Annotated in this window: 51 protein-coding genes (1 of these 51 only partly in view); 30 read left to right on the forward strand and 21 right to left on the reverse strand. The window is 76.3% G+C overall.

The window, feature by feature from the left end; translation table 11 throughout:
- Positions 1-524: the 5' portion of a PDR/VanB family oxidoreductase gene (locus ACI78R_RS11060; protein WP_457040747.1), read on the reverse strand. The gene continues 460 nt to the left of window position 1, outside the view; the window shows 524 of its 984 coding nt (coding positions 1-524); the start codon lies at positions 522-524; its stop codon lies beyond the left edge, outside the window.
- A 65-nt stretch (positions 525-589) separates the two neighbouring features.
- Here ACI78R_RS11060 and ACI78R_RS11065 point away from each other — a divergent pair, with 65 nt between their 5' ends.
- Positions 590-1,348: an IclR family transcriptional regulator gene (locus tag ACI78R_RS11065; RefSeq protein WP_457040748.1), complete on the forward strand. Its 759-nt coding sequence runs from the start codon at positions 590-592 to the stop codon at positions 1,346-1,348.
- Between the two features lie 102 nt (positions 1,349-1,450).
- Here ACI78R_RS11065 and ACI78R_RS11070 read toward each other — a convergent pair whose 3' ends face one another.
- Positions 1,451-1,990: a CGNR zinc finger domain-containing protein gene (locus ACI78R_RS11070; protein ID WP_073419723.1), complete on the reverse strand. Its 540-nt coding sequence runs from the start codon at positions 1,988-1,990 to the stop codon at positions 1,451-1,453.
- 73 nt (positions 1,991-2,063) lie between these two features.
- Here ACI78R_RS11070 and ACI78R_RS11075 point away from each other — a divergent pair, with 73 nt between their 5' ends.
- Complete coding sequence (locus ACI78R_RS11075) at positions 2,064-3,032, forward strand: EamA family transporter (RefSeq protein ID WP_457040749.1); 969 nt, start codon at positions 2,064-2,066, stop codon at positions 3,030-3,032.
- Positions 3,033-3,041: 9 nt separating this feature from the next.
- Here ACI78R_RS11075 and ACI78R_RS11080 read toward each other — a convergent pair whose 3' ends face one another.
- The 3 genes from ACI78R_RS11080 to ACI78R_RS11090 all read right to left on the reverse strand — a co-directional run bounded on the left by ACI78R_RS11080 (position 3,042) and on the right by ACI78R_RS11090 (position 8,287).
- Positions 3,042-3,902 carry a helix-turn-helix transcriptional regulator gene (locus ACI78R_RS11080; protein ID WP_457040750.1) on the reverse strand — a complete coding sequence of 287 codons (861 nt, stop codon included), beginning with the start codon at positions 3,900-3,902 and terminating at the stop codon, positions 3,042-3,044.
- Between the two features lie 75 nt (positions 3,903-3,977).
- A complete protein-coding gene (locus ACI78R_RS11085) occupies positions 3,978-5,429 on the reverse strand; it encodes an MFS transporter (protein WP_457040751.1) in 1,452 nt (483 codons plus the stop codon).
- Complete coding sequence (locus ACI78R_RS11090; protein WP_457040752.1) at positions 5,426-8,287, reverse strand: family 78 glycoside hydrolase catalytic domain; 2,862 nt, start codon at positions 8,285-8,287, stop codon at positions 5,426-5,428. Before ACI78R_RS11090 ends, ACI78R_RS11085 begins: the two co-directional genes overlap by 4 nt.
- 173 nt (positions 8,288-8,460) lie before the next feature.
- Here ACI78R_RS11090 and ACI78R_RS11095 point away from each other — a divergent pair, with 173 nt between their 5' ends.
- From ACI78R_RS11095 to ACI78R_RS11150, 12 genes are all read left to right on the forward strand, one after another.
- Complete coding sequence (locus tag ACI78R_RS11095; RefSeq protein WP_457040753.1) at positions 8,461-9,723, forward strand: ROK family protein; 1,263 nt, start codon at positions 8,461-8,463, stop codon at positions 9,721-9,723.
- Positions 9,724-9,902: 179 nt separating this feature from the next.
- Positions 9,903-11,441 carry an ABC transporter substrate-binding protein gene (locus ACI78R_RS11100; protein ID WP_457040754.1) on the forward strand — a complete coding sequence of 513 codons (1,539 nt, stop codon included), beginning with the start codon at positions 9,903-9,905 and terminating at the stop codon, positions 11,439-11,441.
- A 76-nt stretch (positions 11,442-11,517) separates the two neighbouring features.
- Positions 11,518-12,459, forward strand: a complete 942-nt coding sequence (locus ACI78R_RS11105; protein ID WP_457040755.1) for an ABC transporter permease — start codon at positions 11,518-11,520, stop codon at positions 12,457-12,459.
- A complete protein-coding gene (locus ACI78R_RS11110) occupies positions 12,456-14,312 on the forward strand; it encodes a dipeptide/oligopeptide/nickel ABC transporter permease/ATP-binding protein (RefSeq protein ID WP_457040756.1) in 1,857 nt (618 codons plus the stop codon). The genes ACI78R_RS11105 and ACI78R_RS11110 overlap by 4 nt, the downstream gene beginning before the upstream one ends.
- Positions 14,309-15,166: an ATP-binding cassette domain-containing protein gene (locus tag ACI78R_RS11115; RefSeq protein WP_457040757.1), complete on the forward strand. Its 858-nt coding sequence runs from the start codon at positions 14,309-14,311 to the stop codon at positions 15,164-15,166. The genes ACI78R_RS11110 and ACI78R_RS11115 overlap by 4 nt, the downstream gene beginning before the upstream one ends.
- 111 nt (positions 15,167-15,277) lie before the next feature.
- Positions 15,278-16,357, forward strand: coding sequence for a Gfo/Idh/MocA family protein (locus ACI78R_RS11120; RefSeq protein ID WP_457040758.1), 1,080 nt, complete (start codon positions 15,278-15,280; stop codon positions 16,355-16,357).
- 23 nt (positions 16,358-16,380) lie between these two features.
- Positions 16,381-17,928 (forward strand): GMC oxidoreductase, encoded by a 1,548-nt coding sequence (locus ACI78R_RS11125; protein ID WP_457040759.1) that lies wholly within the window; start codon positions 16,381-16,383, stop codon positions 17,926-17,928.
- A gap of 2 nt (positions 17,929-17,930) precedes the next feature.
- A complete protein-coding gene (locus ACI78R_RS11130) occupies positions 17,931-19,223 on the forward strand; it encodes a C-glycoside deglycosidase beta subunit domain-containing protein (protein WP_457040760.1) in 1,293 nt (430 codons plus the stop codon).
- On the forward strand, positions 19,220-20,725 hold the full coding sequence (locus ACI78R_RS11135) for a family 43 glycosylhydrolase (RefSeq protein WP_457040761.1): 1,506 nt from the start codon (positions 19,220-19,222) through the stop codon (positions 20,723-20,725). The genes ACI78R_RS11130 and ACI78R_RS11135 overlap by 4 nt, the downstream gene beginning before the upstream one ends.
- On the forward strand, positions 20,722-21,603 hold the full coding sequence (locus ACI78R_RS11140) for a Gfo/Idh/MocA family protein (protein ID WP_457040762.1): 882 nt from the start codon (positions 20,722-20,724) through the stop codon (positions 21,601-21,603). The genes ACI78R_RS11135 and ACI78R_RS11140 overlap by 4 nt, the downstream gene beginning before the upstream one ends.
- Positions 21,600-22,538, forward strand: a complete 939-nt coding sequence (locus ACI78R_RS11145) for an alpha/beta hydrolase fold domain-containing protein (RefSeq protein ID WP_457040763.1) — start codon at positions 21,600-21,602, stop codon at positions 22,536-22,538. Before ACI78R_RS11140 ends, ACI78R_RS11145 begins: the two co-directional genes overlap by 4 nt.
- A 94-nt stretch (positions 22,539-22,632) precedes the next feature.
- A complete protein-coding gene (locus tag ACI78R_RS11150; RefSeq protein WP_457040764.1) occupies positions 22,633-23,811 on the forward strand; it encodes an MFS transporter in 1,179 nt (392 codons plus the stop codon).
- 36 nt (positions 23,812-23,847) lie between these two features.
- On the opposite strand, the gene ACI78R_RS11155 is transcribed toward ACI78R_RS11150, so the two are convergent.
- On the reverse strand, positions 23,848-25,044 hold the full coding sequence (locus tag ACI78R_RS11155) for an FAD-dependent oxidoreductase (RefSeq protein ID WP_457040765.1): 1,197 nt from the start codon (positions 25,042-25,044) through the stop codon (positions 23,848-23,850).
- 125 nt (positions 25,045-25,169) lie between these two features.
- Between ACI78R_RS11155 and ACI78R_RS11160 the strand changes: the two genes are divergently transcribed.
- Positions 25,170-25,832, forward strand: a complete 663-nt coding sequence (locus tag ACI78R_RS11160; protein WP_457040766.1) for a TetR/AcrR family transcriptional regulator — start codon at positions 25,170-25,172, stop codon at positions 25,830-25,832.
- On the opposite strand, the gene ACI78R_RS11165 is transcribed toward ACI78R_RS11160, so the two are convergent.
- From ACI78R_RS11165 to ACI78R_RS11185, 5 genes are read right to left on the reverse strand one after another with little or no spacing between them, the layout of a single operon-like run.
- Positions 25,805-26,257 carry a hypothetical protein gene (locus ACI78R_RS11165; RefSeq protein WP_457040767.1) on the reverse strand — a complete coding sequence of 151 codons (453 nt, stop codon included), beginning with the start codon at positions 26,255-26,257 and terminating at the stop codon, positions 25,805-25,807. The genes ACI78R_RS11160 and ACI78R_RS11165 overlap by 28 nt on opposite strands.
- On the reverse strand, positions 26,155-27,234 hold the full coding sequence (locus ACI78R_RS11170) for an MFS transporter (RefSeq protein ID WP_457040768.1): 1,080 nt from the start codon (positions 27,232-27,234) through the stop codon (positions 26,155-26,157). The genes ACI78R_RS11165 and ACI78R_RS11170 overlap by 103 nt, the downstream gene beginning before the upstream one ends.
- On the reverse strand, positions 27,231-28,334 hold the full coding sequence (locus tag ACI78R_RS11175) for a glycerate kinase (protein WP_457040769.1): 1,104 nt from the start codon (positions 28,332-28,334) through the stop codon (positions 27,231-27,233). Before ACI78R_RS11175 ends, ACI78R_RS11170 begins: the two co-directional genes overlap by 4 nt.
- Before the next feature lie 7 nt (positions 28,335-28,341).
- On the reverse strand, positions 28,342-29,439 hold the full coding sequence (locus tag ACI78R_RS11180) for a tartrate dehydrogenase (protein WP_457040770.1): 1,098 nt from the start codon (positions 29,437-29,439) through the stop codon (positions 28,342-28,344).
- On the reverse strand, positions 29,436-30,170 hold the full coding sequence (locus tag ACI78R_RS11185) for a GntR family transcriptional regulator (RefSeq protein ID WP_457040771.1): 735 nt from the start codon (positions 30,168-30,170) through the stop codon (positions 29,436-29,438). The genes ACI78R_RS11180 and ACI78R_RS11185 overlap by 4 nt, the downstream gene beginning before the upstream one ends.
- Before the next feature lie 100 nt (positions 30,171-30,270).
- Between ACI78R_RS11185 and ACI78R_RS11190 the strand changes: the two genes are divergently transcribed.
- The 7 genes from ACI78R_RS11190 (at position 30,271) to ACI78R_RS11220 (ending at position 36,583) form a co-directional block, all read left to right on the forward strand.
- Positions 30,271-31,683, forward strand: coding sequence for an MFS transporter (locus ACI78R_RS11190; RefSeq protein ID WP_457040772.1), 1,413 nt, complete (start codon positions 30,271-30,273; stop codon positions 31,681-31,683).
- The gene (locus ACI78R_RS11195; protein ID WP_457040773.1) at positions 31,680-32,663 is read left to right on the forward strand and encodes an NAD(P)-dependent oxidoreductase; all 984 of its coding nucleotides are present in this window, start codon (positions 31,680-31,682) and stop codon (positions 32,661-32,663) included. Before ACI78R_RS11190 ends, ACI78R_RS11195 begins: the two co-directional genes overlap by 4 nt.
- Positions 32,660-34,042, forward strand: coding sequence for an acyclic terpene utilization AtuA family protein (locus tag ACI78R_RS11200; RefSeq protein ID WP_457040774.1), 1,383 nt, complete (start codon positions 32,660-32,662; stop codon positions 34,040-34,042). The genes ACI78R_RS11195 and ACI78R_RS11200 overlap by 4 nt, the downstream gene beginning before the upstream one ends.
- The gene (locus ACI78R_RS11205; RefSeq protein WP_457040775.1) at positions 34,039-34,353 is read left to right on the forward strand and encodes a DUF4387 domain-containing protein; all 315 of its coding nucleotides are present in this window, start codon (positions 34,039-34,041) and stop codon (positions 34,351-34,353) included. Before ACI78R_RS11200 ends, ACI78R_RS11205 begins: the two co-directional genes overlap by 4 nt.
- Before the next feature lie 97 nt (positions 34,354-34,450).
- Complete coding sequence (locus ACI78R_RS11210) at positions 34,451-35,278, forward strand: alpha/beta fold hydrolase (RefSeq protein ID WP_457040776.1); 828 nt, start codon at positions 34,451-34,453, stop codon at positions 35,276-35,278.
- Between the two features lie 40 nt (positions 35,279-35,318).
- Complete coding sequence (locus ACI78R_RS11215; RefSeq protein ID WP_457040777.1) at positions 35,319-36,284, forward strand: NADPH:quinone oxidoreductase family protein; 966 nt, start codon at positions 35,319-35,321, stop codon at positions 36,282-36,284.
- Between the two features lie 26 nt (positions 36,285-36,310).
- The gene (locus ACI78R_RS11220) at positions 36,311-36,583 is read left to right on the forward strand and encodes a hypothetical protein (RefSeq protein ID WP_457040778.1); all 273 of its coding nucleotides are present in this window, start codon (positions 36,311-36,313) and stop codon (positions 36,581-36,583) included.
- 8 nt (positions 36,584-36,591) lie between these two features.
- On the opposite strand, the gene ACI78R_RS11225 is transcribed toward ACI78R_RS11220, so the two are convergent.
- The 3 genes from ACI78R_RS11225 to ACI78R_RS11235 form a co-directional block, all read right to left on the reverse strand.
- Positions 36,592-37,434, reverse strand: a complete 843-nt coding sequence (locus tag ACI78R_RS11225) for an ABC transporter permease (RefSeq protein ID WP_073419761.1) — start codon at positions 37,432-37,434, stop codon at positions 36,592-36,594.
- Positions 37,431-38,426, reverse strand: a complete 996-nt coding sequence (locus ACI78R_RS11230) for an ATP-binding cassette domain-containing protein (protein WP_457040779.1) — start codon at positions 38,424-38,426, stop codon at positions 37,431-37,433. Before ACI78R_RS11230 ends, ACI78R_RS11225 begins: the two co-directional genes overlap by 4 nt.
- Before the next feature lie 80 nt (positions 38,427-38,506).
- Positions 38,507-39,562: a hypothetical protein gene (locus ACI78R_RS11235; RefSeq protein ID WP_457040780.1), complete on the reverse strand. Its 1,056-nt coding sequence runs from the start codon at positions 39,560-39,562 to the stop codon at positions 38,507-38,509.
- Positions 39,563-39,726: 164 nt separating this feature from the next.
- On the opposite strand from ACI78R_RS11235, the gene ACI78R_RS11240 reads away from it, so the two are divergent.
- Positions 39,727-40,290: a GtrA family protein gene (locus ACI78R_RS11240; protein WP_083628493.1), complete on the forward strand. Its 564-nt coding sequence runs from the start codon at positions 39,727-39,729 to the stop codon at positions 40,288-40,290.
- 38 nt (positions 40,291-40,328) lie between these two features.
- On the opposite strand, the gene ACI78R_RS11245 is transcribed toward ACI78R_RS11240, so the two are convergent.
- Positions 40,329-41,468 carry a phosphatase PAP2 family protein gene (locus ACI78R_RS11245; RefSeq protein WP_457040781.1) on the reverse strand — a complete coding sequence of 380 codons (1,140 nt, stop codon included), beginning with the start codon at positions 41,466-41,468 and terminating at the stop codon, positions 40,329-40,331.
- 185 nt (positions 41,469-41,653) lie between these two features.
- Here ACI78R_RS11245 and ACI78R_RS11250 point away from each other — a divergent pair, with 185 nt between their 5' ends.
- Both ACI78R_RS11250 and ACI78R_RS11255 read left to right on the forward strand, forming a co-directional pair.
- Positions 41,654-43,066, forward strand: a complete 1,413-nt coding sequence (locus tag ACI78R_RS11250) for a hypothetical protein (RefSeq protein WP_457040782.1) — start codon at positions 41,654-41,656, stop codon at positions 43,064-43,066.
- Positions 43,067-43,071: 5 nt separating this feature from the next.
- Complete coding sequence (locus ACI78R_RS11255; protein ID WP_457040807.1) at positions 43,072-43,653, forward strand: CDP-alcohol phosphatidyltransferase family protein; 582 nt, start codon at positions 43,072-43,074, stop codon at positions 43,651-43,653.
- Between the two features lie 48 nt (positions 43,654-43,701).
- Here the strand turns inward: ACI78R_RS11255 and ACI78R_RS11260 are convergent, their stop codons facing one another.
- Positions 43,702-45,141 carry a hypothetical protein gene (locus ACI78R_RS11260; RefSeq protein WP_457040783.1) on the reverse strand — a complete coding sequence of 480 codons (1,440 nt, stop codon included), beginning with the start codon at positions 45,139-45,141 and terminating at the stop codon, positions 43,702-43,704.
- 184 nt (positions 45,142-45,325) lie between these two features.
- On the opposite strand from ACI78R_RS11260, the gene ACI78R_RS11265 reads away from it, so the two are divergent.
- The 5 genes from ACI78R_RS11265 to cydC all read left to right on the forward strand — a co-directional run bounded on the left by ACI78R_RS11265 (position 45,326) and on the right by cydC (position 51,592).
- Positions 45,326-45,694, forward strand: a complete 369-nt coding sequence (locus ACI78R_RS11265; RefSeq protein WP_073419767.1) for a DUF2784 domain-containing protein — start codon at positions 45,326-45,328, stop codon at positions 45,692-45,694.
- 136 nt (positions 45,695-45,830) lie between these two features.
- Positions 45,831-47,255, forward strand: coding sequence for a cytochrome ubiquinol oxidase subunit I (locus ACI78R_RS11270; protein ID WP_457040784.1), 1,425 nt, complete (start codon positions 45,831-45,833; stop codon positions 47,253-47,255).
- A gap of 2 nt (positions 47,256-47,257) precedes the next feature.
- On the forward strand, positions 47,258-48,292 hold the full coding sequence (cydB, locus tag ACI78R_RS11275; RefSeq protein WP_073419769.1) for a cytochrome d ubiquinol oxidase subunit II: 1,035 nt from the start codon (positions 47,258-47,260) through the stop codon (positions 48,290-48,292).
- A 10-nt stretch (positions 48,293-48,302) separates the two neighbouring features.
- The gene (gene cydD / locus ACI78R_RS11280) at positions 48,303-49,964 is read left to right on the forward strand and encodes a thiol reductant ABC exporter subunit CydD (protein WP_457040785.1); all 1,662 of its coding nucleotides are present in this window, start codon (positions 48,303-48,305) and stop codon (positions 49,962-49,964) included.
- On the forward strand, positions 49,961-51,592 hold the full coding sequence (gene cydC / locus ACI78R_RS11285; RefSeq protein WP_457040786.1) for a thiol reductant ABC exporter subunit CydC: 1,632 nt from the start codon (positions 49,961-49,963) through the stop codon (positions 51,590-51,592). Before cydD ends, cydC begins: the two co-directional genes overlap by 4 nt.
- Here the strand turns inward: cydC and ACI78R_RS11290 are convergent.
- The 5 genes from ACI78R_RS11290 to ACI78R_RS11310 all read right to left on the reverse strand — a co-directional run bounded on the left by ACI78R_RS11290 (position 51,582) and on the right by ACI78R_RS11310 (position 56,396).
- Positions 51,582-52,895, reverse strand: a complete 1,314-nt coding sequence (locus tag ACI78R_RS11290; RefSeq protein WP_457040787.1) for an alpha-amylase family glycosyl hydrolase — start codon at positions 52,893-52,895, stop codon at positions 51,582-51,584. The genes cydC and ACI78R_RS11290 overlap by 11 nt on opposite strands.
- 61 nt (positions 52,896-52,956) lie before the next feature.
- Positions 52,957-53,802, reverse strand: coding sequence for an ABC transporter permease (locus ACI78R_RS11295; protein WP_073419772.1), 846 nt, complete (start codon positions 53,800-53,802; stop codon positions 52,957-52,959).
- On the reverse strand, positions 53,799-54,695 hold the full coding sequence (locus ACI78R_RS11300; protein WP_457040788.1) for an ABC transporter ATP-binding protein: 897 nt from the start codon (positions 54,693-54,695) through the stop codon (positions 53,799-53,801). The genes ACI78R_RS11295 and ACI78R_RS11300 overlap by 4 nt, the downstream gene beginning before the upstream one ends.
- A 68-nt stretch (positions 54,696-54,763) precedes the next feature.
- Positions 54,764-55,900 (reverse strand): hypothetical protein, encoded by a 1,137-nt coding sequence (locus ACI78R_RS11305; RefSeq protein WP_457040789.1) that lies wholly within the window; start codon positions 55,898-55,900, stop codon positions 54,764-54,766.
- Positions 55,884-56,396 carry an RNA polymerase sigma factor gene (locus ACI78R_RS11310; RefSeq protein ID WP_217651188.1) on the reverse strand — a complete coding sequence of 171 codons (513 nt, stop codon included), beginning with the start codon at positions 56,394-56,396 and terminating at the stop codon, positions 55,884-55,886. Before ACI78R_RS11310 ends, ACI78R_RS11305 begins: the two co-directional genes overlap by 17 nt.
- Between the last annotated feature and the right edge of the window lie 205 nt (positions 56,397-56,601).

Here is a 56,601-nt window from a genome sequence, read left to right on the forward strand (position 1 = left end):
ACGAGCACGCGGTCGCCGAACGCGGCCAGCTCGTCGAGGAACGCCATCGAGCGCCGCTCCCGCCCGCCGTAGAGCAGCCGCCAGTCGGCGCCGAGGGCCTCGGCCTGGCGCACCATCGGTAGCAGCGGGGTGATCCCGATGCCGCCGGCCACGAACAGGTAGCGCTCCGAGGGGACCAGCGGGAAGTTGTTGCGCGGGCCGCCGACGCCCACGAGCTCGCCCACGGCGAGCTCCCGGTGCACGTACGCCGACCCGCCGCGACTGCCCGGCTCCAGCAGCACCCCGACCCGGTAGGTCGTGGGGTCGAAGCGGTCCCCGCACAGCGAGTACTGCCGGGTCAGGCCGCCGGGCAGGACCAGGTCGACGTGCGAGCCGGGTGTCCAGTCCCGCAGCCGCCCGCCCGAGGGGGACGCCAGGTCGAGGGTCACGACGCCGTCGGCCCGCACCTGCTTGTCGACGACGCGCAGCGTGGCGACGTCGGCGGAGGCAGGCGCGGAGGCGGGCGCGGAGACGGAGGCGGTCACACCGGCAGGGTGACGGGCCCAGCTGTGACGTGGACAACGCCGTCTCAATGGACGAGAGTCCGGACGTGCCTCGGGTCGCGACGGGTGAGTCGTCGCTGGACCGCGCCGTCCGGGTGCTCGAGGCCTTCACGCCGGACCGGCCGGAGCTCGGCGTCACCGAGGTGGCCCGCCGCGCCGGGCTGCACGTGGCGACGGCGTCGCGCATCGTCGCCCGGCTCGCCGACCACGGCCTGCTCGAGCGCACGCCCGACCGGCGGGTGCGCATCGGCGTGCGGATGTGGGAGCTGGCGGCCCGCGCCTCGCCGACCCGTTCCCTGCGCGACGCCGCGATGCCCTACCTGGAGGACCTGCACGCGGTCGTCGGGCACCACGCGCAGCTCGCCGTCCGGGACGGCGACGACGTGCTGTTCGTCGAGCGGCTCTCGGCCCGGGACGCGGTGGTCAACTTCTCCCGCATCGCCGGGCGGCTGCCGGTGCACGTCTCGTCCTCGGGCGTGGTGCTGCTCGCGCACGCCCCGGCCGAGGTGCAGGAGCGCGTGCTGGCGCGGCCGCTCGAGCGGCTCACCGCCGCCACGGTGAGCTCCCCGGCGCAGTTGCGGGCGCTGCTGGCGCAGGTGCGCCGGCAGGGGTGGGCGCTGCTCCCGGGCTTCGTGCACGCCGACGCCACCGGGGTCGCCGTCCCGGTGCGCGACGGGCTCGGGGAGGTGGTGGCGGCGCTGTCGGTCATCGTCCCGAACGACGACCGGGCGGCGTCCGCCGTGCCGGTGCTGCTCGCCGCCGCGCGCGGCATCGGCCGGTCCCTACCGGTGGCCGCCCGGCCCTGACCCGCCGGGCCGCGTCTCGCACCCGGTGTCGACCTGCGGTCGTCTCCCGCACCGGGTGGCGCCCACAGGTCGACACCCGGCGCAGGGGGGTCCCCGCTGCGGTCAGCCGGTCGCGCGGCGGGCGCGGTAGGCGGCCGCGTGCGAGCGGTTCGCGCAGGCGGTGCCGCAGAAGCGCCGGCCGGCGTTCTTCGTGAGGTCGACCAGGACGTCGTCGCAGCCGGTGGCCGCGCAGCGGCGCAGCCGGTCGAGGGCGCCCGAGCGGACGACGTCGGCGACCGCCAGCGCCGCCTCCACGCCCATCCGGTCGGCCACCGAGGCGGTCGGCTCGGTCGCGTGCAGGTGGTAGGGCCACCCGTCGTGGCGGACCAGCTGCGGCAGCGCCTGCCCCTCGCGCAGCAGCCGGTTGACCACCTCGACGACCTCGTCCTCCCCGGCGGTCCAGGCGCCGGCGAGGACGGCGCGCAGCCGGTGCACGGCGGCCAGCTCCGCGTCGTCGCCGACGCGGCTGCCGGTGAACTGCCACTCGTCGAGGAACGCGGCCAGCGCCGGCGGGTCGGGCAGGCGCTCGGTGCCGTCCGCGGAGGTGTTCACCAGCGCGGCGGCGGCGGCGAGCGCCACCTCCGTGTCATGAGCGAAGAGCATGTCGGTCCTGACTACGCTACGGTCTCGGCGTCAGGAGTGTACGGACGATCGCTCCTGACGGGAGGAGGTCGTCGTGCCCGGACGCCGGACCGGAGCGGTCGGACTGCTGCTGGCGCTGCTCTCCGCGGCCGCCTTCGGCACGAGCGGGGTGTTCGCCACCGCCCTGATGGACGCCGGCTGGAGCGCCGGGGCGGCGGTCACCGCCCGCCTCGGCATCGCTGCGCTCGTCATGACCGTGCCCGCCGTCGTCGCGCTGCGCGGCCGCTGGCACCTGCTGCGGGCCGACGTCCTCGGCGTCCTGCGCTACGGCGCGCTGGCCGTGGCGCTGCCCCAGCTGGCCTACTTCCTCGCCGTCGGCCGGCTGTCGGTGGGGGTGGCCCTGCTGCTCGAGTACTCGGCCGTCGTGGTCGTCGTGCTGTGGACGTGGGCCCTGCACGGCCAGCGGCCCTCCGCGCTGACCGGCGCCGGCGTGGTCGTCGCGCTGGCCGGCCTGGTGCTCGTGCTCGACGTCGTCTCGGGCGCCCGCCTCGACCCGCTCGGCGTCCTGTGGGGGCTCGTCGCCGCGTGCGGGCTGGCCGCGTACTTCCTGCTCTCCGCCCGCACCAAGGGTGCGCTCCCGCCGCTGGTCAGCGCGTGGGCCGGCCTGGCCGTCGGGGCACTGGTGGTCGGGGCGGCCGCGCTGGTCGGCGTCGTGCCGTGGCGGACGTCGGCCGCCGGGGTGGAGCTCGCCGGGTGGTCCACCAGCTGGCTCGTGCCGGTCCTCGGCCTGTCGCTGGTGGCGGCGGCCCTCGCCTACGTCACCGGCATCGCCGCCGTCCGCCGGCTCGGGTCGCGGGTGGCGTCCTTCGTCGGCCTGAGCGAGGTGCTGTTCGCCGTCGCGGCCGCCTGGCTGGCGCTGGGGCAGCAGCCGGGGGCGGTGCAGCTCGTCGGCGGCGTCGTCGTGCTGGCCGGGATCGTGCTCGTGCGGGTGGGGGAGCGGCCGCCCGCGGCGCCGGCCCCGTCCCCGGACCCCGTCCCGGCGGCCCCGCGGGCGCGGGGCTGAGCGCACCGCTCAGCCCGGGACGGCGCGCTGCTCCGGCACCGCCTGCGCGCCCAGGACCGCCAGCAGCTGCAGGCGCTCGGCGGTCTCGCTGCCGGGGACGGCGGTGTAGACGAGCAGCCGGTGCGACTGGTCGGGGTCGACCAGCGACTGGCAGGAGAGCTCCAGCGGGCCGACGACGGGGTGCACGAAGCGCTTGACGTCGCGCGGGCGGAGGCCGACCTCGTGCGCGTCCCACAGCCGCCGCAGCTCTTCGCTCTCCGCGAGGGTCCGCTCGGCGAGCCGTGCCGCGCGTGAGCGGGGGCCGCGCAGGGTGACCAGCTCGCGCAGGCCCGAGGCGTAGAGCCGGGAGAGGAACGCGTGCTCCTCCGGGGCGTAGAGCGCGCGCGTGGCCGGGTCGGTGAACCAGCGGTACCCGAGGCTGCGCGCCGGCCCCGTGCGCTCGGTGGCGTCGCCGGTGAGCGCGACGCCGAGCGGCGTCTGCCGCAGCGTCTCGCCCAGCTCGGTGACGATCTCGGCCGGGGTGTCGCCGAGGCGGTCGAGGATGCGCAGCAGGCCGGGGCTCACGTGCTCGCCCTCCGTGCCGCGGGCGGGCGGCCGGTGCCCGGCCAGCCGGAACAGGTGGTCGCGCTCGTCGAGGGACAGGTGCAGGCCCTGCGCGATGGCGGCGACCATCTGCTCCGACGGGTGCGGCCCGCGCTCCTGCTCCAGCCGCGTGTAGTAGTCGGTCGACATGTGGCAGAGGACGGCGAGCTCCTCCCGCCGCAGCCCGCTCGTGCGCCGGCGCGGCCCGCGGGGGAGGCCGACGTCCTCCGGCTGCAGCGCCTCCCGCCGTCGTCGCAGGAAGTCCGCCAGCCCGGCCCGGTCGATCACGTCGCCTCCACTCGCGGGTCCCGGCGCGGGTCGCGGCACGGGTCCCGCCGTCGTTCCTACCGGTGCCGGCGGCGCTCATCCACGGACCGCCGGTCCCTCCCTCGGGCGGACGAGGACCGCGGCGAGCACGGCACCGGCCACCAGCAGGCCCGTCGCGACCCACCAGGCCAGGGAGTGCCCGGCCGTGACGGCCGCGGCGAGCGGCTCCCCGTCGGCGCGCCCGGCGTCCGACCGCGCCACCGCGACGGCGACGAAGACGGCCAGGCCGACGCTCCCGCCCAGGTGCGAGACGGTCGCGTGCACACCGCTGGCCAGCCCGGCGTCGCGGTCGGTGGTGCCGTGCAGGGCCGCGACCTGGACGGCGGGCAGGCTCAGCCCGAGACCCAGGGCCAGCAGGAGCGTCCCCGGGAGGACGTCGGCGGTGAACGTGGCGGTGGTGCCCATCTGCGCGAGCACCGCCAGCCCGGCCGCGGACACGGCGAACCCGGCGGCCAGCACCCAGCGCAGGCCCACCCGCCGCACCCCCGCTCCCGCGAGGGACACCCCGGCCAGCATGGCTCCGCCGAAGGGCACCCAGGCCAGGCCGATGCGCAGCGGCGACCAGCCGAGGACACCCTGCATGTGCAGGGTGAGCAGGTAGAACACCGACGCCATGGCGGTGGCCGAGACCACCGTGGCGCCGTAGGCGGTCGCCCGGGTGCGGTCGCGGAAGAAGGGCAGGGGGACCAGCGGTGCGGCCGCCCGCGCCTCGACGGCGAGGAAGGCGAGCACCAGCGCGGCGCCGCCGGCCAGCCGCAGGACGACGGCGGGGGCGGAGGAGGCGCCGTCCCCGAGCTGCAGCAGCCCGTCGATGAGCAGGACCAGGCCGGCGGTGACGAGGACCGCGCCGGTGAGGTCCAGCGGGCGGGACCCGGCCGGGGCGCGGGAGGGCACCAGGCGCGGCACGAGGAGCAGCGCCGCGGCCGCGACCGGGAGGTTGAGCAGGAACACCCACCGCCAGCTCGCGAGGTCCGTGAGGACCCCCGAGAGCAGGACGCCGGCCGTGCCGCCGATCCCCGTGAGCCCGCCCCACACCGCCAGCGCGCGGGACCGCTCGCGGGCGTCCGGGAAGAGGAGCGCGACCAGCGCGAGCGCCGACGGGGCGGCCAGCGCCCCGCCGGCACCCTGGGCGAACCGCCCGGCCACCAGCTGCCACGGCTCGGCGGCCAGGCCGCAGCCCAGGCTGGCGAGGGCGAACAGCGCCACGCCGGCGAGGAAGACCCGCCGCCGCCCGAGCAGGTCGCCGAGCCGGCCACCCAGGACCAGGAGCCCGCCGGAGGCCAGGGCGTAGCCGTTGACGACCCAGGCGAGACCCGCGGTCGTGAAGCCGAGGCCGTCCCGGATCGTCGGGAGCGCCACGTTCACCACCGTGGTGTCCAGGATCAGCATGAGCTGCACGAGCGCCAGGACCGAGAGCGCCCTCCACCGCCGGGGGTCGAGGGGCAGGGCCTCCTCGACCGCGGCACCGACCGGAGCCGGACCGCTCACCGGGCCACACCGGAGCGCTCCCGGACCAGGCCGGTGAGCGCCTCCCCGACGGCGTCCAGCGCGGCCGGGTCGGCGAAGAGCAGGGCGGTGCGCAGCGTCGAGCCGGCCTCGTAGCGGAGGCCGCCGTCGAACGCCCGTGCCCGTCCCGGGTCGTGCGCGGCGAGGACCTCGCGCACGAGGGTGAGCGCCTCGGGGTCGTCGACGAGGTCGCCGAGGTCGGTGTCGAGCCCGGCGAGCACCGGCTCCGGCCGCTGCGGGGACCACGGGACCGTCCAGGAGTGCTCGCCGGAGCCCACGTCGTCGGTGGAGCCGTCGGGCAGGACCACCTCCGCGGTCGCGCCCGGCGGGACGACGGCCGTCACGGTCACCCGGCCGCCGTCGAGCACCCAGCCGGCCGACGCCGGCCCGTACGGGGTCAGCAGCTCGCTGCGCGCCGAGGTCAGGCCGTCCAGGACCGTGGGCGCCACCCGGATGCGCCGGTACGCCGGCGCGGCGGGCGCGAGGCCCGCCAGCCCCCGGTGCAGCCAATCGACCACGGCGCCGAAGGCGTAGTGGTTGAACGAGGTCATCTCGTGCGGGTTGACCGAGCCGTCGGGCAGCAGCGCGTCCCAGCGCTCCCACACGGTCGTGGCGCCGACGGTGACCGGGTAGAGCCACGAGGGCGCCTCGGTCTGCAGCAGCAGCCGCCCGGCGGCGTGCGTCTGCCCGGCCGCGCACAGCGCGTCCATCACCAGCGGCGTGCCGACGAAGCCGGTGCCGATGCGGTAGCCGTCCTCCCGCACGATCCCGGCCAGCCGGCGGCCGAGCGCTGCCCGCAGGTCCGGGTCGCGGACGAGGCCGAACACCAGGGCCATCGCGTACGTCGTCGGGCCCTCGGAGACCATCCGCCCGCGCGGGGTGACGTAGGTGTCGGTGAAGGACCGGCGGGTGCGCTCGGCCAGCCCCGCGTAGCGCGCGGCGTCCTCCCCGTACCCGAGGACGCCGGCCGTCCGGGCGACGAGGTCCAGGGACCGGAACAGGTACGCCGACGCCACGAGCGACGGGTGCGTGCGGCCCTCCCGCGGGCGGTCGGCCGGCGCCCGCGGGTCGAGCCAGTCGCCGAGCTGGTAGCCGCGGGTCCACAGCCCGTCGTCGTCGGCCTGGGCGAGCTCCACCTCCACCCAGGCCCGCATGCTCGGGTACTGGCGCGCCAGCAGGTCGCGGTCGCCGAAGCGCTCGTACAGCGTCCAGGGCACCACGGTGGCCGCGTCGCCCCAGGCGGCGACGACGCCCTCGGAGTCCTCGGCCATCGCCGTGGGCACGATGATCGGGACCACGCCGCCGTTGCGGCGCTGCTCGAGGGCGAGGTCGGTGAGCCAGGAGGCCAGGAAGGCGTCGCAGTCGACCAGTGTCGCGGCCGCTCCGGAGAACACCTGCAGGTCGCCGGTCCAGCCGAGCCGTTCGTCGCGCTGCGGGCAGTCGGTGGGGATGGACAGGAAGTTCCCGCGGGTGCTCCAGACGACGTTCTCGTGCAGGCGGTCCAGCAGCGGAGACGAGCTGGTGAAGGAGCCGGTGCGCCGGGTGTCGGAGGAGCAGACGACGGCGGTCACGTCGGCCGGGTCGAGCGCGCCCGGCCAGTCGTCGACCTGCAGGTACCGGAAGCCGTGGAAGGTGGAGCGCGGCTCCCACGTCTCCTCCTCGCCGCCCGCGAGGGTGTACCGGTCCACCGACCAGGCGTACCGGAGCTGGCGGGTGGCGAGCTCGCCGTCCTCGAGCACCTCGGCGTGCCGCAGCGTGACCGTGTGCCCCCGGGGACCGCGGACCCGGATGCGGACCCGACCGACCAGCACCTGGCCGAAGTCGACGACGGTCGCACCCGACGGTGAGGTGGTCACCGCGACGGGGGCGACCTCCAGCACCCGGCGGACCGGCTCGGCACCGGCGGGGGAGAGGACCGCGGGGTCGAGGTCCCCGACGGCGGCCGGCGCCCACCCGTCGGCCGCACCGGACGCCGTGGACCACGCCGGGTCGTGCCGCGTCGCGTCGAACTCCTCTCCGGCGTAGATGCCGCTCGACCGCACCGGCCCCGCGGTGGACCCCTCCCAGCCGGGGCCGGTCGCGACGACCTGCCGCGTCCCGTCGGCGTGGGTGAGCTCCAGCTGGGCCAGGAACGCGGCCGGTCCCGCGTAGGCCCGGGTGGCGCGGCCGAAGAAGCCGTAGCGCTCGGTGAACCACGCCCCGGCCAGCCAGGCGCCGAGCACGTTGGTGCCCGGCCGGACCAGGTCCGTGACGTCGTGCGTCTGCACCAGGACGCGGTCGCGGTAACTCGTCCACCCCGGCGCCAGCACCTCGTCGCCCACCCGGACGCCGTTGAGCTCGACCTCGTAGGAGCCGAGCGCCGTCACGTACAGCCGGGCCCGCACGGGCGCGGCGGCGGCGGAGAACCGCGTCCGCAGCTGCCCGGGGGCGTCCTCGGGCGCGTCCGGTAGGGACACCCACGACGCGGTCCAGTCCCCGCCGTCGAGGAGCGGGGCCTCCACCCCGATCCGCGACGCCGCCGACACGACCCCGTCCGTGCCCGTGGTGGCCACCTCGACCTCCACCCGCTCGCGCGAGCGCAGCGGCGCGAAGGGCCAGGGGACGCACACCGAGTCCGGTCCCGCCAGCTCGACGGACTCCCGGGCGCCGCCGCGGTCGAGCCACGTGACGGCGACCGACGCCGACGCCTGGTCCCAGGACGGCGCCGCCGTCTCCGTCCGCCAGGACAGGACGGGTGCGGGCGAGTCGGTCCACGGGACCCCGTCGCGGCGGCGGCCGGCGCGGAGGTCGGCCACGGCGGGGGAGGGCGTGCCGGGGGAGGGCACGGTGGCGGAGGGCATCGCGGGTGCTCCCGGAGGTGAGGGCCGGACACGACCCGGCGGTGACGGGCGGACCCGGGATCCCGGACGGGAGGATGGCCTCCCGCCGCACGGTTCCCGGCGGCGTCGAAACGACGTAGTTTTGTTCCATCGGAGCATATGCCTCGCGAGGAGGCGCCTCCAGGAGGTCGGTCATGAGCAGTTCGTCCCCGTCACCCCAGGACGCCTACGTCCACGGGCGGCTGATCAACCTCGTGCGGACCGGCCGGGCGCTCACGCGCCCCGCGCTGGAGCAGCAGACGGGCCTCGGCCGCAAGGTGGTCACCCAGCGCGTCCAGCAGGCCATCGACGTCGGGCTGCTCGAGGACGGCGACCTGGCCCCGTCGGCCGGGGGGAGGCCCTCCCGGCTGCTGCGCTTCCGGTCCGAGGCCGGACACGTGTACGCCGGCATGGTCGGGGCCACGGAGATGAACGCCAGCGTCGCCACGCTCGACGGCACCCTCCTCGCCACCCTGCACGAGGACTGGGACGCCGCCTCCCGCCCGGAGGAGACCCTCGAGGTGCTCGACCGGCTGTTCACCCGGCTCTCGCGCCGGACCCGCACCGAGCCCTGGGCCTTCGGGATCGGCGTGGCCGGGCCGGTCGACTTCGCCACCGGCCGGCTCGTCGACCCGCCGATCCTGCCCGGCTGGGACGGCTTCAGCGTCCGGTCGTGGCTGCGCGAGCGCTACGACGCGCCCGTGTGGGTCGACAACGACGTCAACCTCATGGCCCTGGGCGAGTGGCACCGGGGGGAGCCGCGCGACGGGCGCGACCTGCTCTACGTCCTGGCCGACGAGGGCGTGGGGGCCGGGCTGGTGTCCCGGGGGGCGGTCTTCCGCGGCGACACCGGCGCCGCCGGCGACATCGGGCACGTCCAGGTCACCGACGACCCCTCGGTGACCTGCCGGTGCGGGCAGACCGGGTGCCTCGAGGCGATCACCTCCGGCTGGGGCCTCGTCCGGCAGGCCACGGCGCGGCTGGACGAGAGCCCCACGCTCGCCGCCCGCCTGGCCGAGCGGGGGCAGCTGACCGCGCAGGACGTCGGCATGGCGGCCCGTGACGGGGACCCGCTGGCCTCCGAGCTGGTGCAGCGCGCCACCCGGGTGATCGGCATGACCGTCGCCAACCTGGTCAACTTCGTCAACCCGGGGACGGTGGTCGTCGGTGGCGGCGCGCTGCGCGTGGGCGACGCGGTCGTCCGGACGCTGGAGGAGACCGTGCGCCGCCGGGTCACCCGGCTCGCCGGGCAGCGCCTGGCGATCCGGCCGGCGTCCCTGGACTTTCGCGAGGGCGTGACCGGTGCCGCCCTGCTGGCGGTCGAGCAGCTCTTCGACCCGTCGTCGGTGGGTCTCTGGGTGGAGAACGGGTCGCCGTTGGGGCACGCCGTCCCGCTCCAGCGCGTCGCCGGACAGTGAGGGTTGACATATGTGCCGTCGGCACTAAAGTCTGCGGCAGGGCGTGACCCGCCCCACAGGTCACCACGGCGCGTCCGACCGGATCGCCGCCCCGCACCGCCTCCGTGCACCGCCCCCTCTGCCACTGCGGCCGCCCGCCGCCCGGGACCGTCCCCGGTCCCGCCCCTCCGGGAGAACCCATGCGAAGGTCCCTCGTCGCGGCCACGGCCGCGTCCGTCCTGCTCCTCACCGCCGCCTGCGGCGGGTCCTCCGGCGGGGGCTCCGGCTCCGGCGCCGAGGGCGGCGACCGGCTCACCCTGGCCGCGGTGACGCCGCCGAGCTCGTTCGCGATCGGCGAGATGGCCCAGAGCGGTCCGGAGGACCACTACTACCAGGCCGTCTACGACACGCTCCTCGAGCTCGACGAGGACGGGCAGCCGGTCGAGAACCTGGTCACCGAGTGGTCCTACGACGACAGCAACACGCGACTGAGCCTCACCCTGCGCGACGACGTCACCTTCAGCGACGGGACGCCGTTCGACGCGGACGCCGTCAAGGCCAACCTCGAGGCGGCCAAGGGCAAGTCGGGCGAGGCGGGCACCGCGCTCGGCGCCATCACCTCGGTCGAGGTCGTGGACGCCACGCACGCCGACGTCGTGCTCGGCCGGCCCGACCCGGCGCTGGTCCAGAGCCTCGCGCGCAGCTCCGGCTACATGGCCAGCCCCGCCTCCCTCGACAGCGCGGACGCCGCCACGGCCCCCGTGGGCTCGGGCCCCTACGTCCTCGACCAGGACGCCTCCACCGCGGGCAGCACCTACGCCTACACGCGCAACGAGGACTACTGGAACGCCGAGGACTTCCCGTACGACTCTCTCGAGATCCGCTACCTCGACGACACCACCGCCATCCTGAACGGGCTGCGCTCGGGCGAGATCAACGGCGTCTCCGGCGGGACCAGCGACGTGACCACGGGCGCCGAGAACGCCGGGCTGACCGTCACGAGCTACACCAACGGCGGCATCGAGGGCGTCTACCTCTGGGACCGCGGCGGCGCGCTCGTGCCCGCCCTCGCCGACGTCCGCGTCCGGCAGGCCATCAACCACGCCATGGACCGCGAGACGATCGTGGAGACCGTCAAGGGCGGCCTCGGCGAGCCCACCGTCCAGGTCTTCGGGCCGGCCTCCCCGGGCTACGACGAGTCGCTCGAGGGCACCTACGACTTCGACGTCGACCGCGCCCGCGAGCTCATGGCCGAGGCCGGGTACGCCGACGGCTTCTCCATGACCCTGCCGGACTTCTCCCCGGTCTACCCCGACGAGCAGGCCGCCATGACCGAGGCGTTCTCGTCCCTGGGCATCGAGGTGACCTACGCGCCGATCACCGGCGACCAGGTCGTCGGCAGCATCATCGGCGGCCAGTGGCCGGCCAACTTCTTCAACCTCACCGCCGGCTCGCCGTTCGAGATGATCGGGCTGACGCTCACCCAGCAGTCGCCGTTCAACCCCTTCAAGAGCGCCGACCCCGAGGTGGACCGCCTCGTGCAGCAGGCGCAGGCGGCGAGCGGGGACGAGCAGGCCGCCGCGCTGCAGGAGCTCAACCGCCACCTCGTCGAGCAGGCGTGGTTCGCGCCCTGGGACGCCGCGGAGGGCACGTTCATCACCACGACCGACGTCGCGGTGACCGCGGTGCCCGGCGTGAGCGTCCCGCCGCTGACCGGCTTCGAGCCCGCCGGCAGCTGACCAGACGCCCGTGCCGGCGGGGCCTCCCCCCGCCGGCACGGGCGGTCCGTCCCCTCTCCCGCCCCGGAGGCCGACCGTGCTCCTCTTCCTGCTCCGCCGCCTCGGCGCCGGCGTGGTGCTGGTCTGGGTCATCGCGACGCTGACCTTCTTCCTCACCAGCCTCACCGGCTCCGACCCGGCCCGCCGCATCCTCGGGCCCACCGCGGGCCTCGACCAGGTCGCGGCCAAGACGGCCGAGCTCGGCCTGGACCGGCCCGTCCTCGAGCGCTACTGGGACTGGCTGACCGGTGCCCTGCGCGGTGACCTCGGGACGTCGTGGTTCACCAACGCGCCGGTCGGCGGGCTGATCGGGGACGCGCTGCCGGTGTCCCTGTCGCTCGTGATCGCCGCGACGGTGCTCACCGCCGCGGTCAGCATCGCGCTGGGTGTGGTCGCCGCGGTGCGCGGGGGCTGGCTCGACGCTCTCCTGCAGACGATCTCGACCGTGGCCTTCGCCGTCCCGAACTTCCTGGTCGGGTTGCTGCTCTCGCTGGTCTTCGCCGTCGAGCTGGGACTCTTCCCGGCACTCGGCTACACGCCGCTCGCCGAGGACCCCGGGGCGTGGCTGGCCTCCATCGCCCTCCCGGCCATCGCCCTGGCCATCGGGGCCATCGCCACCGTGGCCACGCAGACCCGCGGCTCGATGATCGACGTCCTCCAGCAGGACTACGTCCGGACGCTGCGCAGCCGCGGCCTGCCGGCCCGCAGCGTGCTGCTCAAGCACGCCCTGCGCAACGCCGCCCCGGCCTCTCTCACCGTCCTGTCCCTCCAGTTCATCGCGCTGATCAGCGGTGCGGTCGTCATCGAGAAGGTGTTCGGCCTCAACGGCCTCGGCGAGCGCGCGACGTCCGCCGCCGGCCAGGGCGACGTGCCCCTCGTCCTCGGGATCGTCGTGGTGGCCGTCGTGGTCGTGGTGGTCGTCAACCTGGTGGTCGACCTCGCGCTGGGCTGGCTCAACCCGAAGGTGCGGATCGCATGAGCATCCTGTCCGACTCCGGTCCGGCCGGAGCCGCCCCCGTCGACGCGAACGCCGCGCCCGCCCGGGCCGGCGCGGTCCGCCGGCTGCTGCGCAACCCGGTCGCCGTCGGCGCGCTGCTCTGGCTCGTCGCCGTCGCCGTGCTCGCCCTGGCCGCCCCGCTGCTCACCTCGCAGAGCCCGACCGCCTCGAAGATCACCGAGGCCCTGGCCCCGTTCGGCGGGGACCACCCGCTCGGCACGGACGGCGTGGGCCGCGACGTCCTCGCGCAGCTGCTGTACGGCGCGCGCACCAGCCTCGTCGGCTCGCTGATCGTCGTCGCCGTGTCGCTGCTGCTGGGCCTCCCGGCCGGTGTGCTGGCCGGGTACTACCGCGGCCGCTTCGACGCGGTGGCCAGCTGGGTGGCCAACCTCCTGATGGCGCTGCCGGCGATCATCGTGCTGCTCGTGGTGCTGGCCCAGTTCGGTCGCAGCACGGCGCTGGCCATGGCCGTCTTCGGCGTGATCATCGCGCCGGGCGTGTTCCGGCTGGTCCGGTCCTCGGTGATCGCCGTCCGGGAGGAGCTGTTCGTCGACGCCGCCCGGGTGTCCGGGCTCTCCGACGCCCGGATCATGCGCCGCCACGTGCTCCCCGTCGTCATCCCGCCGACGGTCATCCAGGTGTCACAGCTGCTCGGGATCGCCATCGTCATCCAGGCGGGGCTGGAGTTCCTCGGCCTCGGGTCGGCCAACCAGGCCAGCTGGGGCGGCATGCTGAGCGACGCCTTCCAGAACATCTACGCCGAGCCGCGCCTGCTCCTGTGGCCGGCGCTCGCCATCGTGGTGACCGTCACCGCCTTCAGCCTGCTGGGCAACGCGCTCCGCGACGCGCTCGGTGTCTCCGGCCGCGTCCCGCGGGTCCGCCGCCGGCAGCGGACGGACGCGCCGCCCGTGGCCGCGGCGGACGGGGCCGCCCCGGCGGCTCCCGCCGATCCGGACGCGCTCCTCGTGCTCGACGGCCTGCGGGTCGCCTACCCCACGCCCGACGGCGGCGAGCGGGAGGTCGTGCACGGGATCTCGCTGACCGTCCGGCGCGGCGAGGTCCTCGGGCTGGTCGGTGAGTCCGGGTCGGGCAAGTCGCAGACGGCCTTCGCCGTGCTGGGGCTCCTGCCGCCGCAGGCCCGCACCTCCGCGGCGCGGATGACCTTCGACGGCACCGACCTGCGCGGCCTCCCGCCCGCGGCGATGAACCGGCTTCGCGGCCGGCGCATCGGCTACATCCCGCAGGAGCCGATGAGCAACCTCGACCCGTCGTTCACCATCGGGTCCCAGCTGACCGAGCCGATGCGCCACCACCTCGGCATCTCCGCGGCCGAGGCGCGCACCCGGGCGCTCGCGCTCCTCGACCGGGTGGGGATCCCCGACCCGGCCCGGGTCTTCGCCTCCTACCCGCACCAGGTGTCCGGCGGCATGGCGCAGCGCGTCCTCATCGCCGGTGCCGTCTCCTGCGACCCCGACCTGCTGATCGCCGACGAGCCGACGACGGCCCTCGACGTCACGGTCCAGGCCGAGGTGCTGGACCTCGTCCGCGAGCTGCAGGCCGAGCGGCAGATGGGCGTCGTCCTGGTCACCCACGACTTCGGCGTCGTCGCCGACGTCTGCGACACCGTCGCCGTCATGCGCGACGGCCGGATCGTCGAGTCCGCCCCGGCGGAGCGGCTCTTCGCCGACCCGCAGCACGAGTACACGCGGATGCTGCTCGGCTCCACGCTGGAGGACACCCCGGCCCGGGGCAGCCTCACGGTGGCCGACCTGCACCCCGAGGACATCGCGGCCACACCGGAGCCGCAGCCGATGCCGTCCGGAGGTCCCCGATGAGCGCCGCGTCCCCCACCCCGCTGCTCGAGGTCGACGGCCTGGTCGTCGACTACCCCGTCAAGGGCTGGCGCCGGCCCCCGGTCCGGGTGCTCAAGGGCATCTCGCTCCGGATCGGTGCCGGCGAGACGCTCGGCCTGGTCGGGGAGTCCGGCTCGGGCAAGACCACGCTCGGCCGGGCCATCCTCGGGCTCGCGCCGGTCACCGGGGGCGAGATCCGGCTCGACGGCCGCGTGGTCTCGAACCTGGGCAAGCGGCAGCGCCGGGCGCTCAGCCGGGACGTGCAGGTGGTGTTCCAGGACCCGTACACGTCGCTCAACCCGGCCATGACCGTCGGCGACATCCTCACCGAGCCGCTGCTGGTGACCGGGTCCTCCCGGGCCGACGCCCGGCGCCGCGTGCGCGAGCTGCTCGACCAGGTGCACCTCCCGGCCGACGCCGCGTCCCGCCTGCCCCGCGAGTTCTCCGGCGGCCAGCGGCAGCGGATCGCCATCGCCCGCGCCCTGACCCGCGACCCGAAGCTCGTCGTCTGCGACGAGCCGGTGAGCGCGCTGGACCTGTCCACCCAAGCCCGCGTCCTCGACCTCTTCATCGAGATCCAGGAGCGCACCGGCGTCGCCTACCTCTTCGTCACCCACGACCTGTCCGTCGTCCGGCACATCAGCCACCGCGTCGCGGTGATGTACCGGGGCGAACTCGTCGAGACCGGCGACGCCGCCGCGGTGACCCGGGCTCCCGACCACCCCTACACCCGGCGCCTGCTCCTCGCGGCGCCGGTGCCCGACCCCGCGCGGCAGGCACAGCGCCGCGCCGAGCGGCACCGCTTCGCCGCGGCCCAGGCAGCCGTTCCCGGCTGACCGGCCACACCCACAGCACCCCGCACACGAGACCAGCGAGCGGCCGGGGGCCGCCCGCGTACCCGACCGCGCCCTCGACCGGGCCCACAGCACGCACAGGAGGACGGATCCGTGACCGATCGCATCCGGGCCGGCATCGTCGGTGTCGGCTTCATGGGGACCGTGCACGCCCGCGCGGTCCGCCGGCACGGGGGCGTGGTCACCCGCGTCGCCGGCTCGACGCCGGAGTCCTCGCGGGCCGGCCGCGAGCGGATCGGCGCGGAGTCGGCCACCGACACCGTCGAGGAGCTGCTGGCCGCCGACGACGTCGACGTCGTGCACGTCTGCACGCCCAACGCGTCGCACGCGCCGCTCGTCCGGGCGGCCGTCGCCGCCGGCAAGCACGTCGTGTGCGAGAAGCCCCTCGCCGTCGACGTCGCCGAGGCGCAGGAGCTGCTCGACCTCGCCACCGCCGCCGGCGTGACGGCGACCGTGCCCTTCGTCTACCGCTTCTACCCGACGGTGCGCGAGGTCCGCGCCCGCGTCGCCGAGGGCATCGCCGGCCCGGTGCGCCTCCTGCACGGTTCCTACCTGCAGGACTGGCTGGCCGAGGGCTCCGACGACGACTGGCGGGTCGACGCCGCCACCGGCGGGGCGTCCCGCGCCTTCGCCGACATCGGCGTGCACTGGTGCGACCTTGTCGAGTTCGTCTCCGGCCACCGCATCACCCGGCTGGCCGCCCGCACGCTCACCGTGCACCCGGAGCGCGGCGGCCGGCCGGTGACGACCGAGGACGCCGCCGTCGTGCTCTTCGAGACCGACCGCGGTGCCGTGGGCAACCTGACCGTCAGCCAGGTGACCCCGGGCCGGAAGAACCGGCTGTGGTTCTCCGTCGACGGCGCGGCCGAGAGCCTGTGCTTCGACCAGGAGAACCCCGACTCGCTGTGGATCGGCGGGCGCGAGGTCAACCGGCAGCTGCTGCGCGGCAGCGGCGGGCACCCGGCCGCGGAGCGCTACTCCGTCGTCCCGGCCGGCCACCCGCAGGGCTACCAGGACTGCTTCGACGCCTTCGTCGCCGACACCCACGCCGCCGTCGCCGGTACCGCGCCCGACGGCCTGCCCACCTTCGCCGACGGCGTCCGCGCCGCTCGCATCACCGCCGCCGTCCTCGAGTCCGCCGCGTCCGCGCGGTGGATCGACGTCCCCGCCTGATCCGCACCGGAGAGAGAACAGCCATGACCAGGACCTTCCCCGAACGCGTCGACGTCGCCATCGTCGGCAGCGGTCCCAGCGGGGCGGCGTACGCGCGCGTGCTCAGCGAGCGGGCGCCGGGCGCGACGATCGCCGTCTTCGAGGTCGGGCCGCTGCTGGCCGACCCACCCGGTGTGCACGTCAAGAACATCCCCGACCCGGGGGAGCGGGCGCAGGCGCAACGGCGCAGCGAGGGCCCGGCGCCGCTGGCCGCCGACACCCCGACCGACACGAACGAGGGCTACGCCAGCGAGGCCCCCCGCCTGGTGCGCCCCGGCACCTTCCTCCTCGCGTCCGGCTACCGGCAGCCGGGGGAGGACGGGCTGCCCGGGGCGGCGATGTCGAGCAACGTCGGCGGCATGGGCGCGCACTGGACCGGCGCCTGCCCGCGCCCGGGCGGCCGGGAGCGCATCGGCTTCCTGCCCGATCTCGACGACCTGCTCTCCGAGGGCGAGCGGCTGCTCAGCGTCGACGCCCACGCCTTCGACGACGCCCCCTTCGCCTCCGAGGTGCGCAAGCGCCTGGGCACCGCGCTCGACCCCGAGCGCGCCGAGGACCGCCGGGTGCGGCCGATGCCGCTCGCGGTCGTCCGGCACGAGGACGGGCGGGTCACCTGGTCGGGCTCCGACGTCGTCTTCGGCGACGCCACCCGCGCCAACCCCGACTTCACCCTGGTGCCCGAGGCGCTGGTCACCGGGGTCGTCGTCGCCGGTGGCCGGGCGCGCGGCGTCCGCGTGCGGGACCTGCAGGACGGCACGCAGCACGAGGTCGCCGCGCGCTTCGTCGTCGTGGCGGCCGACGCGCTGCGCACCCCGCAGCTGCTGTGGGCCTCCGGCGTCCGCCCGCGGGCGCTCGGCCGCTGGCTCAACGACCAGCCGCAGACCGTCTACGCGGTCCGGCTCCGGGACGTGGACTCCGGTCCCGAGGCCGACGTCGATCCGCGCGAGCAGCCCCGGATCGTCGCGCAGAGCGGCGTCAGCTGGGTGCCCTACACCGACGAGGACCCCTTCCACGGCCAGGTGATGCAGCTCGACGCCTCCCCGGTGCCGCTGGCCGACGACGACGAGCCCGAGCCGGGCACGATCGTCGGGCTCGGCTGGTTCTGCGCCAAGGACCTGCAGGAGTCCGACCGGGTCGAGTTCTCCGACACCGAGGCCGACCCCTACGGCATGCCGGCGATGCGCATCCACTACCGGCTCACCGACGCCGACCACGCCTCCATCGCGGCCGCCCGGGACGCCGTCCGGCGGGCCGCCGCCGCGCTCGGCGAGCCGCTCGACGACCGCGACCCGCTGACCTTCCCGCCCGGCGCCTCACTGCACTACCAGGGCACCGTCCGGATGGGCGAGACCGACGACGGGACGTCGGTGTGCTCGCCCACCTCCCGGGTCTGGGACGTCGAGGGCCTCTACGTGGCCGGCAACGGCGTCATCCCGACCCCGATCGCCTGCAACCCGACCCTCACCGCGGTCGCCCTCGCCGTCGGCGGGGCCCGCGACATCGCCGCCGCGCTGACCGCAGAGGAGAACTGACCGTGCTCGACCGCAACGTCATCCAGGGCCGCGGGTTCCGCAACGTCGTCGAGGACGGCAGGGTCACCGGCTTCCAGCTCGTCCTGCGCAACCCCAACTACCGCGGGGTCGCCGCGAGCCTCCTCGACGGTGTCGAGGTCACCGTCGACGGGAAGACGGTGCCCGACTCCGTCCCGCTGTGGACGCTGCAGGGCCGCACGTACACCCTCGACGAGCTGCGGGCCACCACCGACGTCCGCTGGCAGCTCGACGAGCCGGCCACGATCACCGTCCCGAGGCCGGGCGGGCTGGCGACCGGCGTGCACGACGTCCGCGTCGTGGTCTACCTGCGCCGGCCCTACTTCCCGCCGATGGTCTCGCGGACGACGTTCACCGCCGAGGCGAAGGCCGTCGTCGTGCCGCCGGCGCCGGAGGGCGGCCTGCGCTTCGGCGTCTCCACCTACAGCTACTCCGGGGACGTCTACACGCTGATGACGCTGGAGGACGTCCTGGCCGACGTCGCCGACCTCGGGGCCACCGGGATCGAGATCCTCGGCGAGGGCAACGTGCCCGGCTACCCCTCGCCCGACGCCGCGTGGATCGACACCTGGCACGGGCTGCTGGCGCGGTACGGGCTCACCGCCACCAACTACGGGTCGTGGGTGGACACCGAGATGTGGTCCGACCGGGCCCTGACCGCCGAGGAGGCCGCCGCGCAGCTGCAGCTGGACCTGCGCCTGGCGCACCGGCTCGGCTTCACCTCCGTCCGGCCGAAGTTCGGCGTCACCTCCTGGCAGCTCGACCCGCACCCGGTGTGGGAGGAGGCCGTGCTCCGCTCCCTGGACCTCGCCGCCGACCTCGACGTCGTCATCTGCCCGGAGATCCACGCGCCGACGCCGATCCGCCACCCGGTCACCCAGGGCTACGTCGACCTGATCGAGCGCACCGGCAGCAAGCACTTCAAGCTGCTCATCGACACCGGCATCTTCAACACCGCGCCGGTGCTCGACCTCTCGGAGGAGATCGGCGCCGGCGACGGCGGCGACGTGCCCGAGCACCTGCGGCCGCTGGCCGTGCCGATGGCCGACCTCGTCGAGGTGCTCCCGCACGTGCACTTCATCCAGGCGAAGTTCGCCGAGGTCGACGACGACCTGCGCGACCTGCACGTGCCGTGGGAGCAGATCGTCCCGACGCTGCAGGAGCACGGCTGGTCGGGCTGGCTGTCGAGCGAGTACGAGGGCCGGCGCGAGCCGTACCGCGGCGCCGACCAGGTCCGCCGCCAGCACGCGCTCCTGCGCACCCTGGCCGCCCGGTGAGCGGCCAGCGTCCGGTCGTCCCCGGGTTCCACCCGGACCCGTCGATCTGCCGGGTGGGGGACACCTACTGGCTCGTGACCTCGAGTTTCGAGTACGGGCCCGGGGTCCCGCTGTTCCGCTCCGACGACCTGCGCTCCTGGGAGCAGGCCGGGCACGTGCTGGACCGGCCGTCCCAGCTGGACGTGTCCGCGGCGGGGCCCTCCGGCGGCGTCTTCGCGCCGACCCTCCGGTACCACGACGGCCGCTTCTGGATGATCACGACCAACTGGTCCGACGAGGGCGGCCAGCTCCTCGTGTGGGCCGACGACCCCGCCGGCCCCTGGTCCGAGCCCGTCCGCATCCCCGGCGCGGTCGGCATCGACCCGGATCTCGCCTGGGACGACGACGGCACCTGCCTGATGACCTACGCCGGCTTCGGCCCGAACGGCGGAGAGGGCATCGTGCAGTCGGCGATCGACCCGCTGACCGGCGAGGTGCTCACCGAGCGCCGCTGGATCTGGTCGGGGACCGGTGGCAAGTTCCCCGAGGGGCCGCACCTGTACCGCATCGGCGACTGGTGGTACCTGCTGATCGCCGAGGGTGGCACCGAGCGCGGCCACGCCGTCACGATCGCCCGCGGCCCCTCGCCGCAGGGCCCCTTCGAGGCGTCGCCGAACGGCCCGCTGGTCACGCACCGCGGCACCGACCTGCCGGTGCAGAACACCGGGCACGCCGACCTGGTCCAGCGCCCGGACGGCAGCTGGGCGCTCGTCTACCACGGGGTGCGCCCCCGCGGGTCGAGCCCCGAGTGGCACGTCCTCGGCCGGGAGACCTTCGCCGACGAGATCGGGTGGCGCGACGGCTGGCCGGTGGTGACCGGGCACGTCGAGCCGGCCACGGCCGCCGACGCCGTCGTGCGGGAGGAGCTGTCCGGGCGTGAGCTGCCGCCGTCCTGGGTGGCGGCCTCGGCCTTCCCCGAGGAGGTCCTCTCCCACGCCGAGGGCGGCCGGCTCGTCCGGCCGGTCGGGGACCGGCCTGGCTTCGCGGGGCGGCGCCAGGAGCACCTGTACGCCCGGGTCCGGGCGCGGGTGTCCGTCGACGGGGTCGGCGGGCTGTCGGTCCGCATCGACCCGCGGCACGCGCTCGACCTCGAGGTCGACGGCGACGTCGTGCGGGCGGTGTGGGCGGTCGGCGACGTCCGGCACGTGCTGGGCGAGCGCCCCGTCGACCGGGAGGTCGAGCTGGGCTTCCGCATGGCGCCGACCGAGGGCCACGAGTTCTCCACGGCTCGCGGACCGGACCGGGTACTGGCCGGCGTCGAGGGTCCCGACGGGCTGGAGGTGCTCGGCGAGGTCGACGGCCGGTACGTGTCGACGGAAGTCGCCGGCGGCATGACCGGGCGGCTGGTCGGCGTCTGGTGCGCCCGAGGCGCCGTCGTCCTGCGCTCGTTCGAGTACGCGGGGTCCGACGACCCGGCGGTGGTCGGCGGCGGACCCGCGGGACCGGAGCCCTGGGCCCGGTGACCCTCCGGGTCGGCCTGGTCGGCGCGGGGCCGTGGGCCGCGATGTCGACCGGGCCCATGCTGGCGGCCGGCCCGGCCACCACCCTCGCGGGGGTCTGGGCCCGCCGCCCGGCGGCGGCGCGGGAGCTGGCCGGCCGGCTCGGCGTCCCGGCGTTCGACGGGTTCGGGGCGCTGCTGGACGCCTGCGACGCCGTCGCTTTCGCGGTACCGCCGGACGTGCAGGCGCACCTCGCTCCGGTGGCCGCCGGGGCGGGCAGGCACCTGGTGCTGGAGAAGCCGCTGGCGTTCACCGTCGAGGATGCCGAGCGCGTCGCCGCCGCGGCCGACGCCGCCGGGGTGGTGACCCAGCTGCTGCTGACGAACCGGTGGACGACGGCGGTGGACGCCTTCCTGTCGGAGGTGCCGCGGGCCCGGCCGCGTGTGCTCACCGCGGAGTTCGTCGGCAGTTCGGCGTGCCCCGGCTCGCCCTTCGCCACGGCGTGGCGCCGTCCGGACCGGGCGCTGTACGACGTCGGCCCGCACGTGCTCGACCTCCTGGAGGCCGCCGCCGGTCCCGCGTCGGTGGTGCACGCGGTGACCGCCGGCGCGGTGACCGCGGTGACGCTCGAGCACGAGGGTGGTGCGGTCAGCTCCGCCACCCTGTCGATCGCGACCCCCGGCGCGCGGGGGCCGCTGCGCTGTGAGGCGGTCACCGACGACGGCCGGGTGGTGCTCGCCGACCCCGGCGCGGAGGACCGTCGGCTCGTGCAGCGGCGGATCACCGACGAGTTCGCCTCCGCCGTGGCCGCCGGGCGGTCGCCGGCGACCGACGTGCGGCACGGCCTCCGGCTGCAGCGCCTGCTGGCCGCCGTCGACGCCCACACCGGGAGGACCCGATGACCGACGCGACCACCGCCCCCGCGCCCGACGGGTTCCTCACACCGCACCTGCTGCCGCCGCCGACCCCGTACCACCGGGCCGACGGGACGCGGCACCACCCCGGCGTGGTCTACGCGGCCGTCTCCGGCTACCGGGCCCTGGAGCTGGACCTCTGGGTCCCGGCGACCGCGGCACCGCCGCCGGTGGTGGTCTGGGTGCACGGCGGGGCCTGGATGGTCGGCAACCGTCACGCCCTGCCGGGTGCGCTGCGACCCGGTCAGCTCGTCGACGAGCTGCTGGCCGCCGGGCTGGCCGTCGCGTCCGTGGAGTACCGGCACGCCCGTGAGGCCCGGTTCCCCGCGCAGCTGCACGACGTCAAGGCGGCGGTCCGCTGGCTGCGGCACCACGCCGCCGCCACCGGCATCGACCCCGGTCGGGTCGGGATCGCGGGCGAGTCGGCCGGCGGCCACCTGGCCGCACTGGTGGGCCTGACCGCGGACCGCCCGGACCTCGAGGGGGACGTCGGCGTCCATGGCCCGTCGAGCCACGTCGACGTCGTCGTGGACTGGTACGGGGTCGCCGACGCGGCCGCCATGCCCGAGCTGGAGATCCCGCCGCACGTGGCGGCGGCCCTGCCGCCGGAGGACCTCGTCCCACCCCTCGAGGTGCTCCTCGACGGGGTCGACGCGGCCACTCGCGAGGCGGTCAGCCCGCTGGCCTCCGTGCACGCCGGCGCGCCGCCGTTCCTGCTGCTGCACGGCACCGCCGATGCCGTCGTCCCGCACGAGCAGAGCGAGCGGCTGGCGGCCGCACTGCGCGGTGCGGGCGCCGACGTCCGGCTGGAGAGCATCTCGGGCGCCGGCCACGGGTGGGACGGGTGCGCCGACCCGGACGCCGTCGTCGCGGCCACGGTGCGGTACCTGGCGGACGGGCTGCGGGCCGGCGCCCCCGGCTGAGCACGGCCGGGCGGGTCGCCGCCGGGGGCGCCGGGGTGGTGGACTCGCCCCGGCGCCGTCGGGCGCCGTCCGTCGGCGGTGCGGAGGTGGCGGCGTGCGTTTGCGTCCACGCGGGCTGGTCCTGCTCGTGGCGCTGGCCTCCGCCGTCGCGCAGGCGTTCGGCCGGTTCTCCTACGCGCTGCTGCTGCCCTCGATCGACCGGGACCTGCTCGGCTCCTACGCGCTGGCCGGCCTGGTCGCCACGGCCAACGTCGCCGCCTACCTGCTCGGCACCGTGGCGGTCAGCGCGCTGTCCCGCCGCGCCCGGCCGGCCGCGCTGATCAAGGCCGGCCTGGCCTGCAGCGCGCTGGGGCTCGGCCTGCTGTCGGCCGCCGGGGGCGCCGGCAGCCTGGCCGCCGGGCTCACCCTCACCGGCGTGGGCGGGGCGTTCATCTGGGTGCCGGCGCCGGGGCTCGCCGGCTCCGTCGTCCGCCCCTCCCGCCGGGGGGCCGCGATCGGCGTCGCGGGCTCCGGCATCGGCGGCGGGATCGTGCTGGCCAGCGCGCTGACCTGGACGCTGCACGCGCAGGCCGGGGACGCGTCCTGGCGCACCGTCTACTTGGTGGAGACGGCGGTCGCCGTCGCCGTCCTCGTGGCGTGCGTGCTGCTGCTCCGCCCGGCCCCGCGCCGCGACGACGACGCCCCCGTGCGCTCCGGCGCCCTGCGCCGCGTGCCCGGCTGGATCGGCCTGACCGGCGGCTACGCCGCGTACGGACTCGCCTACTCGATCTACACCAGCTACCTGGTCACCGCGCTCGAGGACGACGCCGGGTTCTCCGCCGGGCACGCGTCGGCGGTCTACACGCTCGTCGGGATCGGCCTGGTCGCCGGCGGCATCGTGTTCGGCCCGCTGTCGGACCGGCGGGGCCGCGGACCGACGCTGGCCGGCGGCTACGCCCTGATGGCCGCGGCGATCCTGCTCGTGCCGCTGGGCACCGAGCCGCTGGCCTCGGCGTCGGCGCTGCTGTTCGGGCTGACGATGTCCGGGCTGCCCGCGGTCATCGCCGCGCACCTGTCGGACACCCTCACCCCGCGGGAGTTCGCCGGCGCCTTCGGCCGGTGCACGCTCGCCTTCGGCCTGGCCCAGCTCGCCGGCCCGCCGCTGGGCGGCTGGCTCGCCGAGGCCGCGGGCGGGTTCCTGCTGCCGTTCGTGCTCGCCGCCGCGGTGGCGGCCGCCGGGGCGGCGCTGAGCGTCGACGTCGTCCGCCGTCCCCGGGTCGCCGCCCGCCGCTGAGGGGCGGCACGGTGGACGGCGACCCCGGGGAGACCGTCAGTCGGTCATCAGCGCCAGCTGCTTGCCGATCTCGCGCGGGTTGGTGTCGCCGGCGACCTTCTGCAGGAACGGCGTCCGGTCGAAGACGAGGTCGCGCAGTGGCCGCAGCGGCGCCGGGCAGTGGTGGAACACCTTCCCGAGCAGGTAGGCCTGCTGCACCTGCCGCGCGGTGTGCGGTCTGCGCGGGTCCTCGTAGGCCTGGAGCGCCCGAGCCACGGCGGCGGCGTCGGTGAGGTCGGTGCCGGTGAGCGCCCGGCCGAGGAAGTAGCCGTCCTCGATCGACATCCCGGCGCCGTAGGCCGCGTACGGCGAGGTGGGGTGGGCGGCGTCGCCGGCCAGGGTGATCCGGCCCGTCGACCACTGCGGGAGCGCGGGCCGGTCGCGCAGCACCCAGCGCTGCACGTCGCCCGGCCCGGTGGCCGCGATCAGCCCGGGCAGGGGAGCGGGGAACCCGTCGGCGAGGGCGGCGGCCGCACCCTTGAGGTCGGACGGCGCCGGGGCGTCCGGGTCGGTGGACGTGAGCACCCACCACTGGTGCCCGTCCCGGCCGCGGTGGCGGATCGAGGTCCAGGAGCCCTGGACGGTGGGGCCGTGGGTGAGCACGCAGCGGTTGGGCTCGGTGCCGGGCACGTCGGCGAAGGTGAAGCCGCCGAAGATGTGCAGCCGGTGCTCGCGCTTGGGCGCGTCGCCCCACAGGCTGCGGCGGACGAGCGAGTCGATGCCGTCGGCGCCGACGAGGACGTCGTGCTCGGCGGTGCTGCCGTCGGCGGAGGTGAGGGTGACGGCGCGGTCGTCCTGTTCGATGCGCTCGACCTGCTGGCCGAAGCGGATGACGCCGTCGGGGATCGCGGCGAGCATCCGCTCGTAGAGCTCGGGGCGCAGCAGCCCGATGAAGCCGCCGCCGTACTCGCGCTTGACCTCCTCGTCGAGCTTGACCCGCACCCGCACCCGGCCGCGCAGGTTGCGGAACTCCGAGTCGGTGGGCGCGCCGAGGTCGTGGGTGTCGACGCCGAGCGAGCGCAGTGCCTTCAGCGGCGGCGGCCAGAGGTTGAGGATGTTGCCCGCCGGCCGGGCCTCCCGGTAGCGCTCGTAGACGACGACGTCGTGGCCGGCCTTCAGCGCGCCGAGGGCGGCGGCCATGCCGGCGGGGCCAGCACCGAGGACGGCGACACGGCCGCGCGGGGGAGTGGTCATGCGGGGTCCTCCGGGAGGATGAGGCGGTGAACCGTAGCGCCGACTACGGTTGGGCGACGACAGGATGTGGTGCCGGTCACCGGCGTGTCAAGGGAGCCGGCCGAGTGCTCGGGGAGGATGTGCGGGTGGACACCAGCGGGGACGGACACGCCTCGCTGGAGGTGCGGCCGCCGCTGCAGCGGCGCAGCCGGGAGGCGTGGGGACGCGTGCTCGACGCCGGCGTGGCCCTGCTGGAGGACGGCGGCCTCGACGCCTTCACGATCGCCGCGGTGTGCGAGCGCGCGGGCGTGGCACCGCGGGCGCTGTACGCGCGGGTCGACACCAAGGAGGCGCTGTTCCTCGCCGTCTACGAGCACGGCATCGGCCGCCTGCGCGCCGACCAGGAGGTGCTCGCCGACGACGCCCGTTGGGCCGGGCTCGCACCGGCCGACCTCGTCCGGGCCGCCGTGGCCGAGACGGTCGGCATCTCCCTGCGGCACCAGCGTTTCCTGGGCGCGGTCGTGCTGATCTCGGCCGCGCACGCGGAGGTGCGCCGCCGCGGCTCGCGCTACAGCCGGGAGCTGGGCGAGGGCTTCGCCCGCGTGGTCCTGCGCGTCCGCGACGCGATCCGTCACGACGACGCGGAGGCCGCCGTCCGCTCCTGCTTCGGCACGGTGTTCGCCGCGTCGGTCATCCGGGTCGCCTACGGCCCCGGCTTCGCCACGCCGGTGCCGGTGGACGACGAGGCCTTCGTCGCCGGCCTCGGCGAGACGTCGGTGCGCTACCTGCTCGGCGCCGTCGTGGACTGAGCGGCGGCGGGCACGCGATGCCCGCGGGCCCCACCCAGCCCGGCGTCCCGGCCGAGGTGGCGCAGCCCGCGGTCGGCTGCGGTGAGCACCAGCAGCGCCCCCGCGAGGCCCAGCACCCCCCACGCCAGCGCGTGCAGCCCGCCGGTGCCGGCCCGCTGCGGGAAGGCCAGCGCGATCGCGCCGGTCGCGACGATCGCGCCCAGGTAGGAGAACGTCCGCAGCAGTCCGGCCGACGACGCGGTGCGCGCCGGGTCGGACTGCACGTACACCGCCGTCTGGTTGGCCAGCCCGACGAGCCCGAGCGGCAGACCGGCGAGGACGGTCACCGCCACGAGCAGCCAGACGGGGCTGCCGGGCGCCAGCAGGAGCAGCAGCCCGGCCACCGACGCCTGGCCCAGCGCCCCGACGACGAGCTTGCCCGCCACGCCCCGCCGCCGGCCGGTGAGCGCCGAGACCCCGATCGCCGTCGCGAACATCGGCGCCAGCAGCAGCCCCGCCTGGCCGGCGGACAGGCCGCGGCCGTCCTGCAGCCACTGGGTGAACCGTAGAAGAAGACGTAGGCCGCGCACTGCGCCAGCAGCGCCCGCCCGTAGGTCGCCAGCAGCGACGGCGTGCGCGCCAGCAGCCGGAGGTCGACGAAGGGGTCGGCGGCCCGCAGCTCCCGCCAGACGAAGCCGGCCAGGGCGACCGCCGACGGCACGGCGAGCCACCACAGCCCCGCGGCCGGGGCCGTGAGCGCGAACAGCAGCGGGACCAGCACCGCGGTGAACAGGACGACGCCGGCGACGTCGAGCCGCCCCCGCGCGCCGGCCGCGGGGTGCTCCCGCGGCAGGAACAGCCACCCGAGGACCAGGCAGGCGACGGCGAGCGGGACGTTGACGGCGAAGGTCGCCCGCCAGCCGCCCACCGCGACCAGCAGCCCGCCCAGCGGCGGCCCGAGGACGGCGACCGTCTGCGCCGACACGGCCAGCACGGTCAGCACCCCCTGCGGCCGGTCGACGCCGGTGCGCCGGCCCTCGCTGCGGACCAGCGCCATCGCCGCCGGGTAGCCGGCGCACGTGCCGAGCCCGATGACCACCCGGGCGGCCACCAGCACCGGCAGCGACGGCGCCAGCGTGCCGAGCACCCCGCCGGCGGCCACCAGCACCGCCCCGGCGAGGTAGAGCGGGCGGGGGCCGTGCCGGTCGACCAGCCGGCCGACCACGGGCTGCCCGATCGCGGTGGCGAGGTACAGCGAGGACACCAGCCACGCCGTCTGCGCGGGCGGGGCGCCCAGCGCCGCGCCGATCGGCACCAGCGACACCGCGATGACCGACGAGTTGACCGGGTTGAGCACCGCCCCGAGCACCAGCGGCGCGACCAGCCGGCGGTCGAAGCGCGGGCCGGCGGGGGAGCGGCTCACGGCGCCCGGCGCCGGGCCAGGTCGCCGGCGGCGACCCGCAGCCAGCGGACGGGGTCGGCGAGCGCGGGCCCCGCGCCGCCCGCGACGTCGACCAGCGCGACGGCGTCGGCGAACGGCGTCGCCGGGGCCGCCACGCTCCCGGCGACCAGCAGCACCGGGACGCCGGCGGCGCGGGCCAGCGCCAGCACGTGCGCGGGCACCTTGCCGCCGGCGGTCTGGTCGTCGTAGCGGCCCTCGCCGGTGACGACGACGTCGGCCCCGGCCACCAGCCGCGGCAGGTCCAGCGCCGCGGCCACCGCGGCCGCGCCCGGCGACAGCGTGGCGCCCCAGAGTCGCAGGCCGAAGCCGGTCCCGCCGGCCGCCCCCGCCCCGGGCTCGCCGGGGTCGCCGCCGGTCAGCGCGGCCAGCCGCCCCAGTCCGGCCTCGAGCGCGGGCACGTCGTCCGGGCCGGCGCCCTTCTGCGGGCCGAAGACGGCGGCCGCCCCCCGGGACCCGAGCAGCGGCGCGTCGACGTCGGAGAGCACGGTCGCGCCGCCCGGGGGCGGCGGCCGCAGCGCGGCGAGGTCGACCCGGTCGAGCGCGGTCAGCCCCGCGGCGCCGAGGGGGACCGGCCGCCCCGCGGCGTCGAGGAACCGGGCGCCGAGCGCGGTGAGCAGCCCGGTGCCGCCGTCGGTGCTCGCGCTGCCGCCGATGCCGAGCAGCAGCCGGTCCACCCCGGCGTCCAGCGCGGCCGCGACCGCCTGCCCGAGGCCGAGGGTGTGCGCGGCGAACGGCGCCGGGCGGCCCATCAGCGGCAGCCCGGAGCAGGCCGCGAGCTCCACCACGCCGGTGCCGTCGGGCAGCAGCACCCACCCGGCCCGCACCCGGCGGCCGTCGGGGCCGTCGACCTCCACCGGCACCCGCCGGGCCCCGGGCACCGCCGCGGCGAAGGCGTCGAGCGTGCCCTCGCCGCCGTCGGCCATGGGCGCGAGGGCCACCCGGTCGGCGGGCCGCGCCGCCAGCCACCCGTCGCGGACCGCGGCGGCCACCTCGGCGGCGGTCGCCGTCCCCTTGAACGAGTCCGGCGCGACCAGCACGCGCAGCGGCCCCGCCGTGCTCATGCCGGGCTCACGCGCCCGGGGCGCCGAGCTCGCGGACCCGGTCGGCGATCGCGCCGCCGAGCTCCGCCGTCGTCCCGCGGCCGTGCAGGTCGGGGGTGAGCGGGGCGCCGCCGGGCCCGGCGGCCAGCACGTCCTCGATCGCGGTGAGCACCGCAGCGGCGGCCGCGGGGGCGCCGAGGTGGTCGAGCATCATCGAGGCGCACCAGATCTGGCCGACCGGGTTCGCGACGCCGCGCCCGGCGATGTCGGGCGCCGAGCCGTGCACCGGCTCGAACAGGCTGGGGGAGGTGCGGTCGGGGTTCAGGTTCGCGCTGGGCGCGATGCCGATCGTGCCGGTGCAGGCGGGCCCGAGGTCGGACAGGATGTCGCCGAACAGGTTGCTGGCCACCACGACGTCGAACCGGTCGGGGTGCAGCACGAAGGCCGCGGCCAGGGCGTCGATGTGCTGCTTGTCCCAGCGGACGCCGGGGAACCGCGCCGCCATCGCCTCGACCCGCTCGTCCCAGTACGGCATGGAGATCGAGATGCCGTTGCTCTTGGTCGCCGAGGTCAGGTGCCGGGCGGGGCGCCCCTCGGCGACCTCGAAGGCGTACCGGAGCACCCGGTCGACGCCGACGCGGGTCATGACCGTCTCCTGCAGCACCGTCTCCCGCTCGGTGCCCTCGAAGATCCGCCCGCCGATGCTCGAGTACTCGCCCTCGGTGTTCTCCCGCACCACGAGGAAGTCGACCTCGCCGGGCTCGCGGCCGGCCAGCGGGCTGCGCACCCCCGGCATCAGCCGGCAGGGCCGCAGGTTGACGTACTGGTCGAAGGTGCGGCGGAACTGCAGCAGGCTGCCCCACAGCGAGACGTGGTCGGGGACGACGTCGGGCCAGCCGACGGCGCCGAAGAAGATCGCGTCGTAGGGGCGCAGGGTCTGCTCCCAGTCCGGCGGGAGCATCGTCCCGTGCCGCTGCCAGTGCGCGGCGCTGGCGAAGCCGTACTCGTCGAAGGCGAGGTCCAGCCCGTGCGTGCCGGCCACGGCGTCGAGCACCGCGAGGCCCTGCGGCACCACCTCGGTGCCGATCCCGTCGCCCGGCACGACGGCGATGCGGGAGGCGCTCACGGCCGCTCCTCCCGCCGGCGCGCCCGCAGCGCGTCGAGCCCGCCCTGGGCGTCGGCGGTGTCGATCCGCTCGGCCGCCGCGGCGTCCCCGGCCCGCAGCGCGCGGACCAGCGCGCGGTGGCTGCCGTAGCGGTCGAGGCCGAAGCTGCCATCGGCGGCGATCAGCTCCAGCAGCCGCGCCCGGCGCTCGGGGCGGGAGAACACCCGCGACTGCTCGAGCAGCCGGACCAGCACCGGGTTGTTCGCGCACGCCTCGAGGGTGTCGTTGAACTCCTGCATGAGGTCCAGCAGCGCCGTCACGTGCCGCTCGACGTCCTCGCCCTGGCGGTAGCGGGTGGTCAGCACGATGAGCGCGTCGTCGGCCCGGTCGAGGACCGCGTCGAGCCGGTCGAGCTGCTCGGGCGTCGCGTGCCGGGCCGCGAAGCGGGCCACCAGGCCCCGCAGGGCGACCTCGACCTCCGCGAGGTCGTCGATCGCGCGGTCGTGCAGGTCGGTGACGACGACGGTGCGCGGCCCGAGGCGCTGGATCAGCCCGTCCTGCTCGAGCCGCCGGATGGCCTCGCGGACCGGGGTCGGGCTCACCGCGAGCTCCTCGGCCAGGCCGCGCTCGGTGACCTTCTGCCCGGGCCGCAGCTCCCCGGAGCCGATCCGTCCCCGGACGGCGCGGTACACGAGCTCGGCGCGCGTCGTCCCCGTCTCCTCGGCCGTCCCCGGCCCTCCCGGCAGCGTCATGGCGTCACCGTACCGCCCTCCATGGCATCCGTACATGACACCCCTTGACGCAGTTGCCATAGCAACTACGGTGACCCCAGCCACAGTCGAGGAGGACCGCATGGCAGATCGCATGGCAGCGCGCACCGCCGACGCCCCGGCCGCCGACCCCCGGGTCGCCCAGCGCGCCGGCACCCGCCGGATCACCTTCTACGTCGCCCTCGCGGTCTTCGCGCAGGAGTCGACCTGGAACTTCTACGACAACCGGGTGCCGGAGCTGCTGCGCGAGCTCGTGCCCAGCGTGGCGGTCATCGGCCTGCTCATGGGCATGGACAACCTGCTCGGCATCGTCATCCAGCCCTGGATCGGCAACCGGTCGGACAACACCCGCACCCGGTGGGGCCGGCGCATCCCGTACCTGGCGGTGATGATGCCGCTGGCCGCGGTGCTGTTCCTGCTCATCCCGCACGCGCCCTCGCTGGGCTGGCTGATCGTGGTGATCTTCGCCTACGCGCTGGTCATGAACTCCTTCAAGCCGATCAGCGAGTCGCTGATGCCGGACTTCATCGCCCCCGAGCGGCGCAGCCGGGCCAACGCCGCGGTGAAGATCGCCTCCGCGCTGACGACGATCGTCGCCGCGCTGGTCAGCCTGCTGCTCGTCGACGACCACCCGAGGCTCGCGTTCGCCGTCCCCTCGGCGCTCATGCTCGTGGCGGCCGGCGTGCTGGTGTGGCGGGTCCGCGACAGCCGCTCCCCGGCCTACCAGGCCGCGCTCGCCGAGGACCGGCGCGCGGCCGGCGGCGGTCCGGGACAGGAGCAGCGGGAACGGGACGCGCAGGGCCGGGCCGCCCAGGCGGCGGAGGAGGACGCCGCGACGCTCAGCTCCGGCGGCGCCGGGGTCGGCCTGCCGCTGCGGGCCGTCGTCGGGGAGCTGGTGCGCTCCCCGGACCGCAGCCGGGTCCTGCTGCTGGTCGCCGTCCTCGCCTTCGGCGGCGCCTGGGCCGGGGTGCGCTCGCTGATGACGCCCTACGGCGTCACCGCGCTGGGCCTGTCCGACGGCGCCGCCGGCGGGCTGACGCTGCCCAGCGGCATCGCGTTCATCCTCGCCGCCTACCCCGCGGCGCTGTTCGCCGAGCGGGTCGGCCGGCTGCGGATCATGGCCGCCGGCGTCACCGTCTTCGCCGCGGCGATGGTGCTCGGCCTGCTCGTCCGCACGCCGCCGGTGACCGTCGTCGCGCTGTGCCTGGGCGCGGCCGGCGCCGCCGGGTTCATCGTCAACGCCGTCGTCGTGCTGTGGAACCTGGCGCCCACCTCGCGGGTGCTCGGCGCCTACACCGGCATCTACACCGTCGCCTGGGTCTCCGGCGGCTTCCTCGGCCCCGCGCTGCTCGGGCTGCTCATCGACCTCACCACCTGGGACCTGCTGCTGCTGCACACCGCCGTGCTCGCCGCGCTGGCCCTGGCGGTGCTGCTGCGGCTCGCGCGCCGGCACCGGCGGCGCGCGGCGGCGGGTGAGGAGGTCGTCGCCCTGTGACGACGACGGGCACGGTGCTGGTCACCACCGACCACCTGGTCCCCGGCGACGAGGTCGACGTGCTGCTGCGCGAGGCCGGCTGGAGCACGCGGCACCGGCCGCTGCGGGGCGCGCGGACGGAGGACGACCTCGTCGCCGCGCTGGACGGCGCGGCCGGCGCGCTCATCGCCAACGAGCCGGTGACCGCCGCGGTCCTCGCCCGGGCGCCGCGGCTGCGGGCCGTCGTGCGCACCGGGGTCGGGTACGACTCCGTGGACGTCGACGCCGCGACCGCCGCCGGCGTCTCGGTCAGCAACCTGCCGGGCGTCAACGCCGGCGCGGTGGCCGAGTACACCCTCGCGCTGCTGCTGGCGCAGACCCGCCGGCTGGTGCCGGTGGCCACCGCGGTCGCGGCGGGCGGCTGGCCCCGGGAGGGCGGCACCGAGCTGCGGGGGAAGACCCTCGGCCTCGTCGGCCTGGGCGCCGCCGCGCGGGCCGTCGTCCCCCTGGCGCAGGCGTTCGGGATGCGCGTCGTCTGCACGACCGGGGTCCCGCCCGCGGAGCGCGACGTCCCCGGCGTCCGGTTCGTGGAGCTCGACGAGCTGCTCGCCACCTCCGACCTCGTCTCCGTGCACACCGCGCTCACGCCCCGCACCCGGGGCCTGCTCGACGCCGCCGCGCTCGCCCGGATGAAGCCGACGGCCCACCTGGTCAACACCGCGCGCGGAGCGGTCGTCGACGAGGCCGCGCTCGCCGACGCCGTCCGCGCCGGCCGGCTCGCCGGGGCGGCCCTCGACGTGACCGCCACCGAGCCGCTGCCCGCCGACAGCCCGCTGCGCGGCGTCGACGGCATCACCGTCACCTCGCACCTCGCCGGCCAGACCGCCGAGGCGCGCCGCGCCGCCGGCCTGGAGGGCGCTCGCGAGCTGCTGGCCGCCCTCCGCGGCGAGCCACGGCACTCCCTCAACGCCCACCTGATCGAGAGGTCCCCGTCCCGATGACCAGCACCACCCCTCCGGACGCCGTCCGGGTCCTCGTCCCCTCCGGGATGCTCGGCAGCGGCTTCGACCCCGCGGCGATCGAGCGCGGCCTGGCGATGGGCGCCGACGCCATCACCGTCGACGGCGGCTCCACCGACTCCGGACCCCACTACCTGGGGTCGGGCACGCCGAAGACGACGGCGGCCGCCGTGGCCCGCGACCTGCGGTACCTGCTGCGGGCCGCCGCCACCGCCCGCATCCCGCTGATCGTGGGGTCGTGCGGCACCAGCGGCACCGACTCCGGCGTCGACTGGGTGGCCGGCATCGCCGCGACCGTCCTGCGCGAGGAGGAACTGGACCTCATCGTCGCCCGCGTCTACAGCGAGCAGGACGCCGCCGACCTCAAGGAGCGGCTCAACGAGGGCCGCATCTCCCCGCTGCCCCCGCTCGGCGAGCTCGACGCCGACACGCTGGAGAGCTGCACCCACGTCGTCGGCGTCATGGGGCACGAGCCGATCGTCGCGGCGCTGGAGGCGGGCGCCGACGTCGTGCTGGCCGGCCGCGCCACCGACACCGCCCTCGCCGCCGCCGTCCCGCTGATGCGCGGCATGCCGGCCGGGCCGAGCTGGCACGCGGCCAAGATCGTCGAGTGCGGCGGGCAGTGCACCACCAACCCTCGCGAGCGCGAGGTCTTCGTGACGGTCGACGCCACCGGCTTCACCGTCGAGCCGCTCGGCGAGGCCACCGCCTGCACGCCGACGTCGGTGGCGGCGCACATGCTCTACGAGACGGTGGACCCGTTCACCATGCGCGAGCCCGACGGCTGGATCGACGTCACCGACGCCACCTACACCGCGCTCGACGACCGCCGGGTCCGCGTGGAGGGCTCCCGGTTCGTGCCCGCCGCGCAGAAGACCATCAAGCTCGAGGGCGCCCGCGTCGCCGGCTACACGACCATGTCGTTCACCGGCATCCGCGACCCGCTGGTCCTCGCCGAGATCGACGACTGGGCGGCGTTCCTGCGCGAGGTGCTCACCGACCGGGTGCAGCAGACGCTCGGCCTGGAGCCGCCGCAGTACGCCGTCGACCTCCGGCTCTACGGCCACGACGCCGTCCTCGGGCACCTGGAGCGGCCGACCGCGCCGCCCCGGGAGGTCGGGGTGATGCTGCTCGTGCAGGCCGCCGACCAGGCCACCGCGACCGCCGTCGCCAAGGTGGCGAACCCGCTGATGCTGCACCTGCCCACCCGCGGGATGCAGCACCTGCCGAGCTTCGCCTTCCCCACCTCCCCGGCCGAGACCGAGCGCGGCCCGTCGTACGAGTTCGTGCTCCACCACGTCGTCGACGTCGACGACCCCACCAGCATGTTCCGCACCGTGATCGACGGGAGCCCCGCGTGAGCGCCACCCTCGGCGACCTCGCCCTCGAGGTCCGCTCCAAGAACGCCGGCCCGTTCTGGGTGACGATGGAGGTGTTCCTGCGCGACGCCGAGGGCTACGCCCTCGTCGCCGACGAGGCCTTCCTCGACGAGCGGGTGGTCGCCCGGCTCTACGACGTCGACCCGGCCACCGTGCGGGTGTTCCGCATCCCGGCCCTCCGCGTCGTCAAGGTGTCCTTCCCCCGGCCGGTGCCGCAGGGCAGCCTGGCCGACCGGGACCTGCACGCCGGCCAGCACCACGTGCCGCTCGCCTCCCTCGTGCCGGGCGCCTGACCGCGGGGCCGCCCGCGCACGGGCGGCGCCGGCACCGATGAGCCGGGCGGCCCCGCGTGGTCACCCCTGCACCACGACGCAGGGGAGGGCGGGCGGCATGACCGAGTACGCGACCACGTCAGCCGGCGACCGGATCGGCTTCGACCGGCGGGGCAGCGGCCCGGCCGTCGTGTTCATCGCGGGCGCCGGGCCGTTCCGGGCCGTCGACCCGCAGACCACCGCGACCGCCGAGCTGCTGGCCGGGCGGGGGCGCACCACCGTGGTGCACGACCGGGTCGGCCGCGGCGACTCCTGGCGCGCGGGCCGGGTCGACCTCGACGACGAGCTCGCCGCGGTCGCCGCGCTGGTCGACGCCGCCGGCGGCCGGGCGGTGCTGTGCGGCCACTCCTCCGGCTGCGCCATCGCGCTGCGGGCGGCCGCCGAGGGCCTGCCGGTCGACGGGCTGGTGCTCTTCGAGGCCCCGCTCGACCCGCGCACCCCCGGGGTGGCGCAGTGGACGGCGGAGCTGTACCGCCTCCTCGACGCCGGCGACCGCCCCGGCGCGGTGGACCACTACATGCGCGACATCCCGCTCGACGTGCTCGCCGGCCTGCGGGAGTCCCCGCTGTGGGAGCCGTTCGTCCGGCACGCCGAGAGCCTGCGGGCCGACGCGCAGGCGCTGGAGTGGGCGATGTCCGCGCCGCACGCCGAGCTGTTCGGCGGGCTGGACCTGCCGGTGCTGCTCGTCGTCGGCCGGGACGCCCTCGACGAGATGCCGGCCGCGGCCGCCTCGCTGGCCGCCGCGCTGCCGCGGGCCGAGTGCGCCGAGGTCGACGGCGCCCAGCACACCTGGGAGCCCGGGCGATGGCCGACCTGCTCGAGGCGTTCACGGCACCCCGCTGAGGCGCCCCGGGCACCGCCGTGCGACCCCGGTCACCTGCACTGACAGACTCGGCCGGACCGTCCCCGAGCGTCCAGGAGGACCCGTGCGCGCCGCCCAGATCGCCACCCTCGACGGCCCCTCGGCCATCGCCGTCGTCGACGTCCCCGAGCCCGACGGCGCGGGGAAGGTCGTCGTCGACGTGCACGTGGCCGGGGTGACCTTCCCCGAGGTGCTGCTCAGCCGCGGCGAGTACCAGCTCAAGCCGCAGCCGCCGTTCGTGCCCGGCAGCGAGGTGGCCGGCGTGGTGCGCAGCGCCCCCGAGGGCAGCGGGTTCACCGCCGGCCAGCGCGTGGCCGCCTTCCCCGGCTTCGGCGGCTTCGCCGAGGTCGCCGCGGCCGACCCGGGCTTCGTCTTCCCGCTGCCCGACGCCGTCTCCTTCGAGCAGGGCGCCGCGCTGCCGATGAACTACCTGACGATGCACTTCGCGCTGCGCCGCCGCGCCCAGCTGCGCGAGGGCGAGACGGTGCTCGTGCACGGCGCGGCCGGGGGCCTCGGCACCGCGGGCATCCAGCTCGCCAAGGCCCACGGCGCCCGGGTGATCGGCGTGGTCTCCAGCGAGGACAAGGCCGAGGCGGCCCGCGCCGCGGGTGCCGACGACGTCGTCCTCGCCGAGGGCTTCCGCGAGCGGGTCAAGGAGCTGACCGGGGGCCGCGGCGTCGACGTCGTCGCCGACCCGGTGGGCGGCGACCGGTTCACCGACTCGCTGCGCAGCCTCGCCCGCGAGGGCCGGCTGCTGGTGCTCGGCTTCACCGGCGGCGAGATCCCGACCGTGAAGGTCAACCGGCTGCTGCTCAACAACGTGTCGGTGGTCGGCGTCGGCTGGGGCGCCTTCTGGTCCGGCGAGCCGTCCTTCGTGCAGGAGCAGTGGGCCGACCTGCTGCCGCTGCTGGAGCGGGGCGCCCTGCAGCCGGTCCTCGGCACCGTGCACGACCTGGCCGACGCCGCGGCCGCCGTCACCGAGCTCGACGAGCGCCGCGCCACCGGCAAGGTGCTGCTGCGGGTGCGCTGACCCGCGCGGTCGGGCAGCCTCGGGGCATGACCGGCACCCCGAGCGACAGCGGCAGCGGCGCCGACGGCGGGACCGCGGCCGGCACCGTCGTCCGGGTGGACGACGGTGCCGGCGCGGTCCTCGAGGTGCCCGGCGCGCCCGGCGACTGCTGGGCCGACGCGGCCGTCGTCGAGGGTGAGCCGCTGCGGGCCGGGCAGGTGGTCACCGTCGAGTGGGCCACCCCCGGCGCGCACGGCCTGCCGGTGCGCGCCGTGCGGGTGCACCGCCGCACCGACCTGGAGGGCACCCCCGGCGCCTGAGGGAGCGGTCAGTCCCGCGAGCGGCGGCGGAACGCGGCGACGGCGAGCGGCGCGAACACCGCCGTCAGCAGCAGCGACCAGCCCACCGACACCAGCACCGGGTGCTGCAGCGGCCACGCGGCGTCGGCCGGTGCCGGCAGCCCGTTGCCCCACAGCTCCCGGCAGGCCTGGGTGAGCGCCGAGACCGGGTTCCACTCGGCGATGGTCCGCAGCCAGGCGGGCATGCTCTCCGGCGGCGCGAACGTGTTGGCCACGAACGTCAGCGGGAACATGACGGTGAACATGAACCCCTGCACGGCCTCGACGGTCCGCATGAGCGAGCCGACCCAGATGCCCAACCAGATCATCGCGAAGCCGAACAGCAGCAGCAGCGCGAACGCCAGGACGCCGTCGACGACGCCGTTGCGGACCCGCCAGCCGATGAGCAGCCCGGTGACGGCCATGACCGCGACGCCGATGCTCGAGTGGATGAGGCTGGAGATGCTGCGCCCGACCAGCACCGACGAGCGGGGCACCGGCAGCGAGCGGAACCGGTCGACGATGCCCTTCTGCAGGTCGCTGGTCAGCCCCATCGCCACGACGGCCGAGGCGAAGACCATCGTCTGCACCATGATCCCGGGGAGCAGGAACTCCTTGTAGCTGGCGCCGGCCACCGCGATCGCGCCGCCGAAGACGTAGGCGAACAGCAGCACGAACATCACCGACTGCACCGTGACGTCGAGCAGCATCTCCGGCATCCGGCGGATGTGCACCAGGTTGCGCCAGACGATCGCCGACGACGCCCGCAGCAGCGACGGCGGGCGGATCTCCGGCCGGACGGGCGCCCGGGGCGGGGTCTGGGTGACGGTCACGGGGCGGCTCCCTCGGTCGCGGGAGCGGTCTCGGGGTCGGTCCCGGTGCCGGGCTCGGCCCGGTGCCCGGTGAGGTGCAGGAAGACGTCGTCGAGGCTGGGCCGGGCCAGGCCCAGGTCGTCGAGCTCGATGCCGCTGTCGTCGAAGACCGCGGCGATCCGGGTCATGTCGCGCAGCCCGCCGGCCTGGGCGGTGAGCCGCCGGCTGCCCGGCTCGACGTGCACCTCGGGGGAGTGGTCGCGCATGAGCGCGGCCGCGGCGTCGAGGTCGGCGGCGTGCGTCAGGGTGACGACGACGCTCGCCCGCCCGGCCCGGTCCTTGAGCTGCGTGGGCGTGCCGGCGGCGATCACCCGCCCCCGGTCGACGACGACGATCTCGTCGGCGAGGTGGTCGGCCTCCTCCAGGTACTGGGTGGTGAGCACCAGCGTGGTGCCCTCGGCGACGAGGTCGCGCAGCACGTCCCACAGGCCGGAGCGGCTCTGCGGGTCCAGCCCGGTCGTCGGCTCGTCGAGGAAGAGGATCGGCGGGACGGCGAGCAGGCTGACCGCGAGGTCGAGCCGGCGGCGCATGCCGCCCGAGTAGCCCTTGACCGGGCGGTCGGCGGCGTCGGCGAGGTCGAAGCGCTCGAGCAGCTCGTCGCCGGCCCGCCGGACGTGGGCGCGGGACAGGCCGTACAGGCTGCCGATCAGGCGCAGGTTCTCCCGGCCGGTGAGGATCTCGTCCACGGTGGCGGCCTGGCCGGTGAGGCCGATGCTGCGGCGCACCAGGTCGGGCTGCTCGCGGACGTCGAAGCCGGCCACCCGGCCGGTGCCGGCGGTCGGCACGCTGAGGGTGGTCAGCATCCGCACCAGCGTGGTCTTGCCGGCGCCGTTGGGCCCGAGCAGGCCCAGCACGGTGCCGGTGGGGACGACGAAGCTCACGCCGTCGACGGCGCGGTGCTCCCCGAAGTGCTTGGACAGGTCGACGGCCTCCACCGCCGGGGGCGCGGTCACGCCGCTTCCCGGGAGGTCGGGGCCACGGGGTCGGTGAGCGTGGTCACGTGGTCAGGATGGGACCTCCAGTGGACGTGAGGTCAACGCTTTTCCGGCTCGGGTCCCCGCCAGCGGTCCGCCGCCACCGGGAACACCCACCGGCGGCCCGGCCACTCGGAGACGCACCAGAACTCCTCGCCGGGTACGGACCAGGCCAGGTCCTCCGGCCCGGCCGGCAGCACCCGGCGGTGGCGGCGCCACCTCCCCGGCGCACCGACGTACAGGTCCCCGCCGACCTCCGGGCCCGCGCTGGCCGTGACGAACCACGTCGAGCCGTGGACGGCCACCCCCTGCATGCGTCTCGGCTGGTCCTCGTACACCGCACGCGGGGCCACCGTCCCGCGGGAGTCGGCGGCCGGCAGCCCGGTGACGGGGTCCAGGGGGAAGCGGACCAGCCGGGGGGCCGCCTGACCGTTGCGGCGGTACTCCCCGACGACGAGCTCGGGCCGGCCGTCGACCGTCCCGACGGAGAGGAACGAGTGGCGCAGGCCCCGGAGCGCCGAGCGCAGCGGCACCCGGTAGGCCACGTACTGGGGGAGGACGTGCTCGTGGCCGCGCGACGCACGGCGTCCCCGGCCGCCCCGCCGCCGGGGCGCGCGCATGACGTCGGCGAGACGGAAGACCCGGACGCCGGACACGGTGTCGGCGACGTAGAGCAGCCCGCGGTGGACCGCGATGCCCCCGGCGTGCACCCGGACGGCGCCCGCGGTCAGGATCCCGAGACGACGGCGGGGCCGGACCAGCAGGACGTGCCGGTACCGGGGGCGGTCGGGGTCCGTGCGGTCGACGACGGAGATCCGCGTCCCCGGCCCGCGGAGGGACCGGCGCCGCCGCCCGTACCAGCTGACCAGCAGCACGCCTCCCGAGGGCAGGCTCGCGATGCCCTGCGGCCACCACACCGGGTCGTCGCGGTCGGCCTCGTCCCAGGTGAAGCCGCCGCCCGCGGCGGCGGCCGGGACCGCGCACGCCTCGGCGGCCCGGCCGGGGTCGGCGAGGACGCCCTCGAGGGAGACCCGCTCCAGCCGCCCGGCGAGCCGGTCGACGAGATCGGCCCGCGGGCGGGTCGCCACCAGGGCGTGGCGCGGCGCAGCCCCCACGCGCCGATCCTCGGCCGGGAGGGGCGGAAGCGCGATCCGAGCGCGGCGGTCCCGTCCCGGCCAGCGTGTTCGCCGTCCGGACGCCATGCTGGTGCCCGGCCGACACCGGGACGACGGGTCCCCGTCACCTCGCCACGGGGCGGCCACGGGGAGGGGATGGGTGGATGAGGGGCACGCCGGCCGAGGTCTCGCACGAGGGGGCCGCCGGTCCCGTGTCCACCCCCGGCGGGGAGGAGGGACGTCCTCCGGACGGCCGCCGGCCCGCTGCCGACGGGCCCGTGCCGCCGTCGCACGGGCGCGGCCGGGCACTCGGACGGGAGGCGTCCGGCTTCGCGGTGGTGGGCGCGGTCGGCCTGCTCGTCGACATCGGGGGCTACAACCTGCTGGTGCACCTGGGCGGCAACGGCGTGCTGGACGACCAGCCGCTCGTCGCCAAGACGCTCTCCCTGGTCGCCGGGACCTCCGTCGCCTACGTCGGCAACCGCTTCTGGACCTACCGCGACCGGCCGCGGGGCCGGCTCGCGCGCGAGTACGTGCTGTACATGGCGCTCAGCTCGGTCGCCCTCGTGATCTCCCTGCTCTGCCTGTGGGCCTCGCGCTATGTCCTCGACCTGCGGAGCCCGGTGGCCGACAACGTCTCCGCGAACGTCGTCGGCCTGGTCCTGGGCAGCCTCTTCCGCTTCGTGACCTACCGGCGCTTCGTGTTCCCGGAAGAGCGCACGGCCTGATGCCCGTCGGCGCCGGACGCCGGGCGGCGTCCTCCGTCTCAGGAGCCGGAGGGGGAGACCTGCGGGCGGCGCCGGAGCGCGCGCCGGGGCCGGGCGGCCGCGGCCACCTCCGCGCCGTCCTGTTCCGCGCCGTCCTGTTCCGTGCCGTCCGCCCGGGCCCGCTCCGCCCGGCCACGGAAGCGGCCCGTCCCCCAGGCGGCGAGCAGGACCGACGCCGCGCCGATCGCCAGTCCGGCGACGTCGTCCACGATGTAGTGCCACCCGAAGTACACCGTCGCGACGACGGTCAGCGCGAAGAACACCCACAGCGCCGCGCGCACCGCCACGGACCGGAGCGTGAGCTGGGCGATGAGCGCCGCGGTGAACACGATCGACACGTGCAGCGACGCGAACGCGGCGATGCTGTTGAGGCGCTCGGTCCCCTCCGGATCGGCGAGGACCAGCAGGCGCGACCGCAGCAGGCTGTCCTGCAGCCGCGAGGTACCGGTCTCGGCGAGATCACGGAACAGCTGCCACTGCGCGTAGACCGGTCCCCGCGACGGCAGGACGTAGTAGCTGGCCGTGCCGAGCGCCCAGTTGAGGCACAGCGCGGTCACGTACCAGCTGGCGTCACGAGAGCGACCCCGCGCCACGAGGGCGAGCCCGAGCGAGGCGGGTACGAACACCAGGAAGGCCAGGTACACGGAGGACAGGACGTGCGCGGCGACGTCGGTGCCGAGCAGGTCGTGCAGCAGCTCCGCCGGCGCGGCCCCGCCGGTCAGCGCGCGGTCCGTCGCCTCGAGCTCGTCGTCGACCACACCGGGCCGCAGGAGCGGAAGGTAGTGCTTGAGGTTCCGGTAGGCCACGTACGTGACGTAGAAGGCCGCGAGTCCGACCAGCACCGGGCGGAGCCGGCGCCAGGGCCAGCGCTCCCGCGCGACGGCGACGACCTCCCGCGCCGGGGCCCGGGACGTCCGCGCGCGCAGCGCGGCCCGCGGCAGCACGTCCAGCCCCAGCAGCAGCGCCGCGATCAGCGGCAGGCGGACGTAGGTGGGGCCGAGGAACCCGTCGGGGTCGCGCACCGGCTGGCCGAGCACCACGGCGCAGACGACCGCCACGGCACCGGTGACGAGGGCGACGGCCACGGCCATCGCGTAGGCGGTGTGGTCGCGACTTCCACGAGCGGCGGGTGGGACCATGCGCGGCTATCTTCTCTGGATCGTCGGCAAGAACACGTCGTCGCCCCGATCGCCGTCCAGGCCACCCGGAACGGAGCGTCGTGGGGACGTTGACCCTACCGGCCCTGCAGGGTCCGGCCCTCCGGCCGGGGGACCGCGGGTCCGGGTCCCGTTCCGGGTGGGCCGTCCTCGGGCTGGCGGCGGTCGTGCACCTGGCGCTGTGCTGGGTCCTCCGGGGGTTCCTCACCGACGACGCCTGGATCTCGGTGCGCTACGCGGAGAACCTGGCGGCCGGCGAGGGCTTCGTCTGGAACCCGGGCGGCCCCCGCGTCGAGGGCTTCAGCAACCCCCTGCTGGTCGCCCTGGAGGCGCTCGCCTCGTGGGCCGGCTGGTCGGCTCCCGCCGCGGCCCGTGTCCTGGGGGTCGCCGGCGGTCTGGCGTGCCTGGTGCTGGTCCACCTCGGCGGCCGGGCGGTCGTCGGGGAGTCCACCGCCCGGGTGGCCACCGTCCTCACCGCCTGCGGCGCACCCTTCGCCCTCTGGGCGGTGGGCGGCCTGGAGACGCTCCTCGTGGCCGCCGCCGTCACGGCGGGCACCCTCGAGGTCGCCCGCCGGGACGGCGGCCGGGTCCTCCGCGCGGCCGCGGCGTTCGCGGTGCTGCCGTGGCTGCGCCCGGAGGGGCTCGCGGTGGCGGCGGCCGTGGTGGCGCTGGGGGAGCTCCCGGGGGTGTTCCGGACCGCGACCCGCCGGCGGGCGATCCGCCGCATCGCGGTGCTCGGCGGCGTCCCGCTCGGCTCGCAGCTCGTCCTGGAGGCGGCGCGGCTGGGGATCTACGGGCACCTGCTCCCCAACTCGGTGCTCTACAAGTCCGGCGCCGGGGACGCCCTCACGGTCCTGCAGAAGTTCCTCGACCAGGCGCTGCTGCCGCTCCTGCTGGCGACGGCGGGCGCGGTGCTGCTGACCGGCCGCGCGCGGCTGCTCGCGGTGCCGCCCGTGCTGTACGCCCTGGGGTCGATCGGGACCCTCGACAGCGCCAACGCCTACAGCCGGTTCTTCCAGCCGGTGTGGCCGCTGGTCGCGCTGCTCGCCGCGGTCGCGACGGTGCGCGCCGCGGAGCGCCTGGCCCGGCACCGCGGCGGGGGCCGCCCCGCCGCGGTCGCCGCCGTCACCGTGGGCCTGCTCCTGCTCCTCCTGCCCCCGGCCGGCCTCCGGAGCGTGCACGACTGGCAGCAGCGCTACACCGACTGCCGGGTCGGTGCCCGCGAGTCCGTCCTCGGCTGGCTGGCCACCACCCCGCCGGACACCTCGTTCGCCATCTCCGACGCGGGTCTGGTCCCGGCCCGTGCCGGAGGGCGGCACGTGGTGGACGACTTCTTCCTCAACGAGCCGCTGATCCAGGAGACCGGCCGGCTGCCCGTCGCCGAACGGGCGGACCTGGTGCACGGGCGCGCCCCCGACGTCCTCGTGCTCGCCAGCCGGGACGCCGGGCGGTTCGTGGGCTACTACCCGACGGAGCAGGCGATCTTCGACCACCCGGCCATGTCGGCCTACCGCCTGGCGTTCGTGGCGACCGGGCGCGGCGACTCCTGCGGCTACACCCTCATGGCGTTCCGGCGGTGACCGGCATGGCGTGGACGCTGCCCAACGGCCTCACCGGGCTGCGCCTGCTCGCCGTCCCCTTCCTGGGGGCGGTCCTCGTCCTCGAGGGGGACACCCCCGGCGGCCGGTGGGCGGCCCTCGCGCTGTTCGTGGCCGCGTCCGTCACCGACGTCGCGGACGGCTGGCTCGCGCGGCGCCGCGGCCAGTGCACCGACTTCGGCGCCCTCGTCGACCCCATCGCCGACAAGGCCCTGGTCGCCACGGTGCTGGTCTGCCTGTCCGCCCGGGACCTGCTCCCGTGGTGGGCGACCGTGGTGGTCCTCGCCCGCGAGGCCGCCGTCACGGTCGTGCGCCTGGCGGTCGTGCGCCACGGGGTCATCCCGGCCAGCCGCGGCGGCAAGCTCAAGACGGTGGCGCAGACGGTCGTGATCGTCCTCGCGCTGGCGGCGCCCGGCTGGACGGTGGTGCTGACGGTACTGGTCACCACGACGGTGCTGTGGACCGTCCTGACCGGCCTGGACTACGGCGTCAAGGCGCTGGCGCTCACCAGGTCCCCGGCGCCCGGCCTGGGGTCCTCGACCGTTCCCGGGGCGCCCGCCGGCCCGTGAGCAGGGTCCGGCCGCGGCAGGCAGGGCGGCTCGGCACCACCGGGCAGCTCAGCACCGCGGGGCCGGGGCGAGCTCGCGGGTGAGGTCCGCGCGCAGCCACACCGGGTGGCCGCAGACCTCGGCCACGACCCGGTAGCGCTCGCGCAGCAGGTCCCGCAGCCGGGACCCCTCGTCGATGCCCCACGCGTCCAGGCCGTTGACCTGGACGATCCACGCCGGCGCCTCCGGTCCTGCCAGGGTGGCCCGCAGCCGGGCCTGGTCGGGGTCGAGGGTGCGCATCGCCGCGCTCCACAGGTGCGGATAGGGCGACGGCAGGTCCGCGGCCTCCAGCACGGAGGGGAGGCCGTAGGCCACGAATCCGGTGTCGCCCGCCGCCTTCGAGTCGGCCAGCCACTCGCCGGTCCGCTGGCCGGCCCACGCCGACGGGGCCGTGGCGTGGACCAGGGTGGAGGCCAGGGTGCCCACGAGTGCGGCGGCCACGGCCAGCCGGCAGCAGCCGCGCATCCAGGCGCCGGAGCGGGCGATCGACGGCGCCAGCACGCCGGCGGCGAGGACGGCGGCCGGCGCGAGCTGCAGCAGGTAGGGGGGCCAGTAGGCGCCACCCGACGCGATGCCGACGACGCCGTACACCAGGAGCGGGGTGATCAGCCGCACGCCGGCCGGCTCCGTCCGCGGCGCGCGGCGGCCGGTGACGAGCCAGGTGACCAGGACCGGCAGGAGGCCGGTCACCGTGCCCAGCACCAGCAGCTGCCCCGCCCGGCGGACCGAGTCGCCGGGACTGGTCGACCAGAGGACGTCGAACGCGACGCCGCGGGAGCCGACGAGGTCGTACCAGGCGTCGGCCGGGTCGATCCGGGCGGCCACCAGCCACAGCCCGAGCAGCGCGGTGGGCAGCAGCGCGCCCAGGAGGCCGCCTCCTGCCAGATGGAGGGCGCGGCGGCGGTCCGCGTCGCCTCCCCACCACCCCAGGAGGACCAGGCCGGCGAGCAGCAGCAGACCCTCCACCAGGCTCTGCTTCACCAGCGGCGCGGCGGCGGCGACCGCGCCGGCGGCGACGGCCCAGCCGACCCGGCGCCCGGGAGAGGCGGTGTGCCACGCGGTCAGCGTGAGCGCGAGCGCCGCCATGACCAGGACGGCCCCGAACAGCTCGCCGTCCGCCTGCTCCGCGGCCAGCGCCGGCGAGCACGTGATCGCGGCGGCCACGACGGCGGCCCACCGGCCGCCGGCCGGCCCTGCCAGCAGCACGCCGGCCCGCCAGCCGGCGAGGACGAACACGAGGACGAAGGGGACGGCGAGGGCCCGGATGGCCTGGTCCCACCCGGTCAGCGACGCGATCCGGAAGAGGGCCATGAGCAGCGGCGGGCGGTCGACGAAGTAGTCGCCGTAGAGGAACTCGCCGCCGGTGTGCCACTGCCGCGCCACCAGCAGGTAGCCGCCCTCGTCGTTGCGCAGCGGCCGCAGCACGTAGCTCGCTCGCACGAGGGCCACGACCAGGCAGAGCGGGACGAGGAACCGCCCCGCCGGACTCCCGGGCGACGAGGCGGGCGCGAGGTCCGGGACCGCGGGCGAGGCCACGCCCCATACAACCGCGGACCACCGGCCGGCACCCGCCCGCTCCTGCGGCGTCCGGCCGGACCGGCGCGGCGGGTCCCCGCGCCCCTATCCTCCCCGCGTGGGGAGCGGGCCGGCCCTGGTGGCCGCGGCGGCGGTCGCCGTCGTGCACCTGGCGTTCCTCGGCTACGTCGTCTTCGGCGGCTTCCTGGCGTTGCGCGGGCTGGCCTGGCTGTGGCCCAGCATGGCGACCACCGTCTACGCCGCCGTCATCACCCTGGCCGGTTTCACGTGCCCGCTCACCACCCTCGAGAAGGCGCTGCTCGAGGCCGGCGGGCGGGTGCCCTACGAGGGCAGCTTCATCGCCCACCACCTGCACGGCGTCCTGTTCCCGGCGCGGTTCGAGACGGCGGCCTGGCTGACCTCGACGGGCATCGCGGTCACCTCCTACGTCCTGGCGCTGCGGCGGCACCGGCGCGCCGCCCGCTGACGGGGGCGCGGCCGGGACGGGCGTCCGTGCTGCGCCCCAGCCGGTTGCGTGCAACCCTCGTCCCCGGACGCCCGGCGACCTCGGCGCAGCACCGCGCCTCTCCCCGCGCCCGGCCTCCGGACGAGGTGGTGCGCCCGTGGACGTGGTCGACCTCAGCCGGTTCCAGTTCGCCTCGACCAGCATCTTCCACTTCTTCTTCGTCTCGCTGACCGTGGGACTGGCCTTCCTCATCGCGGTCATGGAGACGATCGCCTACGTCCGCAAGGACCGGCGCGAGGTGTACGGCAAGGCCACCGGCTTCTTCGGCCACCTGTTCCTCATCAACTTCGCCGTCGGCGTCGTCACCGGGATCGTGCAGGAGTTCCAGTTCGGGATGAACTGGAGCGAGTACTCCGACTTCGTCGGCAACATCTTCGGCGTCCCGCTGGCGCTCGAGGTGCTGATGGCGTTCTTCCTCGAGAGCACCTTCATCGGGCTGTGGTGGTTCGGGAAGGACCGGCTCAAGCCGTGGATGCGCCTGGCCAGCATCTGGCTGGTCGCCATCGGCACCCAGATCAGCGCGTTCTGGATCGTGCTGGCCAACGCCTGGATGCACCACCCGGTCGGCTACGAGGTGGTCGACGGCCAGGCGCGGCTCACCGACTTCGGCGCCGTCGTCTTCAACTACAAGGCCTGGCTGTACTTCGCCCACGTCCAGGGCAGCGCCTGGGTGGTCGCCGCGTTCTTCGTCCTCGGCATCAGCGCCTTCCACCTGCTGCGCCGCCAGGACACCGACGTCTACTCCCGGTCGCTGCGCATCGGGTTGGTCTTCGCCGCCGTCGGCACCGTCTTCTCCGTGGTCAGCGGGCACACCGAGGCCCAGGTCGCCCGCGAGGACCAGCCGATGAAGTTCGCGGCGATGGAGGCGCAGTGGGAGACCTCGGAGTCACCCGCCCCGTGGTCGCTGGTCGCGCTCATCGACCAGGACGCCCGGGAGAACCGGTGGAGCATCGAGATCCCCTACGTGGGCTCGATCCTCGCCTACAACAGCCTCGAGGGCCGCTACGACGGCATCAACCAGATCGAGGAGCAGTACGACGCCGCCTACGGCGAGGACGACTACACCCCGCCGGTGGCCTGGGTGTACTGGTCCTTCCGGATCATGGTCGCCATCGGCTCGCTGCTGCTGGCGACGGCGTTCCTCGGCCTGTTCCTCTGGTGGCGGCGCAAGGGCGGCCTGGACACCACCCGCTGGTTCCTGCGCGCGCTGGTCTGGTTTATCCCGCTGCCGTGGATCGCCAACTTCACCGGCTGGATGGTCACCGAGATGGGCCGCCAGCCGTTCATGGTCTACGGCGAGCTCACCGTCACCGAGGGCGTCAGCGCCAACACCGCCGGGGAGGTCCTCGCCGGCCTGGTGGGGCTGTGGGCGGTGTACCTCGCGCTGATCGGCCTGGACATCTACCTGCTCAGCGTGACCGCCCGGGCCGGCATCCACCGCAAGCCGGAGGCCCAGCTGGTCGCCGCGCCCGCGCCGGACTACGAGGACGCCGGCTTCCAGGGGTACGAGAGGCGGAACTGACGGTGGACCTCGTCACGCTCTGGTTCTGGCTCATCGCGCTGACGTTCACCCTCTACTTCTTCCTCGAGGGCTTCGACTTCGGCGTCGACATCCTGCGGCCGACGCTGGCCCGCACCGAGGCCGAGGAGCGCGCGCTCACCGGCACCATCGGCCCGTTCTGGGACGGCAACGAGGTGTGGGTCATCGCCGCCGCCGGGCTGATGTTCTCGACGTTCCCCGTCTGGTACGGCGCGGTGTTCAGCGGCATGTACCCGCTCTTCGTGCTGATCCTGCTGGCGCTGCTGCTGCGCGGGGTCTCCTTCGAGTACCGCAACCAGGTCGACAGCGCGCGCTGGCGGGCGTTCTGGGACTGGATGTCCTTCGGCGGCAGCGTCGTCCCCTCGTTCCTGTGGGGGGTGATCATGGCGAAGCTCATCGAGGGCCTGCCGGTGAACGCCGAGTCCCGCGTCGAGGGCGGGTTCGCCGCGATGTTCACCCCGTTCTCGCTGGTGGGCGGGGTGACGACGTTGCTGCTGTTCATGCTGCACGGCGCGAACTTCCTGCTCCTGCGCCTGCACACCGACACCGTGCTCTACAACAGGGCGCGCACCGCGGCGCTGCGCTGGGGCGCGCTGGCCACCGTGGCGATCGTGGCGTTCGTCGTGATGGGCTACGTGACCGAGGGCCTGTTCGAGAGCTTCGGCGTCGTGCCGTGGGTGTTCCCGGTGCTGGCGTTCCTCACCCTGGCCACCATCTGGCTGGCGCTGTCGCGGCGCCGGGACACCCTGGCGTTCACGATGAGCGGGCTGACCATCCTGTTCGCCACCGTCACGGTGTTCCTCGCCCTGTTCACCCGCGGCGAGGTGCTGCCCTCCACGCTCGACCCCGCCTACGGGCTCACGCTGCGGGAGTCGGCCAGCCAGCACTACACGCTGGTGCTGATGACCTGGGTGGGCGGGATCTTCCTGCCGCTGATCATCGGCTACCAGATCTGGAACTACTACGTGTTCCGGGAGCGGGTGCGGCCCGACGAGGGCGCCCTGACCCACGGCTACTGACGCGCCTCCCGTGAGCGACCCGAGCCCGACGCGGCGGCTGCTCGCCCTGCCCGGTCCCCGCCGGCTGCTGGCCGGCTGCGCGGCCGCGGGCGTGCTGACCTGGGCGCTGCTGGTCGTGCAGTGGGCGCTCGTGGCCGCCGTCGTCTCCCGGGTGGCCCTCGGCCGCGCGGCCCCGGCGGAGCTGACCGGCGCCCTGGCCGGCGTGCTCGCCGCCTGGCTGGCGCGCGCCGCGCTGCTCGGCCTGCGCGACCGCGCCGCCGCCCTCACCTCGGCCCGCGTGCGCCGGGAGCTGCGCGCCGCGCTGCTGCGCCGGCTGCTCGACCTCGGCCCCGCGCACGCCGCCGGCGAGCGCGCCGGTGAGCTGGCCACCACCGTCACCGGGGGCGTGGCGAAGCTCGACGGCGTCGTCGGCCGGCTGGCGCCGGGCGCCGCGGCCGCGGCGGTCGTCCCGCCGCTGGTCGCGGTCACCGTCCTCGTCCTCGACCCGGCCAGCGGCGGCCTGCTGCTGCTCACCGGCCCGCTGCTGGTGTTCTTCCTGTGGCTCACCGGCACCTTCGCCGCGCGGGCCGCCCGTTCGTCGTGGGAGACCCTCGGCCGGCTCGGCGCGGTGCTGGCCGACACCGTGCGCGTGCTGCCGACGCTGGTCGCGCACGGCCGGGCGCGCGGCAGCACCCGGTGGCTCGCCGGTGTCAGCGAGGCGCACCGCGCGGGCACGATGCGGCTGCTGCGCACCGCCTTCCTGTCCGGCTTCGTGCTCGAGTTCGGCGCGGTGCTGTGCACGGCGCTGGTGGCCGTCACCGTCGGCGTGCGGCTGTTCGAGGGCGACCTGCAGCTCGAGCGGGCGCTGCTGGTGCTGCTGCTGACCCCCGAGTTCTTCGCGCCGCTGCGGGCCCTGGGCGCCGACCGGCACGCGAGCCTGGAGGGCCGCCCGGCCGCCGAGCGCGTGTTCGCGCTGCTCGACAGCCCGGCGCCCACCCGCGGCACCCGCCCCGCGCCCGCCGGCGTCCCGGCGCTGGCGCTGCGCGGTGTCACCGTCCGGTACGGCACCCGCACCGCGCTCGACGGCGTCGACCTGGACCTGCCGCCGGGCTCCCGCACCGCGCTCGTCGGGCCCAGCGGCGCCGGCAAGACCACGCTGGTGCGGCTGCTGCTCGGACTCGCGCAGCCCGACGCCGGCACCGTGCTGGTCGACGGCGTCCCGCTCGCCGAGCTCGCCCCCGCGGCCTGGCGCGCCCGCGTGGCGTACGTCCCCGAGCGGCCGTGGCTGCTGCCGGGCACCGTCGCCGACAACGTGCGGCTCGGCCGCCCCGGTGCCTCCGGCGCCGACGTCGCCCGGGCGCTCGACCGGGCCGGGCTCACCGCCCTCGTGCGCGGGCTGCCCCGCGGCGCGGACACCCCGCTGGGGGAGGACGGGGCGCGGCTGTCCGGCGGCGAGCGGGTCCGGCTGGCGATCGCCCGCGCCCTCGTCGCCGACGCCGCGCTGCTCGTGCTCGACGAGCCGACCGGCCAGCTCGACGCCGCCACCGAGCAGCAGGTGCTCGCCGCCCTCGACGAGCTCGCGCGCGGCCGCACCCTGGTCACCGTCACCCACCGCGCCGCCCCGCTGGCCCTGCACGACCGCGTCGTCGGCCTCGACGGCGGGCGGCTCCGGGAGCCGGCGGTGCCCCGGTGAGGGAGGTCCTGGCGCTGGTGCGCGGGCCCCGCGCCGGCCTGGCCGTCGTCCTCGGCGCGCTCACCGTCCTCGCCGGGGCGGCGCTGCTGGCCACCTCCGGCGCGCTCATCACCGGGGCGGCGCAGCGCCCCCGCACCCTGCTGGTGCTCATGCCGCTGATCACCGGCGTGCGGCTGTTCGGCGTCGCGCGGGCCGCGCTGCGCTACGCCGAGCGGCTGGTCACCCACGACGTCACGCTGCGGGCGGTCGCCGCGGTGCGCGAGCGCGTGCTCGAGCGCCTCGTGCCGCTGGCGCCCGCGGCCCTCGTCGGGGTCCGCGGCGGGGAGCTGCTGGCCCGGGTGCGCGCCGACGTCGACGAGCTGCAGGGCGTCGTCGTCCGGCTGGTCGCGCCGGCCGGCGTCGCCGTGCTGGCCGGCGGCGCCGCCGTCACGCTCACCGCGCTCGTGTCCCCGCCCACCGCGGCCGTCCTCGCGGGACTGCTGCTCGTCCTCGGCACCGCCGTCCCGGCGGCTGCCGCGCGGGCCGGGCGCCGCGCCGCGGTCGCCGCCGCCCGGGCCGACGCCGACGTCACCGCCGACACCCTCGACCTGGTCCGGGGCCTGACCGACCACCTCACCGCCGACGGCGGCGCCACGGCCCTGCGCGCGCTCGACGGGCACCTGCAGCGGCAGGAGGAGGCCGAGCGGGCGGCCGCGCGGCTGGCCGCCGTCACCACCCTGTGCCGGGAGGGCGTCCCCGGCCTCGGTCTGGTGGCGGCGCTGTGGATCGTCGGGCAGGACGTCGCCCGCGGGGACACCGGCGCGCCGCTCCTGGCCGCCTGCGCGCTCGGCGTGCTCGGCGCCTTCGAGGCGGTCGGCGGCCTGGGCGCCGCCTGGAGCGCGGCCGGCGGCATCACGGCGGCCGCGCGGCGGGTGGCCGAGCTGGGGAACCGCCGTCCGGCGGTGGCCGACCCGCTGGACCCGCTGCCCCCGCCGGCCGGCTCCGTCCTGCGCCTCGAGGGCGTGACCGTGGTCCACCCGGGCGCGCCCGCCTCGGTCCTCGCCGGGCTGGACCTCGACCTCCCCGCGGGTGCGAAGGTCGCGCTCACCGGGCCGAGCGGGGCGGGCAAGAGCACGGTGCTCGCGCTGGCCGCCCGCGTCCGCGACCCCGACGCCGGCCGGGTCACCCTCGGCGGCACCGACCTGCGCCGGCTCCCGCTCGACGGCGTCCGGTCGCGGGTGCTGTGGAGCGCGCAGGAACCGCAGGTGCTCGGCAGCACCCTGGCGGCCAACCTGCGCCTCGGCCGGCAGGACGCGACCGACGACGAGCTGCTCGCCGTCCTCGCCGACCTCGGGCTGGGGGCGCTCGCGGTGTCGCCGGGCCTGGGCGGCTGGGTGGGCGAGGGCGGGTCGCGGCTGTCGGCGGGGGAGCGGGCCCGGGTGGCGCTGGCGCGCGTGCTGCTGAGCCCGGCGGACGTGCTGCTGCTGGACGAGCCCACCGCGCACCTCGACCCGGCCACCGCGGAGCGGGTGCTCGGCCTGCTGGCCCGCGACCCGCGGGCCGTGCTGCTGGTCACGCACGACGTGGCCACCCTCGACGACCGCTGGCGGATCGTCGGGCTCGGCGCGCCCGCGCCGCTCAGCCGGTGAGCACCGCCCAGCCGTGCGGCGGCAGCTCGACGGCGTCGCGCCGGACCGTGGCGGCCCCGGCGAGGACCGTCCCCGCGCGGGGCGCGGGCACGCGGGCCGCGGCGTCGCCGAGGTTGAGCGCCACCAGCAGCCGCTGCCCGTCGCCGGCGACCGCGTAGACCAGCTGCTCGTTGGCCACGTGCACCTGCTCGGGCGCGGCGGTGTGCAGCCAGCGGTGCCGGCGGCGCAGCCCGATGAGTTCCTGGTGCACGGCGAACGTCGGGGCGCCGAGCGGGGACAGCCCGGTGGGGTCGGCCGGGAACGGCGGCCGGACGGCGTCGTCGCCCCCGGCGCGGTGCTCCTTGACGCCGGTGAACGCGTGGTCGTCGCCGGCCCACACCGCCGGGGTGCCGCCCACGGTGAACAGCACCGCCAGCGCGTGCGGCAGGTGCCGCGGGTCGCCGACGGCGCTGGCGATGCGGGTGACGTCGTGGTTGCCGACGAACGTCCACGGGACGAAGGAGCACAGGAACTCCCCGTGCCGCTGCAGCGACCAGGCCAGCTCGAACAGGTTCCGCTCGGCGAGCCCGTGCCAGACCGCCTGCCACAGCTCGTACTGGGTGACCGAGTCCAGCCCGCCCTCGGCGACGATCCGCGGGTAGTCGCCGTGGATGACCTCGCCGACGACGTAGGCGCCGGGGTGCGCGGCGCGCACGGCGGGCAGCACCCGCGCCCAGAACGACGGCGGCACGGCGTAGGCGGCGTCCAGGCGCCACCCGTCGGCGCCGCGGTCGAGCCAGTGCGTCATCACCCGGGTGACCAGGTCGGCGACGGCGGGGGAGGAGTGGTCGAGCTCGACGAGGATGTCGTGGCCCTCGAAGACGTCGGCGCGCGGCGCGGTGCCCGGCGTCCAGCCCTCCGGCCAGGACAGCCGGAACAGCTCCGCCGTCGGGGCGCCCGGGCCCTGCTCGACCACGGCGCGGAAGGCGGGGTGCTCGCGACCGACGTGGTTGAACACCCCGTCGAGCAGCACCCGGATGCCCCGCTCGCGGGCCGCGGCGAACAGCGCGTCGACGTCGGCGTCGTCGCCCAGGCGCGGGTCGACCCGGAAGTGGTCGACGGTGTCGTAGCCGTGGGTGGAGCTGGCCGCGATCGGCCCCAGGGCCAGGCCGTTGCAGCCGAGGGCGAGCAGGTGGTCCAGCCACCGCTGCAGGTGCGGCAGCCGGTGCCGGACCTCCCCGGGCGGCAGGGCCTCCCGCTCGGCGCCGGTGAAGGACAGGGGGTGCACCTGCCACCAGATCGCGTCGGACGCCCAGGTCGGCACGGGTCCCCTCTCGCTCGCGTGCGACCGGCCGGCCGCCGGGACAGTCTCCCCGGCGGCCGCCTCAGACGTCGCGGCGGCCGAAGGACAGCGCGGCCAGCCCGCCGATCAGCACCAGCCAGACGGCCACCCACACCAGGTAGCCGCCGCTCAGCGGGGCGATCGCCAGGAACGGCGATCCCTCGAAGCCGGCCGCGGCCAGCGACGTCGTGTCCTGGAAGGCGTGCATGGCCCCGCGCCACAGCCCGTCGGTGGGCAGCAGCATCCGCGAGACCTCGCCGACCCGCGCCACGCCGTCGTTGCCGATCAGCTCGCCGACGCTGCCGACGACCCCGGCCACCCAGGTGGCGCCGAACAGGCCGACGGCGACGATGCCCGAGGCCATCGGGGAGACGGCGGTGGCCAGCAGCAGCGCCAGCGTCATGAGCACCGTCGTCTGCGCGGCGAGCAGCAGCAGCCCGACCACCGGGTCCGGCGGCCAGAAGCCCACCGCCCAGTACACGACGGCGAACTGCGCGAGCCCCGCGGCGAACACGTACCCGGTGCCGAAGGCGACCAGCCCGAGCCACTTGCCGGCGAGCACGGTGGCGCGGCGCACCGGCCGGGCCAGGATCGACAGCGCCTGTCCCGACTCGACCTCCCCGGACAGCGTCGGCCCGGCGAGGAAGGCGGTGCCCAGCGCCGCGATGAGGCTGTAGCCGAACATCACCAGGTTGAGCAGCTGGGAGGCGAACAGCCGGGCCTCGCCGCTGGTGAGCGCGCCGAACTCCGGGTCGACCGTGGCGAGCTTGGCGAAGCCCCACGCCGACAGGCCCAGCAGCGCGAGGGTGAGCAGGCCCAGGGCCCGCAGCACCTTGCGGCGGGCGGCCTCGCGCAGGGTGAGGCCCGCGAAGGTGAGCGCCGTGCTCATGCGTGCTCCTCCCGCAGGATGCCGAGCAGCCGCTCCTCGAGGCTGATCCGCACCGGCTCGACGGCGTGCACCCGCACGCCCAGGGCCACCAGGTCGGCCACCAGCGCGGGTACGACGGCGTCCTCCTCGCCGGCCGGCAGCGCCACGGTGACCTCGCGGCCGGTGCGGGTGACCGCGCCGACCGCCGCCATCCGCGCCTCCGCGGCGGGGGTGAGCCCGTCCAGCCGCAGCCGCAGCTCGCGCTGGCCGAGCAGCTCGGCGAGCGTGCCGGAGGCGGCGACCCGGCCGCGGTCGAGGATGACCACCCGGTCGCAGACCCGCTCCACCTCGCCGATCAGGTGCGAGTTGAGCAGCACGGCCACGCCGCGCTCGCGCAGGTCGAGCACCACGTCGCGGACGTCGACCCGGCCCAGCGGGTCCAGCGCGCTGGTCGGCTCGTCGAGGACCACCAGCTCCGGGCGGGCCACCAGCGCGACGGCCAGGCCGAGGCGCTGCTGCATGCCCTTGGAGAACCCGCCCACCCGGTCTCCGCTGCGCGCGGCCAGCCCGACCCGGGCCAGCACGTCGGCCTGCTCGGCGGCCGGCACCCGCGCCCCGGACAGGCGCACGTGCAGCGTGAGCACCTCGGCGGCGGTCAGCCACGGCTGGTAGCGGAAGAGCTCGGGCAGGTACCCGACCCGCTCGCGGGCGCGGGGGTCGCGGCCGGGGCGCCCGAGCAGCAGCACCTCGCCGTCGTCGGGCCGCACCAGGCCGAGCAGCATCTTGATGACGCTGGTCTTGCCGGCGCCGTTGGGGCCGAGCAGGCCGACCACCTCGCCGCGGCCGACGCTGAAGGAGACGCCGTCGACGGCGGTGCGTTTCCCGTACCGCTTGCGCAGCCCCGAGCACCACACCGCCGGGGACGGCGGCAGCTGCTCGAGCAGCGCTGCGGCGTCCCCGGCGGCGGCGGTGCGACCGGCGGTCAGCCGAGGTCCCGGGCGACGGCGAGGACCTCGTCCTCGGACAGCGACCCGGCCACGCCGGTGACCACGCCGTCCTCGACCCAGACGACGCCGTGCAGGGTGCCGTCGCGGGTGGCGAGCACCGTGGCTTCGGTGCCGTCGACGTCGGCGGTGGAGACGGTGGCGAGCTCGGCCGGGACCGGCAGGGGCAGCGTGGTGCCGTCGCCGGTGAAGGTGCGCAGCTGGGCGGCGAGCTCGTCGGGCAGGCCCGGCAGGCCGAGCAGGTAGTCCCGCGCGGTCTCGAACGGGACGCCCGACGAGTAGGCGACCGGCGCGGTGACCCGGCCGACCACCAGCGCCGGCACCCCGCGGGCCTCCGACCACACGGCGGCGACGCCGGGGCCGGCCTCGAGCCGGAAGGTGGCGCCGTCGAGCCCGGCCGGGGGCGGCGGCAGCGTCTCGCCGGCCGCCGCGGCGGCCTGCGCGGCCCGGTCGGCGGAGAAGGTGAACTCCGCGACCGCCCGGCCGCCGACGGTCCAGGCCGGCTCCCCGGTGACCCCGGTGGGCAGCTCGGCGACCTCCGGGGCCTCGAGGCCGGTGGCGTCCTCCGCGGCGGCGGCGTCGGCCACCTCGCGCACGTCGGGCTCGGACACGAACGTCACGTCGCCGTAGGCGGTGAGGTCGGGCAGGCCGACCAGGTCGGTGGTGCTCACCGGGACGGCGGCCACCTCCTCGGTGCGGAACACCTGCAGCCAGTCGGCGGCGGCCGCGGCACCGGCGCCGCCGAGGACGACGACCACGCCCATGGCGGCGACGACGGGGCTGCGCAACGCGCCGCGCCAGCGGCTCGCCCGGGCCGGCGCGGGGGCCGACGCGGGGGTCGGGCGGGCCTGCGCGGCGACGGCGGCCGACAGCCGGTGCCAGGCGGCGTCGGTGCCGGCGGCCCCGGCGGCGGGGGACAGGGCGGCGGGGGACAGCGCGGCAGGGGACAGCGCGGCCCCGACGGCGTCGGCGTCGGCGCGGGCCCGGGCGAGGCCGGCCAGGCACACGTCGCAGCCGGCGACGTGCGCGCGGTCGGCGTCGGCCACGCCGGCCGGCTCGTCGACGAGGCGGCGCAGCGTGCCGTCGGTCGGGTGGCGGTCAGCGAACAGGCGCATGAGAGGTCAACTCCTCGCGAAGGGCGGACTCGGCGCGTCGGACGGTGGTGCCGACGCTGCCGGGGGACAGGCCGAGGGCGGCGGCGACGTCGGCGTAGCTCAGGCCGCTGTGCCGCAGCACCAGGGCCACGGCCTGCTTGCGCGGCAGCCGGGCGAGGGCGGCGCGGACGCGGCCGGACTCCTCGCGTGAGACGACGGTGTCGGCGACGTCGGGGGCGGACAGGGGACCGTCGGCGGCCGCCTCCTCCCGGGCGGCGCGGCGGCGGCCCGAGCGGAGGTGGTTGAGGGCGGTGTGGGCGGCGGCGACGGCGAGCCAGCCGGGCGCCTCGGCGGCGGGCACCGCCGAGCGGGCGAAGGACAGGAACACCTCCTGGGCGACGTCCTCCGCCTCGTCCCGCGAGCCGAGCACCCGGGCCGCGACCGAGACGACCGCCGGGTAGCCGGTGCGGAAGACCTGCTCCAGGTCGGCCCGGACGGCGCCCGGCGCTCCTGCCACGGCTGCGTCCCCCCGCCTGCCTCGCTCCCGCACGGCGCCCCGTACCGACGCGGTCCGGAGGGCGGCGGCCGGTGCCTGCCTCACGACGTCCACATCCCTACAGCACCGCCGGCGCCGCGGATGTGACACGCCGCCCGGACGGGAGCACGAGGCGACAGGATGGGCGGGCGTCCCGGCGCCCGCCGGGCCCGGGTCCAGGAGGTCG

The organism is Geodermatophilus sp. SYSU D01106, from assembly GCF_054049995.1.

What these genes read in the sequence shown, in the direction of transcription:
- ACI78R_RS11070 (WP_073419723.1), bottom strand. Translation starts at nt 1,990, where the DNA reads ATGCTCTTCGCTCATGACACGGAGGTGGCGCTCGCCGCCGCCGCCGCG.
- ACI78R_RS11090 (WP_457040752.1), bottom strand. Translation starts at nt 8,287, where the DNA reads ATGCCCTCCGCCACCGTGCCCTCCCCCGGCACGCCCTCCCCCGCCGTG.
- ACI78R_RS11095 (WP_457040753.1), top strand. Translation starts at nt 8,461, where the DNA reads ATGAGCAGTTCGTCCCCGTCACCCCAGGACGCCTACGTCCACGGGCGG.
- ACI78R_RS11100 (WP_457040754.1), top strand. Translation starts at nt 9,903, where the DNA reads ATGCGAAGGTCCCTCGTCGCGGCCACGGCCGCGTCCGTCCTGCTCCTC.
- ACI78R_RS11110 (WP_457040756.1), top strand. Translation starts at nt 12,456, where the DNA reads ATGAGCATCCTGTCCGACTCCGGTCCGGCCGGAGCCGCCCCCGTCGAC.
- ACI78R_RS11115 (WP_457040757.1), top strand. Translation starts at nt 14,309, where the DNA reads ATGAGCGCCGCGTCCCCCACCCCGCTGCTCGAGGTCGACGGCCTGGTC.
- ACI78R_RS11125 (WP_457040759.1), top strand. Translation starts at nt 16,381, where the DNA reads ATGACCAGGACCTTCCCCGAACGCGTCGACGTCGCCATCGTCGGCAGC.
- ACI78R_RS11145 (WP_457040763.1), top strand. Translation starts at nt 21,600, where the DNA reads ATGACCGACGCGACCACCGCCCCCGCGCCCGACGGGTTCCTCACACCG.
- ACI78R_RS11155 (WP_457040765.1), bottom strand. Translation starts at nt 25,044, where the DNA reads ATGACCACTCCCCCGCGCGGCCGTGTCGCCGTCCTCGGTGCTGGCCCC.
- ACI78R_RS11175 (WP_457040769.1), bottom strand. Translation starts at nt 28,334, where the DNA reads ATGAGCACGGCGGGGCCGCTGCGCGTGCTGGTCGCGCCGGACTCGTTC.
- ACI78R_RS11185 (WP_457040771.1), bottom strand. Translation starts at nt 30,170, where the DNA reads ATGACGCTGCCGGGAGGGCCGGGGACGGCCGAGGAGACGGGGACGACG.
- ACI78R_RS11190 (WP_457040772.1), top strand. Translation starts at nt 30,271, where the DNA reads ATGGCAGATCGCATGGCAGCGCGCACCGCCGACGCCCCGGCCGCCGAC.
- ACI78R_RS11200 (WP_457040774.1), top strand. Translation starts at nt 32,660, where the DNA reads ATGACCAGCACCACCCCTCCGGACGCCGTCCGGGTCCTCGTCCCCTCC.
- ACI78R_RS11210 (WP_457040776.1), top strand. Translation starts at nt 34,451, where the DNA reads ATGACCGAGTACGCGACCACGTCAGCCGGCGACCGGATCGGCTTCGAC.
- ACI78R_RS11220 (WP_457040778.1), top strand. Translation starts at nt 36,311, where the DNA reads ATGACCGGCACCCCGAGCGACAGCGGCAGCGGCGCCGACGGCGGGACC.
- ACI78R_RS11240 (WP_083628493.1), top strand. Translation starts at nt 39,727, where the DNA reads ATGAGGGGCACGCCGGCCGAGGTCTCGCACGAGGGGGCCGCCGGTCCC.
- ACI78R_RS11245 (WP_457040781.1), bottom strand. Translation starts at nt 41,468, where the DNA reads ATGGTCCCACCCGCCGCTCGTGGAAGTCGCGACCACACCGCCTACGCG.
- ACI78R_RS11255 (WP_457040807.1), top strand. Translation starts at nt 43,072, where the DNA reads ATGGCGTGGACGCTGCCCAACGGCCTCACCGGGCTGCGCCTGCTCGCC.
- ACI78R_RS11295 (WP_073419772.1), bottom strand. Translation starts at nt 53,802, where the DNA reads ATGAGCACGGCGCTCACCTTCGCGGGCCTCACCCTGCGCGAGGCCGCC.
- ACI78R_RS11305 (WP_457040789.1), bottom strand. Translation starts at nt 55,900, where the DNA reads ATGCGCCTGTTCGCTGACCGCCACCCGACCGACGGCACGCTGCGCCGC.